This window comes from Mesorhizobium sp. BR115XR7A, assembly GCF_020165315.1.
Classification (GTDB): Bacteria; Pseudomonadota; Alphaproteobacteria; order Rhizobiales; family Rhizobiaceae; genus Mesorhizobium; species Mesorhizobium australicum.
Genome location: NZ_JAIUHW010000009.1, coordinates 282,238 through 329,897 on the forward strand (window position 1 = coordinate 282,238; position 47,660 = coordinate 329,897).

The following is a 47,660-nucleotide window of genomic DNA, read 5'->3' on the forward strand; positions in this document are numbered from 1 at the left end:
GCGCGCTTTCCGGTTGCGCCGCAATGACGTCCGCATTCTGGTTGGCTGTGGTGCCGCCGGCGCCATATCGGCCGCCTTCGACGCCCCGCTGACGGGCGCCTTCTACGGTTTCGAACTGGTCATCGGCATCTACTCGGTCGCCAATGTCGCCCCTGTCATGACGGCTGCGATCTCGGCGTCGCTGACGGCGGAATTGTTCGGCGGCGTGCCCTTTCCGCTCGAGCTTTCAGGGTTGCCGCAACTCACCGCCAGCCAATATGTGCCTTTCCTGTTGCTCGGCCTGCTTGGCGGTGCTGCCTCGATCGCCATCATGCAACTGGTGACGTTGATCGAGCGCGGGTTCAACAGGCTGTCGGTCGATGCCTCGCTGCGCCCCGTCATCGGTGGTGTGCTGGTCGGCCTCCTCGGCCTGATCACGCCGCAGGTCCTGTCCAGCGGCCACGGCGCGCTGCATCGCGAGTTCGCCATGAATTACGGGCTGGCGGTGGTGGCCAGCGTCTTCGTGCTGAAGCTGGCGGCGTCGGCGATCTCACTGGGTTCGGGCTTTCGCGGCGGATTGTTCTTCGCCTCGCTGTTCCTTGGTGCGCTGCTCGGCAAGTCGTTCGCCGGTGTCATGGCGCTCGTGTCGCCGGCGACCGGGATCGACCCCGCCGTCGCCGCCGTTGTCGGCATGACGTCGCTTGCCGTCGGCGTCGTCGGCGGGCCTCTGACCATGACCTTCCTGGCGCTGGAATCGACCCGCGACCTGACGCTCACCGGCGTGGTGCTGGCCGCCTCGATCATGGCGGCGATCCTGGTGCGCGAGACCTTCGGTTATTCGTTCTCGACCTGGCGCTTCCACCTGCGCGGCGAGACGATCCGCAGCGCCCACGATGTCGGCTGGATGCGCAGCCTGACCGTCGGCTCGATGATGCGCGAGGACATCAAGACCGTCGATGCGTCGACGACGCTGGCCGCCTTCCGCAAGGAATTCCCGCTGGGCTCGGCCCAGCGCGTGATCGCCGTCGACCCGGGGGATGAGTATGTCGGCGTGCTGATCGTGGCCGAACTGCACAGCGATCCCTCCGGGGGCGAGGTGCCGGTGCGCGACCTTGCCCAGTACAAGGATGCTGTCCTGGTGCCCAGCATGAACGTGCAGGCCGCCGCCGAGACCTTCCAGCGCGCCGGCGCCGAGGAACTGGCCGTGGTCGAGGACTTCGCCGACCACATCGTGCTCGGGCTGCTGACCGAGGGCCATTTGATGCGGCGCTATGCCGAGGAACTCGAAAAGGCCCGCCGGGACCTGTCGGGAGAGGGGTAGGCGCCGCGAACCTTTGAATTCGTCAGTGCTCGATCGGCCCCTTGGCCATAACCAACGCGGTGCCGGCGGTCGTCGGACGCTCGATGACGCGGCGCACGCGCGGCGGCTCGTTGCCCGAGTGCAGCGCCCGCAAGCGTTCGCCGACCATGGCGTCGGCTTGGGTGATGCGACCGTTATGCCTGACATATTCGAGCCAGGTCGGCGTGTGGTAGTGCTCGATCCAGATCTCCGGATTTTCGAGATCGCGCGCCAGTGTCCAGTTGCGGGCGCCGTCGCGGCGGCGGATGCGGCCGCGCTCGGCCATGGTGGCGAGGAATTCCGCCTCGTCCTCGTGCCGGATGATGTATTCGATCATAATGGCGATCGGACCGCTGCGCGGCTTCAGGTCGAGTGCCAGGTGGGGCTCCTTGAAGCGGTTGAGCGGGTCGAGGTTGAGCACCTGCTGTTGCGGCAGCGGCAGCACGAGGCCGATGGCGCCGCCGGCCAGCATGGCGATGGCCGCGGCGATCAGCGCCGTCTCGGCGCCATGCGCGTCGGCGACGACACCCCAGATCCAGCTGCCCAGTGCTATGCCGCCGAAGGTTGCGGTCTGGTAGACCGACAGAACCCGGCCGACCACCCAGCGCGGTGTCGCCATCTGCACGGTGACGTTGAAATGCGAGAGCGCGATCACCCAGCAGGCACCGCCGACCAGCAGGCCGAGCGAGGTCTGCCAGGCATGCTGGCTGACGGCGGCGTTGAAGGCGCAGGCCGCAAAGCCGGCGAAGGCACAGCGCACCATCGTCTCGCTGGAGAGCAGCTGCCGCAGCCGCACGCTGATCAGCGCCCCGCCGACGGCGCCGATGCCGAAGGCGCCCAGCATGATGCCGTAGGTCAGCGCACCGCCCTTGACCACATCGCGCGCCACCAGCGGCAGCAGCGCCAGCACCGCGCCGGCGCTGAAGCCAAAGGCGGCGCCCCTGACCAGCACCTTGCCGATATTGGGCGACATGGCGACGTAGCGCAGGCCGGCGCCCATGGCGGCCCCCAATGACTCGCGCGGCAAGGTCGAGGCCGGTAGATCCGGCTTCCAGCGTGCCAGCACGACGATAAGCCCGACATAGCTCACCGCGTTCGCCGCGAAGGCCGCGGCCGCGCCGGCGGCCGCGACGATGATGCCACCGATTGCCGGGCCGACGCTGCGTGTCAGGTTGAAGCCCATGGAATTCAGCGCCACGGCGGCAGGCACCTTGTTGCGAGGAACGATGTCGCCGACGGAGGCCTGCCATGACGGGCTGTTGAGTGCCGTGCCGCTGTCGATCAGGAAGGTAAAGGCCAGCAGCGTCCACGGCGTGATCAGGTCCAAATAGGTGAACGCGGTCAAAAGCACCGAAACGACCAGCATGAAGGTCTGGGCGACCAGCATCACCTTGCGGCGGTCGAAGCTATCGGCGATGGCGCCGGCGACAAGCGCGAACAGCATGATCGGCAAGGTGGTCGAGGCCTGGACCAGGGCGACCTGATAGGGCGAGGTGGCGATGGTGGTCATCATCCAGGCGGCGCCGACGCCCTGGATCAAGCCGCCGAAATTGGAGACGAGGCTCGCGCCCCATACGGCCCGGAAGATGCCATGCCGGAACGGCGCCAGCGCCGAGACGCTTTCGCTATCCGGCTTCTCGTCAATCATGGATGGGTTCCTGCCACGGCGCGCTGATCCTTGCGGGAATCCGTTTCCCCGCATGATTTGCCGAAACTATGGCATCGCGGCGCAAAGGGCGAATGCCTTGCAGGGAAGATCATGGTCCAACAAGGGGATAGCGAAGGGCCACACGCTGGCGCCGCCACCGCAAACCGTCGAGCCCTGAATGGCACTCCACAGCATGTCGCGGCGAACCGGATTCGCCCGACCTTGCTGTAAGCTTCTGATTCTATACAGGTCGTTGTTCCGGAACCGGGAACCACTTCCGGGCGAAATGCACTAGCCGCAACCCGGACGCCTGCTAGCTGCGTTTCATCCCGGCGCAAATCTGGGCGGAAGCGTCGAGCACCCTTGCTGGAAATCGCTCAGAAACCGTTCTGGATGCGCTCGAAGATGACATTGGTGAAGGCCGATATCTGGCCGCCGATGAAGGGACCCGTAAGCGCCACCACCAGCATGATGGCGACGATCTTGGGAACGAAGGTCAAGGTGATTTCCTGGACCTGCGTCAACGCCTGGATCAAGGCAATGCCAATGCCGACCGCCATGGCGACCAGGACCACCGGAGCGGATGCGGTCAGCACCGTCCACACCGCATACTGGACGATGTCGAGTGCGTCGGCCTCATTCATGTCGGCGGTTGGCCTAGCTCGCCGGCTTGATCGACACGCCCGCGCCGACAGGGACCGTGGTGCCATCCTGCAACACCGCGATCAGTCCGTTGCTGCCAAGCGTAACCGACGCCACCGTGCCCGTTGTCTTGCCATCGGCCGAGGTGATGTTGCGGCCTATGAGAGCGTCGGCCTGCGACAGCGCCGAGGACTGCATGATCTGGTCGAGCTTGGTGTTGGTCTGCACCGATTGCTCGACCTGGGAGAAGGTGGCGAGCTGGGCGACATACGCCGTCGAATCCATCGGCTTGGTTGGATCCTGGTTCTTCATCTCCGCGATCAGAAGCTTCAGGAAGGACTGATAGTCGACCGCCGTCTTCGAGGTCGACGTGGTGGTCTGGTTGGCGCCAACCGGCACCGTCGTCGTCATGTCCACGGTCATCAGTATCGTGCTCCCACGGCCAGCGGGCGCGCGGCGCCCGGAACATCGTCATTGCCGCCAAGCGCGCGGCGTTCGAGAGGATAAAGCGAGCGGATCGCCTTCAGGGCCTCGTAGATGTGATCCTCGCCGACCATGCGGTCGACCTGTTTCAGCGCGCTGCCGATCTCGGCATCTTCGAAATTTGCAATGAGCAGTGGCAGCGAGCGACGGAACATCTCGCGCGCTTCGTCGGCGCCAGCGGGGTTTATCAGCATGACCTGCACGATGAAATAGAGCTGCCGCAATGGCGTCGACGCGTCGTCTGCTTGGATCACATGGCTCTCGAGCAGGAACTGCACGTCGTTCATCAGCTCGATGGTGACCTTGCGGTCGACGCGGATGACCGCGCCGTTGATGTAAATCTTCTCATTGGGCTTCAGCGATAACTTCAACGTGTTGGTCATTGAATGCCGTCGCGGATGATCTGGGATACTTCGATCAGCCCCTCGAAATTGTCGGTGCGGCCCTGGCGGATGTCCTCGGCCTCGCGCAGCAGCCACAGGCCGATGGAGATCAGGTTGGCGCGCAACTCCTTGGGGAGTGCATTGTCGCTGGAGCCGAGATCCTCGACGAAGGTGGTCCAGACGCGATTGGTGAAATGCAGCGCCTCGACCGCCTCCATCGAATGCTGGCCTGCCGCGGCGGCGGCCGACAGCATGTCGATCGAGCGGGTCAGGAGGTCCCGCTCGCGGTCCTTGGCGTCCGCGACGGAGGTGCTCTGAACGTCGGCGTAGGAGAATTGGTACATCGGTGGCTCTACCGTTCCGCTGGAGGTGTCAGGTCAGGTAATTCAACAGGCTGAGCTGCTGCAGGCGCGCCGTCAGGGCGAAAGACGTCTCGATATGCTGCGTCAGATTGGCGACGCGGGTCGCCGCTTCCGCCGGATCGACTGCCTCTAGATCCAGAATGTGGCGTTCGAACAGGTCGATCTGCGTCTTCATGCGGTCGCTGGCATCGGAGACGCGCTTCTGCACGATGCCGGTCTGGGATTGGACCTGGGCGATGCCGCTCAGCGCCTCGCCGACCAATTTCTGCGAGTGGTCGATGATGGTGTCCTTCGCCGCCTGGCTGATGTTGGTGGACATCAGGCTGGAGACCAAGGCCGCCGCCATGGCGAGCTTCCTGATGCCGTCGCTGTTGGCCCCGGTCGAGGTCTCGGTGGTTTCGTTGAGCGCGATGCGGCTGACGATCTGCTGGTCGGTCGCATTCGACATGTTGGTCTGCCAGCCCGCGCCGAGGAACTGCGGCGTGACATCGTTGGTGATGAAATCGTCCATCTGGGCCGCGGTGATGTTGGCCGCGGCCGGGTCACTGGGCGGGAAGCCGAACTTGGCGACGAAGGAGGCGTCAAAGGCAGCCTTGGCGGGAGAGCCGGCGGCGGTGAAATCGTTGATCGGCTTGACGTCGGTGTTGGTGCCAGCGAACAGATATTCGCCGTTGACGCTGGTGTTGAGGATCGACGTAAGCTGCTGGATCGTTGTCTGGCCGGTCGATTGGGTCAGGCTGTCGGAGTTGTCGCCCGACGACGCGGTGGTCAGGCTGGACAGGAAAGTCTGCGCGACGTTGGAGAGCTGGCCGAGCGAGGTCTGGGTGGATGAGAGCCGGGCGGCCACCAGTCCGTTGGAATCGACAACGACGTTGAGCCGGTCGAGGTCGCGCGAAAAGGTGACGGACTGGGCGGTACGCCCACCAAGTGCCAGACCGACATCGGCGACCTTGCCGGTCGAGGACTCTTTCGTGGCTTTGACGAGATCGGCCTGCATGCGCATCTGCTGATAGCGCATGGCATTCGTAAGGGCAGCAGAGGAGACAAAGGTCATGGCTTATCCCACCGCGCTCAACAGCGCCGTCATCATGTCGTCGATGGTCTTCATCATCCGGGCGGATGCCTGATAGGTGTGCTCGAGATCGAGCATCAGCGACATTTCCTGATCGACATTGACGCCGGTTGCGTTGGACAAGGCATCGGCACTGCGCTGTGCCAGGGCTTCCTTGGCGTCGGCGGCGGACGAAGCCTGCTGACGAACGCCCTGCAACCAGCCGATCGAATTGGCGGCGTAGTCGGCAACGCTGGAGGTTGCCGAAATCCCGGCCAAGGGATCGAACGTCATCGGCTTGTCGAGCTGGTCGCCATAGGCGACCAGAAGGTTGGAGTATGAAGCCCCGCCAGTGGTGTTGGCGACGTAGGCGACGCCATTGGCCCCCCCATCGCGCAGCAATGTCGGGTTGCCGCCGGTGCTGGGATCCGTCGCGGCATTGATCTTGATCGTTCCAGCAAGGCCGTCGACGAGCGTGCCCGCGGCTGGCACCGCCGGTGCGCCCGACCAGGTGAACAGGCCCGCCGCATTGGGCATCGACGGTGCCGTTTCGGCAAAGGCGGTGATCAGGCCGCGCGCGGTTTCGTCGAGCTGGCTCTGCATGGTCGAGGCGACGCCGTCGCGCAATTGCAGCAGGCCGGCAATGGTGCCGCTGGCGGTGGTGTTGCCGCCGCTGCCCGCCGAGACCGGTACGTTGTCGATATAGACCGTGTTGCCGGCCGCACCCGCGGCGTACCCCGAAGACGGGGCGAAGCTGACGGTGCGTGGGATCGTCTCGAACAATGTCGTGCCGTCACCCGTGGTGATGACCATGTCGTTGTCGCCACGCGTGAAGGTCGACACCGGAATGTAATTGGCGATCTTCTTCAACAATGCGTCGCGTTGGTCGAGCGCATCGGAAACGTCGGTGCCTGAACGGGTTCCGGACATGACCGCGGTGTTGGCATCCTGGAACTGGTTGAGCAGCGAGTTGAGATCCTTGACGGCGGTATCGATCTGGCCGTCGGTTTGGGTACGAAAATCCTGAATGGCCTTGGAGCCTTCATTCAGGGACCGCACGACCTGTTTGGCCGCGTCGATGACGCTCGAGCCAAGATTCTGGTTGGACGGTGAGGTGGCGTACAGCTGCAGCGCCTGCTGCAGATTGCCGATCGCTGTCGAAGGCGAGGAGGCGTTGTCGACGCCATTCACCGAGACGTCGAGCTGATCCATGCCGTTGTAGAGCGCGCTCTGGCCGGCATAGGCGGACAGAGCGCCGAGGTTCTGGCGAAACAGCAGGTCGTTGGCCGCACGCTGGACATCAACCGAACGCGCGCCGGGCGTCGTGCTGGTGACCAGCGCGATGCGGCGCGAATAGTTCGGATTGTCGGCGTCTGCCACGTTGCGCGTGACGACGCTTGTCTGCCGCGAGGTGGCCAGAAGCGCCGATTGGGCGATGCTCAGTGCGGAGGAAAGCGACATGCTGGTCTTTCACGGGCGAAGCCCGGTTTATCTCTTCAGGTTGACAAGGACGTCCATCAGGTCGGAACCGGTCTGGAAGACTTTGGAATTGGCGGTGTAGCTGCGCTGGGCCGCGATCATGTCGGTCAATTCCTCCGCGATATCGACGTTGGAATTTTCGAGCGCGCCCGAGATGATCGAACCGGCCTTGCCTTCGTTGGCAAAGCCGACACGGACCGCACCGGAGTCGGTGCCTTGCGCGTAGACATTGCCAGGCAGCGCCTTGAGCTGGTCGGGGCTCTGCACGTCGGCCAGCGGAATTTTGTAGAGCGGCTTGGAGGTGCCATCCTTGTACTGGGCGTAGATGGTGCCGTCCTTGCTGATCTGCACCTTGTCGATGGTGCTCGGCGCGTTGCCGTTCACCTGGGCGTCGGTGACGGTGAAGCCGGTGCCGAGCTGGGTCAGCGTCGACAGGTCGAGGGCAAGGCTGGCGCCGCCCGGTACGGTGAATGAAATGCCGGTCGGGGTGCCGGTGAGCTTGCCGGTGGTGGTATCGAAGGTCAGGTTGGCCGTGCCCAGGGCGCCGCCGGCAGCGTAGGGGAAGCCAGTTCCGGCTGTCGCCTTCGACTGGTCGAAGACCGCCACCTCCCAGGTGCCTGCGCCGGTGTTGGTGAAATAGACGTCGAGCAACTTCTTGTTGCCGAGATTGTCATAGGCGACCATCGACGACTTCGAAGTATACTGCGCTCCCGCCGAGTTCGTGCTGGGCAGGTTGATGGCAGCGACCGGTGTCGCACCTGCCGGCAGATTGCCGCTGAAATTGCCTTGGGTGCTCGGCGTCGCCGTCAGTCCCTGGTCGGAGATGACAACCGGCTCGAGACCTTCGAAGCCGTTCACCGTGGCCGCCGGCGTGCCATTGGCGTAGCTGTAGGCCATCAGCTGGAAACCGGCGGCATTGACCAGCCGGCCCTGTGCGTCGGGGACGAAGGCGCCGGCGCGGGTCAGGAAAGGCGTGCCGCTTGGATCCTGGACGACGAAGAAACCATCGCCGCTGACGGCAAGGTCGGAGACCGAGGTCGTGTATTGAAGCACGCCCGGATCGCTGACCGCCTGGCGGATCGTGGTGGTGACGCCGCCGGAATTATAGGCGCCACCGGTCGACGGCATGATCAATGTCGAAAATTCGGCCGAGGACCGCTTGTAGCCGGTGGTATCGGAGTTGGCGATGTTGTCGGCTGTCGTCGACAGGCGGTTCGCCTGGGCGTTCATGCCCGAAACGCCGGTCCGCATCATTCCGTAGAGGCTCATCGAGATGTCTCCGCAATATCCATGCCACTGGCTTCGAGGCTACGCGTCCTGTCTTGCGCGAGGCTGGCGCGGTGCCGCATCAGAACACGAGCCGGTAGCCGAGGAAGCGCTTGGAATCGATCGGGTCGGTGCCCAGCTTTTCGCGCAGTTTCTTGCGCAACTTGCTGATGTGGCTTTCAACCACGTTCTCTTCGACCTCTTCGTCGAAGATGCCGTAAATGGCATTGAACACCTGGGTCTTGGTGACGCGGCGGCCACGGTTGCTCGCCAGATATTCCAGGATACGGCGCTCGCGGCGCGGCAAGGGCAGCGGCTGCCCGTCGATCTCGGGATCGCGGCCGTCCATGAAGATGCGCATGGCACCGATCTCGGTATAGGCGACGTCCTCGCTGGCGCGGCGGCGGATGGCGGTGATGCGGGCCAGGATTTCGCGGATGTGCACCGGCTTGCGGATGACGTCATCGACGCCGCTCTCGAACAACCGCAGCGTGTTTTCCAGCGAATGCTGCTCGCTGAGCGCAATGACCGGAGCTCCGGTGCGGTCGCGGATCTGGCGCGGCGAGATCGCGCCGTCGCGACAGTCGCCGATCAGGAAGGCCCGCACCGATCGCAGATCGGTGTCGGCGGCCGAGTTGACCCACTCGCCGAACTCGCCCGGCGCGAAACCGGCGCAGGCGATCCCCTCGCGGTCGAAAAGTGAATTGTAGCCCTCTGTCACGAGCTCTCGCTCGTCAACGATAACGATCATCGGCCCGCCTCCGAATCAGCACATTTGCCCCGTGGGGAAAGGCGTATCCGCTGGGGGGAATCCTGAACAACCGTCATTTCTTGTAACTAGTTTCTTGGGAGTCCGGAATCGTATCGGTTGCATTAGCGTGCAGCCAGATATGCTTGGGGCCCAAGTCTCGGCCAAGTCGAATCGATCGCTTCGCAGCCACGGGACTGATGTATTAGAAGTGGAAAATGCGCTTACGGGTTGCAGAAGGCGCGTGCGTTCGTGGTCCATTTGCCGAAGCCGGTGGCCACCATGTTGGCGATCACCCTGCAGACATAGACCTTCTGCGCCGGGTCGTTGTCGGGTCCGGCATGATAGCGGGCGACGGCCATGGACCAGGTCTCATGGCGGGCATGGAGGCTGGCCAGGAAGCGTGCCGCGTAGTCGACGTTCTGGCGCGGGTCGAGCATGTCCTCGACGCTGCGGAAATGCGAGGCATGGTAGTGATGGTTGATCTGCATGCAGCCGAGATCGATCAGCGTCTTGCCCTCGCGCTGGGCGTTGGCGAAGGCGGCAAGCGCTTCGTCCCGGCTTCTCGGGAAGACTGCTTTTCCCTCTATATTCAAGGCATTGGGTTGAAGGCTGCCCTTGTTTCCGGTTTCCGTCAACCCGACGGCATAGAGGATGCCGGCAGGCACGCCATAGCGGTCGGCGGCACGCAGGATCTCGGGTTCGCAAGGATTGGTGGCGGCGCCTGCGCTGCTCGCGAGGCTAGATAAAAACACCGCCGCCAGCGCGCTCGCGAGAAGGCGAAGCGGCGCGGCCATGTGCTTGCGCTTCATCATGATTACCCCTTGCGGATTGCTGACCTGACTGCTGGCCGCCGGTTCCACTGTTGCCGCCGCCGGAATTTCCGGGCTGGAAGGATGACGGATCGCGGCCGGGTGCAGCGCTCATCGAGGCGGTTGCATCCGCGCGGGTTGTAGAGGGAATTGCTACCGAAGGTTGCAGAATGGTGACCTTGTCAACCTCGAAGCCCAGCCCGCGCAGCGACTTGACGATCGCCTCGCTGTCACTGGAAAGCTGGCGATAGGCATCGTGTGTTTCGGGCTTCAATTCAATCGACAGTTGTTCTCCGGAGAGCCGAAGATGGGCCGTCACCATGCCCAGTTCGGCCGGGTGAAGTTCGATCTTCAACACATGTGTCGGAACGGCAACAGAGCCTGTCAGCTGAGCGGTCGCGGAGGCCGTGGAAAGCGCCTGGTTCGGACCGCCATCGGCTGAAATGGCGCCGATCACGTTGAGGGCTGCCTGGCTTATCGGTGCCTGCGGCGGGGCGGGGAAGCTGCGCTCGGAAACGACGTCGATGCGTGCCGCCGCCGACTGCTGTTTTCCCGGCTCGGACCGCAACGCGGACTGGAGATCGGCGATCGATTTCAACTGCGGCGCCGCCTGCTTCGTCTCCACGCCCGGCACCTCCGCAGGCGCCTCGGGCAAGGGGCCGGCCGCGATCGTACTGTCATGTTTCGGCGTGCCGGCGGTATCACGAATGAGCCGGCCGTCGAGTTTCGTCAACGGTCCGTCGACCAGCGATACCCGCTCGGGCTTGGCCATGGGTTCGAGACCGTCACGCCCGGCGGCGGATTTCTGCCGGTGGGCCTTCGGCGGAAGCTGTCCAACGACCGCGGCGTCCTGTCCCGTTCCGGCCGCGCTCTGGTCGGCCGTTTTGGTCGATGTCGAGAAATGGCGCAGGTCATGAAACGCCATCAGCAGCGCTAGATGCTCGTCGAGTGGCGTCGCGCCCGATTCGGCGGCCGGCGCGTCGGCATCGGCATCCTTGTCCGTCCCGGCGTCCTTGCCGTCCTTCATGGATTTCGCGGCAGACGATCCGCTCGGCGTGGTCCTTGCCTTGCCGGCGGGCCTAGGCTCGTCCTCGCCTGCCTTTGCCGCGAGCTCCGCGGCAAGCTTGCTCCACCGCGGATCGCGGGAGCCTGGCTCGGCCGGTGGCTGCTTCTCCGAATGGGCAGGGCTTGCGCCGCCGTGCACCATCCCTCCGAACCCGGTGTCGTCCTTCTTTCCGGACGCGGCCGGCTGCTCGGCCGTGCGCGCGGCGGTAAATCCGGGCAGGGCCGGGCCGAGGCTGGGGGTCATTTCGGGGCGGCTCCAAGCATCTGGTCGATCAGGTCTAGCTGTCGACGGGTTTTCGTCATGGCGGCGTCGGTCGGGTCTGTCGTGTCGGCGCTGGCCGCGACCGCCGGGGCCGATGCCGGCAGGACGGTTGCCGCGTCGGTTGCCGGCGCGGATGTGTTCGGCGCAGCGGGCGCAGCGGGCGCAGCGGCCAGGGGCGCCAAGGCCGGCTTCTCGGACACGGCACCCTCGACGGGTGGCAATCCGGCGGCATCCGTGGTCGATGCGGCCGCAATTTCGGGTTCGGGCGATGGTACGACCGGCGCGGGCGCCGGATTTGCGACCGGAAGGGAAGCAGGCGGCGCCACCACTTCGCCGGCGATGGCCTGGGCCGCGTCGAGCAAGGCCCGGTCGCCGTCCGATAATTTGCTGCGGTCGATCTTGCCAAGTTTGGTGCGCACGTCCTCGATGGTATCGGAGGTCACCGTGGACAGGCTGGAATAGAGCAGGGCGCGCGGATCGCCCTGATTGGTGTTGCCGTCGCGACCCTGTTCGGCCCGCGCCGAGGCGAAGGCCGACAAGTCACTCATGCCGTCAATCGCGGCGCGGCGCGCGATACGCAGATAGATCACCTTCTCGCGCTCGGGGTCCATCATCGAGGTGATGTCGGCCAGCTTGTCCTGGCTGATCGACATATGCAGTGCAATGACGCCGGAGACGAAGGAGTCGGCGAACTGGCTGGCGTAAGGCGAATAGAGGTAGCGCTCGACATATTGGGTGGAGGCAAGCGCGAACCGCGCCGCGTCGCCCTGCGTCACGGCAATGCCGACCGAGCGCCGCAAGGCCGCTTCCTCGACCAGAGTGCCGGGGCTGAGCAGCTTGGCTTCATCGAGCAGCGTGAGTGCGGCCGCCGGCTGATCCGTGGCAAGCAATGAGCCTTTGACCAAAGCGAGGAACGCGCCGAGGTCGCCTGGCAGGGTCATCGGGTCGATCGGCCTCAGGGCTTCGATCGCCTCGCCTGGCCGGCCGTTCAGATAGTCGATCACCCCTTTGGCCATGGCAAGGTTCCGCGGATCGGAGGCGGCGCGCGACACGGCCGCCTCGACGGTCACCGGATTGCCGCCGCTCATGCCGTAGACCAGCAACGCCCGAAAATTCTTGGGATCCTTGAAATCCTCGGCGTCCGCCGCGCGCAAACGCGCATCGGTCATCTCGAGCAGCTTGGCCTGCATCGGCATCGCGGCATGATCGCCGGCCGCGATGCGGTCCTGAACGAGCTGCAGCGAGCGGACCAGCTGATAAGGCTGCAGCGTGTCCTGGGCGAGGCCCGCAGACGGACAAGCCGTGGCCAGCAGCAACAGGCCTATCATGCGGCTGGTGAGCGCCGCCCGTTTCATCCGCCGGTTGCCATCAGGATCTCGATGCGGCGGTTGGCCGCCGACAGCGGATCAGCCGCATCCTTGGGCTGGCGATCGGCGAAGCCGGCAACCTCGGTGATGCGGCGTTCATCGACGCCGCCACGCACGAGCATGTAATAGGCCGAGTGCGCGCGCGCCGTCGACAGCCGCCAATTGTCGTAGCTGGCACCGCGGAAGGGACGCGCATCGGTGTGACCGTTGATGCTGATGGTGCCTTTCTGGCCGTTGACGATGCGGCCGATCTTTTCCATCGCCAGTACCAGTTCGCGGCTCGGCACCGCCGAGCCGACCTCGAACATGCCGAAGTCGAGCTGATCGGTGATGGAGATGACGACACCCTTGTCGGTGGCTTCCACCGAGACGCCGTCATGCAGCTTATCGCCGGGCTTGAAGGCATCGGCTAGCTGCTGCTTGACGTCGGCGGCGGCCTTCAGCGCGGCGGCGGTCGGAGCCTTGTCCGTCTCGGATTTTGCGGCCTCCTGCTTCGCTGCGGCCGTGTCCGCCTTGGCCATGTCCGCGGCCTTCCTGTCTCCAGCCTCGGCCTTGGTACCGCCGGCCTTGGCATCAGCAGTCTTGACCATTGTCGCCGCGGCGTCCTTGCCATCCCCGGCCAGGGGCTCCAGTGGTGCATCCTTGATCGGCGGCGCCGGCGGCACGGCCTTGACCTTGGCGATCTGTGTCTCGGCAGCCTTGTCGCCGGGCTTGAGCGGATCGCCCTCGACCCTGGGGCGCTGGGCGCTCGCCTCGGCGCCGGGCGCGGCGACCTGCTGCGACCAGAAGTCCGGTTCGAAAGGATCGCGGTAGGACGCGCCGCCCGAGGCGCCCGTCGCCGGGCCGGAATTCTGCGCGCCGCCATCGCCCTTCTGGCTGACATTCTGCATGACGCCGGTATCCGTGGCGATCTCCGAAAGCACCGCATAGGGGTCGGCGAAAAGATGCTCGTCGGACTGTTGCGACTGCTGCGGCTCCTGCTTGTCCTGTTTGCGATTGGACGAGCCCGCGGCGCCGGTGCCGTCCTGTCCAGCCTTGGTGGTCGCTTCCTGCGGGTCTTCGGCCGTCGGCCCGGCCGTGCGCGGTCCATTGCCGAGATCCTTAAGGCCCTTGCGGCTCGATTCGCGGTCGACCAGCTTGACGGGGTTGAAATAGCTGGCGACGGCCGTCTTGGTCTGTTCGTTGGCGGCATTGATCAGCCACATGACCAGGAAGAAGCACATCATGGCGGTCATGAAGTCGGCGAAGGCGATCTTCCAGACGCCGCCATGATGACCTTCGTCGTGGTCGTCATGGCCGCGCCGCACGATTATGATCTCGTGCCTGCCATGATCGGCTTCGGCGACGCTCATGACAGGACCTCGGACAGGGTTACCGACCATTCGGCCATGCGCGTCTCGAACACGGCCTCTTCGATGGTGACCATCAGGTCGAAGCCGGGCGCCTCGATGAAGTCGAGGTTTGCGGCGCGTGACCCAAGCGACGCCTTCAGCGTTTCGAACAGCGAGAGCGGCCCGCGAACGGCGATGCGCACCGCTTCGCCATCGCCAACGGCTTCGCGGATCGCGCCGGCGAGCGCTTCGAGCGAGCGCTTCCGCAGATCGTCGCTGACAACGCCGCCGATGATGCGGGCGACCGTGGCGGCGACAAGATCCGTCACGCGCGCCTCCATGGCGTCGATGCGCGACGAGACCGCCTTGCCGACATCGCCGCCGAAACTGTCGAGAAAGGCCTTTGCTTCCTCGGCATTTGCCTGGCGTTCCGCTTGCAGCGCTGCTTCATGGGCCGCGGCAAGCCGTTCGCCGAGCGCCGCCTCCGCCTGGGCAACGGCTTCGGCGATCAGCGTGCCGATATCGGCCGTCGGTGCTGCCGCCTCGGGCTTGTGCTCGGCGGTGGCCTGCGGCTGGCTGGCGCGTTGCGCGCGCGTGCCGAAATCCGGGAGAAGATCAAAGAGGGCTGCGGAGGGCATGGTCTACGCCGCGACTTCCTGGGCCGCCCATTTGCGCAGGATCTGCGCGGTGCGTTCCTCGTTGATGTCGACCATGCGGGCAAGCCGCTCCTGCGGAGCCGGCCTGATCTTCTGGCGCAGATCGTCGAGCGGGGTGGCGCCGGCACGCGTGCCGGGCAGAGCGCCAATGGCGGCACCCGCATCGGCGGAAGCGGCTGCCTCTGGGGTGGGCAGGGAGCGCTGGACCTCATCGAAATTGGGGCCTGCTATAGCGGGCGTCGCCTTTGCCGTCAGCGCGGCCGCCATCGGCCGCAGGCCGAAGAAGGCGACCAGGAACACCACCACGATGAAGGCGCCGGCATTGATCAGCGTGCCGGCATGCTGGCCGATGGAATCGAGCATTCCCGCCTGTGGCACCGCCTCGCCGTCCAGCCCGTCGATGAACTCGACGGCCGAGACGTCGATGACGTCGCCGCGCTTGTCGTCGAAGCCGGTGGCGGAGCTTACCATCTTCTGGATTTCGGCGACGCGCTTGGCGATCTGGTCCGGTGTCGCGTCCTTGCCCAGGATCGTCTTCAGCCGGTCCTGGTTGACGACGACGGCGATCGACATCTTGGTGACGCTGTAGCCATTGGAGACGGTGGCGATCTTCTTGGAGTTGATCTCGTAGTTGGTGATCTCCTCCTTGCGGTCGTTGGCCGAGGAGGTCTGCGGACCTTCGGTGCTGGTCGCCTGGGTCTCCGGCAGGTTCTGCTCGACGCTGGCCGGGGTCGAGGCCTGTTTCTGGTTGCTGTTCTCGTTGGCGCGCACCGATTGCACCGAGCGCTCGACACGGGACTCCGGATCGAAGATCGTCTCTTCGGTCTGGCGGGTGTCGGTGTTGACATCAGCTTTTACGCTGGCGCGGAAATTGTCGGGCCCGAGATAGGGCGTGAGCGCGCGGCGAATGTTGTCGCCGATCTGCGCCTCCACGGTCTGCTCGACGCCGAGCGTGCGAGCGGCACTGGTGTTGGATGGATCATCGCCCGCGGCCAGCAGATTGCCGTTGGAATCGAGCACCGTCACCTTGTCGGCCGACAGGCCAGGGACTGCGGCGGCGACGAGATGGCGGATCGACATGGCGCTCTTCTCCGCGTCGATGCCGGCGTAGCGGATGACGACCGACGCGGAGGGCTGCTGTTCGTCGCGACGAAAATTGGCGCGCTCGGACATGACGATGTGGACGCGCGCCGCCTTGATGCCCGATATCGACTGGATGGTGCGGGCGATCTCGCCTTCGAGCGCGCGCACCCGGGTGATCTGCTGCATGAAGGAGGTGAGGCCCATCGCGCCGACATTGTCGAACAATTCGTAGCCGGCATTGGCGCTGGTCGGCAGACCCTTTTCGGCAAGCAGCATGCGCGCCTGCGCCGTGGTGCCGGCCGGAACCAGCACGGAGGTTCCGTCGGCGCCGACGTCGAAGCCGATGCCGGCCTCGCCCAGCACCAGGCCGATCTGGTTCACATCGGAGCGATCGAGCCCGACATAGAGCGTGTCGTAGGCCGGGCGGTTGAGGTAAACCGAGGCAATGCCGATGACGCCCATCACCAGGACGGCGATGCCCGCCAGCATGGCCAGGCGCCTGACGCCAAAGCCGCGGAGATTCGAGATGATGCTCTGGATCTGTTCCGGCACGATTGAGCGACTCCCAGCATGACTGTCCGCCGGAACACTAGCTCCCGAAGCTTGTGCGAAAATGAAATCGGGCCGCGCTTGCGGCGCGGCCCGTGAATTTCGAAATATCCGTCAGCTAGGCCAAGGTTAGCCGTTCTTGAACAGCGACAGGATCGACTGCGAGGAGCTGTTGGCAATCGACAGCGACTGGATGCCGAGCTGCTGCTGAACCTGGAGCGCCTGGAGGCGGGTCGATTCCTTGTTCATGTCGGCATCGACGAGCTGGCCGACGCCGCGATCGATCGAGTCCATCAGGCTCTGCGTGAAGGTCTTCTGCAGGTCGATGGAGCTCTTGGCCGCACCGAGAATGGTGGCGGAGTCGGTCAACTGGCTCATGACCTTGTCGATCTTGCCGACCATCTGGGTGATGATGTCGTCGGTCACGCCGGCCGCGGTGATATCGAGGTTGTATGCGGAAACATTGTCGATCCTGGGAACCACCGCCCCGGCCGCGGTCTGGCCGGCGGTGTTGGCGGCAATATCCGTGCCGCCGCCGGCGATTGCGGCCGCATAAGCGGTATCATACAGGTCCTGGGCGGCCGCCGTGGAATAGACCGAGGTCTGGCGGTCAAGCGTGCCCTGGTTCTTGACGGCGGTGGAGAGACCGGAATCGAACAGCTTGGTGCTCTCGACATCGATGTCGATCGTCCCGAGCGAGATGGCGCCCGACGATGAGCGATTGAAGGACGACACGATCTTGGCGTCGGCCTGGACGCCATCATTGGCGGCGGCGACCTGCGTCGACGTTACCGAAAGATAATTCGAGCCCGAAAAGGTGGCGGCATCGGCAAAGGACTTCATCTGCGCCTGGAGCGCGGTGATTTCAGTCTGCGTCTTTGCCTTGGCGGCACCCGTCTGGCCAATGGTCGAAAGCAACTTGGTCTTGATCTTGCCGATCGTATCCAGCGCATTGTTCATGCCGGTATAGGCAGTGTCGACTTTCGAAGCGCCCAGGCCGAGCGCGTCCTGGACTGTCGACAGCGCCTGGTTGTCGGAGCGCATCGTCGTGGCGATCGACCAGTAGGCGGCGTTGTCGGAGGCCTCGGAGACCCTGTAGCCCGTGGAGATTCGGGACTGCGTTTGCTCGAGCGATTTGTTGGTGGCGTTAAGGCTTTGAAGTGCGGTCAACGCCGCGGCGTTCGTCATGATGCTCGCCAAGAAACTCGCTCCTTTTTCCAGACCGGTCTTTCTCAAACCGGCGTTGCCCTCGCGAGCCGCTCGACCCGCTCGTGGATTACCGTCACCCGATCGGGCCGATTCGGCAATCCGTTGTAAGTCATTGGTTAACCATGACTAGCGCGTTATGGTTAACGGCCTGTTAAAAGCCAGCTTTCGAGGGTTAAGAAACGAGGGTTGCGCGGGGCTGGAGCAAACGCAAAACGGGCCGCGCTTTTGGCGCGGCCCGTTTGCCTGGTTTGATCCGTCGAGAGGGATCAGCCGCGGAAGAGCGACAGGATCGACTGCGACGAGCCGTTGGCGATCGACAGCGCCTGGACGCCGAGCTGCTGCTGAACCTGCAGGGCCTGGAGGCGGGTCGATTCCTTGTTCATGTCGGCATCGACGAGCTGGCCGACGCCGCGATCGATGGAGTCCATCAGGCTCGAGGTGAAGGTCTTCTGCAGGTCGATGGAGCTCTTGGCGGCGCCGAGCTTGGTGGCAGCGTTGGTCATGCCCTTCAGCGCGGCATCGACGACGTTCATCATAGCCTGGATCTGGGTGTCGCTCGCAGCGGTGGTGCCCGAGAAGATCTTCAGGCTGGCGACCGAATAAGTGTCGGTGGCCGCCGCGGCAGCGCCCAGGGTCGGGTTCGAGGCCGCGGCCGCGACGCTGCCATCGGTACCGAGGCGGTCGGCGTCGAGGATACCCTTCGTCACGCCGGCAGCAGTGCCGGCTTCATACAGCTTGATGCTTTCCACGTTGACGTCGATCGTCGAGATCGAAACCGCGCCGGTGGCGCTGCGGTTGAAGGCGGAAACGATCTTGACGTCGGCCGCGGTCGTGGCGGTGGCGCCGCTGTTGACCGAGAGCATGTTGGTGCCGGAGAAGGTGGCGCCATCGGCGTAGGCTTTCAGCTGCTTCTGAAGAGCGGCGATTTCGACCTGGGTCTTTTCCTTGGAAGCGTCCGTCTGGCCGTAGGATGCGGTCAGCTTCTGCTGGATCTGGTTGATGGTCGTGATCGCGCTGTCCATGCCGGTGTAGGCGGTGTCGACCTTCGAGGCGCCGAGGCCGAGCGCGTCCGAAACGGTGGACATCGCCGAGTTGTCCGAGCGCATCGTGGTGGCGATCGACCAGTAGGCGGCGTTGTCCGACGCCTGGGAGACGCGATAACCCGTCGAGATGCGGGCCTGGGTGGTGTCGAGGTTCTTCTGGGTGGCGTTCAAGCTCTGCAGAGCGGTCAACGCCGAGGCGTTGGTCATGATACTGGCCATGGCTACTCGTACCTTGTTTTACAGGGTGTTTTTTGCATACCGGTTTGTCCGGTATGACGGAGCGGCATCATGCCAATGACCGTTGCGTTTGGGTCACCCGCCATCTGCGAGCGACTATGGCGGCGAGTCCCTACCAAACGACTAAACTGGACGGTTAATCGAAAATAATTCGGAGGAATTCGATGACGCGGCGCGCTGCCCAATTCCGCAGGCAGGCCATACCCGATGTCGAGCGCGCACGGTCAGGTGAAAGAGCGCACCAGGCTGCCGACGAGCAGGTTCCAGCCGTCGATCAGGACAAAGAACAGGATCTTGAACGGCAACGACACGACCGTGGGCGGCAGCATCATCATGCCCATCGCCATGGTGATGGTGGCCACGATCAAGTCGATGACCAGGAATGGCAGCACGATCAGGAAGCCGATCTCGAAGCCGCGCCGGATCTCGGAGATCATGAAGGCAGGCACCAGGATGCGCAGGTCGACCGTCTCCTTCGCAACGACCTGGCCGCGTTCGCGGGCAAGGTCGGCGAAAAGGTCGAAATCCTTGTCGCGCACATTGTGCAGCATGAAGGTGCGGAACGGATCGGAAATCTTCTCGAAGGCCTCTGTCTGGCTGATCTGATTGTCCATCAACGGCTTGACGCCGGTATTCCACGCCTGATCGAAGGTCGGCGCCATGACATAAAAGGTCATGAACAGCGACAGCGAAATGAGGATGAGGTTCGCCGGCGTCGATTGCAGGCCAATGCCGGCACGCAGGATGGAGAAGGCGATGACGAAGCGGGTGAAGCTGGTCACCATGATCAGCAGCCCCGGCGCCACCGACAGCACGGTGAGCAGGCCGAACATCTGGATGATGTAGCCGACGGTGGCGCCATCGGCCTTGCCGATGCCGCCAAGGTCCAGTTGCTGGGCCGCCGCGACGGAGGTGGCGGCGCCAATCAGTGCCGCGGCAAGAAGGAATTTTCTCATTCGAGCAGCAATGTCCTGACGAGAACCTGTTTGACGTGCCCCTGACTGCGGATCGAGGCGCGTTCGTCGAGATCGGCCTTCAGATGCTGGTAGCCGCTGGCGCCTTCGATCTGGTGCATCTTGAGGGTACGCACGAAGGCCAGAAGATCCTGCTGGACGTCCTCCGCCATCGCCGGCGGCTGCGGAGCGTCGTAGACCACGGACACTTCCATCCTGATCCAAGTGTCCGCGGGCGAGGCGATGTTGGTGGTGATCGGCGCCAGCGCGACGAGCGTCGGCCCCGCGCCAGCTTGTTGAGCGGCTTCGGGCTGGGGTACCTTGCCCTCGTTTTCAGGCGCGACTGGCACCGACGATGGTGCGCCGACGCCCTTGAGATAACCGCCCGACATCCAGCCCATGCCGATGGCGGCGGCCGTCACCACGAGCAGCATGGCGCCCTGCACGGCAAGGGAAGGACCCTTGCGAGGCTGAATCTGATCGACATTGGCCATGGTGCCGCGCTCTCCAATGCCTAGAACGGAAGAACCTGGTCGAGGACCTGCTGGCCATAAGCCGGCTGCTGGACCTCGCTGACGCGGCCACGGCCGCCATAGGAGATGCGCGCCTCGGCGATGCGTTCATAGGAGATGGTGTTTTCCGCGCCGATGTCCGACGGGCGCACCATGCCGGCGATGGTGAGCACCCTGAGCTCGTAGTTGACGCGCACTTCCTGGGAACCCCTGATCATCAAATTGCCGTTGGGCAGGACCTCGGTGACGACGGCGGCGACGTTGAGCTCCAGGTTTTCGGAGCGCTTGATTTCGCCGTCGGCATTGGTTTCGGTGCTGGAACTCAAGCCGGCGTCGCCCTTGCCGCTGGTGCTGTTGCCTTCCCATCCGAGCGTGACGTCATAACCCAGCTTGCGTGCGGCGGTGCGGCTCCGGTCGTTCTGGTTCTTGAAGTTGGCCTTGTCGTTGAGCTTGATCCTGACGGTCAGGATGTCGCCTTCGCGCAGCGCCCTGGGATCGGTGAACAGCCGGCTCTGGCGGTCGTCCCACAAAGAGAACTTCTTGACCGGCGCGGCGGGCGGCTGAGGATAGCTGTAGGGTGCTGCCCCGTCGCCGCCGATGCCCGAACCGACCGGCGACAGCGATGGTTCCCTACCGATCTCCTTGAAATTGGTTGCGCAGCCGGACAAGGCTGCCGCCGCGCACAGGATGAGCATTCTGCGGATCATGACGGATCTACCCTTCGGGCTGCGCTGGCCATGATGCCGGTGAGCGTCGCCGCCGCCTTCTGGTCCATTTCGTTGAGGATGACACCCGCCTTGCGTGAATCGAGCTTCATCAGGATGGCCGCGGCGAGGTCCGCGTTGACGATTGCCAGGCGTTCGGCCGCGGCATCGGGCTTCATGCCGGCATAAATCTTGACGACACCGTCCTCGGCCCGGGCCAGAAACACCTCGCGCCGCTTCAACCAGGTTTCGTATTCGGCTTTTTTTGCGTCCAGCGCCTTCATGCGCTCGTCGATGCCTGCCTGCAGCTGTTTTAACTCCTCCGCCTGCAAGGCATAGCGGCGGTCGCGCGCGGCGTCGGCGATGTTGGAGCAGAAGCGCTCGATCTCGCTCTGGTCCGGCGCCTTTTCTCGTGTCAGTTGCTGCGGTGCGACCGCGGGCTGCGCTCCGGGCAGAATCTGACGAACGACATCCTCGCCGCGTGCGCCGCAGCTCGAAACGGACATGGCCGCGAGGACCGTGGCCGCGAACAAGATTGCGCTGGGAGGGCGTCCTTGATGAGATGAGAGGGAGGTGATCATCGGCATCGCTATTGGAGAACCAGATCGGCTTGCAAGGCGCCGGCCGACTTGATGCCTTGCAGGATGGCAATGATGCCGTCCGGCTTGACGCCGAGACGGTTGAGGCCGGAAACGAGAGTTTGCAGGTCGGGCCCGTCGAGCACGGCGACGCGGGCGTTGGGCCGGGTGGCATCGATGGCTGTGAACGGTTCGACGGCGGTTTCGCCCTTGGAGAAGGGTTCGGGCTGCACGACGCGCGGCGCTTCCGTAATGCGCACCGTCAGCGTGCCGTGGCTGATGGCGACACGTGAGATCTTGACGTCGTTGCCGATGACGATGGTACCGGTGCGCTCGTCGATGACGACGCGGGCCGGCGTGTCGGACTCGACCACCAGGTTTTCGATCTCGGCATAGAAGCGGGCCGCCGAAACGCTCTTCGGCCGCCTGATCTGCACGGTGCGGGAATCGCGCTCCGCCGCCACGCGCATGCCGAAGCGCTGGGCGGTGTAGTCGTTGATCGCGTCCGCGATGCGGATGGCGGTGGAGAAATCGGGATTGCGCAATTGCAGCGTCAGCGTCGACTGGTCATCGAACTCGGCCTTCACCTGCCGCTCGATTATGGCCCCGTTCGGCACGCGGCCGGCGGTCGGTACGCCTTGCGTCAACTGCTCGGCCTGGCCTTGAGCGGTGAAACCGGAAACGATGACCGCGCCCTGGCCGACGGCGTAGATCTCCCCGTCCGCCGCCTTCAGCGGCGTCATGATCAGCGTGCCGCCGGCAAGCGAGGTAGCGTCGCCCATCGAGGAGACGTTGATGTCGATGCGGGCGCCGGACTGCACATAGGGCGGCATGTTGGCGGTGACGATGACGGCGGCGACGTTCTTGGCGCGTGCGCTGCCGCCTTCGGTGGCGATGCCGAGATTTTCGAGCATGGCGCGGATCGACTGTTCGGTGAACGGCGAGTTGCGCAGGCTGTCGCCGGATCCGGCGAGCCCGATGACGAGGCCGTAGCCGACGAGCTGGTTGTCGCGCGAACTCTGCAGCTGCGCGATATCCTTGATGCGCGAGGCGACCTGGCCAGGCGGCAGCGAGCTTGGTCCGGGCGAAACGCGGAACATGCGCGTGGTGGTGGCGGGATCATATTCGGGATCGTCGTAGACACCGCCATTCCTGGCGGCGAGTTCGCGCTTGGCCTTGGGCGTCAGGCCATCGGCTAGTGCCGGCTGCAGACCGAGCGTGGCCGCAATCAGAAGGGCAAGCGGGCGCATCATGAAGCGCCGACCTGGATGGTGCCGTCGGCCATCACCGTGCCCGAGAGAATCTTGCCGCTGTCGCTGTTGCGGACCTTGATGAAGTCGCCCGCCGAACCCGCCTGCAAGGTCACGGCGGTGGCCGTTATCGTCAGCCCGCCGGCGACGAAGAAGACCTGCACGGCGGCACCCTGCTCGACCAGCCAGGCCTCACGGACGGCGGCTGAAGGAATGTAGCGGCCGGGCAGCAGCGTGCGCTTGGCGATCTTGCCCTGCAGTTCCTCGGAACGGGTCGCAACAGCATCGGGCTTGTGCTTGCCGGGGATGAGGGTGACCTGCTTCAGGGCGGCGAGTTCGATGGTCTCGCCGGGATAGATGACCCGGTTGGGGATCAGCACGACCTCGCCAGCAGGTTGGTTGCTGACGATCTGGTTGGCCGAGTCCTGGGCGAAAGCCGGCATGCCGCAGGCCACCAGCGCAAGGGCGAGCGCGGCGCGACGGAATGCGGAGCAGGAGATCGGCATGGCCATCATCCGTTACCTGATGTTCTTGGAGACGACGGAGGCCATGTCGTCGGCGGCCTGGATGACCTTGGAGTTCATTTCATAGGCGCGCTGCGCCGAGATCAGTTCCGTGATCTCCTTGACCGGGTCGACATTGGAGGCCTCGAGATAGCCTTGCTGGATGGTGGCGAAGCCGGGATCGCCGGGCACGCCGACATTGGCCGGGCCGGAAGCCGTTGTCTCCTGGAAGAGATTGTCGCCGAGCGGCGCGAGGCCCGCCTCGTTGGCGAAGTTGACGATCTGGAGTTGGCCGAGGTTCTGCAGGTCGGTCTGGCCGTCGATGCGGGCGAAGACCTGGCCGGTCTTGTTGACGATGACTTCGACCGCATCAGTCGGCACGGTGATGGCCGGAATGACACTGGCGCCGTCCACCGTCACCAGCTGGCCGGTGGCGTTGGTGTTGAAGGCGCCGGCGCGGGTATAGAGCGTACCGCCATCGGCGCCTTCGATCTGGAACCAGCCCCTGCCGGTGAGCGCCATGTCGAAGCTGTTGCCGGTGCTGGTCAGTTCACCCTGGGTGTGGACGTTGCGCACGGCGGTCGTCTTGACGCCGAGACCGATCGAAACGCCTTCCGGCACCAGCGAGGCATTGGAGCGGTTGGGGACGCCTTGCGTGCGATCGACCTGGTAGAGCAGGTCGGAGAATTCGGCGCGCGCGCGCTTGTAGCCGGTGGTGTTGATGTTGGCGATGTTGTTGGCGATGACTTCCAGATTGGTCTGCTGGGCATTCATGCCGGTGGCGGCGATGGCGAGTGCTTTCATGGCCTGCTCCTCAGATGCCCATGCGACTGACTTCGAGATAGGCCGAGACCACCTTGTCGCGGATGGCGACGGCGGTCTGCAGCGCCTGCTGGGCGCTCATCACGGCATCGACCACCTGGCGGGTGTCGGCGTCGCCCTTGAGCGCCTGCATCGACACCTGCTCGGCATTCTGCATGGTGCTGACGGTCTTGGAGGCAGCCTGGCTCACCGCTTCGGCGAAGGAGGTGCCAAGGTTGCCCGATGCCGCCGGCGCAACGCCACCCTGCAGCAGATCGGTGGCTGTATCGCCCAGCCCAGGCTTCAGGTTAAGCGCGCCGATGCCGTTGACGATCATTGGTTCCTCATCAGGTCGATGGTCATTGAAATGAGATCACGCGCCTGCTTCACGACTTGCAGGTTGGCCTCGTAGGAGCGGTTGGCCTCGGTCATGTCGGCCATCTCGATCAGCACGTTCACATTGGGCATCTTGACGTAGCCCTTGTCGTCGGCGGCCTCGTTGCCGGGCTGGAATTCGACCGGAAAATTGCTCGGGTCGCGGTCGATCGAATTCACCTCCACCGTCGAGCTGCCGGAGGCCCGGTCGAGTTCGGAGACGAAGCTGATGGTCTTGCGGCGATACGGGTCGGCGCCCGGCGTGGTGCCTGTCGACTGGGCGTTGGCGAGGTTTTCCGAAACCACGCGCAGGCGCTCGGACTGAGCGCCAAGGCCTGATGCTGCGACTTTGAGGGCTGCGGTCAGTGCGTCCATGGTCAGCTCTTGACCGCCATCATCATCATTGAGTGGAATGCCTTGACGATGGCCGTGTTGAGTTCGAAGGAGCGGCGCACCTCGCCGGCCTTGAGAAGCTGGTCTTCAAGCACGACCGTGTTCTTGGAGGGCATGACCACGCCGTCGTCTTCCTGCGGCTTGATGGAGAAGCCGGCATTGGTCGCCGCGGTGCCGAGATGACCGGGCTCGGTGATCTGGAGCGACACCGCGGTGCGGTCGAGCACCTTCTCGAACGGCTCGACGTCGTTTGCCGTGTAGCCCGGCGTGTTGGCATTGGCGATGTTGCCGGCGATCGCCGACTGACGCACCGACAGCCACTGCGCTTGCTTGGCGGCGAGATCGAAAAGGGAAACAGGCTCCATGGGAATCTCCGGGCATGTGCCCAAAGACTAGGACGCCAGTCTTGCGCGGACCTTGCGATCGGTCGCTAGAACGTGAAGGCGAAAACGGTGAAGCGGTTTTCGGACGACATCATGCTCCATCCCTTGAAATGGAGACGGATGATTTCAGGACGATCCGACCTGAAATCATCCTCGGCACAAAACCGTGACGGCTTATCTGGAAAGCTCGATCACCTGGTTGGCGCTGGTAAGCATGACCCATTTGCCGTTGCGCTGCTCGATCGCCGATACCTTGCTGGAATCCGGCAGCGTCGAACCGCGCTGGACCATCCACAGGCCGGTGTCGTCCTCGATCATGGCGCGGCCATTGGCGACATGGACCATGCGGAACTTCGCGATGTCGGCGGGGAAGGGTTGCTCGCCGGGCGGCTGCGTTTTGGAATCGTCCTGCACCGTGCCGGTGGCAAGCAGATCTACATCGGCGTTGGGAACGTCCCTGGCGGTCAGCGGCGCGCTGCGCTCGGCGACCACGCCACCTCCCGCACGTCCCGAATTGGTACCGGTGCCGCCGAACTTGATCGCCTGCACGCCGAACTGGTCCTGGTTGAAGAAGATGTACCAGGGAAACAGGGCGCAGGTCAGGCCGAGCGTGATGCCGAGCGCGGCGATGACGACGTCGCTGCGACGGTCCGCCTTCTTCTTGCCCAGTCTGGGGAATTGCGGCTTTGGCGGCTGCGGCCATTCGCTGGCGGCAAACAGGCCATCGATCAACGATTCGCGACTGGCTTGAGCCATATCGGCAGCCTCGACGCGGGGAAGGGAATTCACAGGGGGGTCGGCAGTCCGGGCCGGCAAAGGCTCGGATCTGGGGAGAGCCGATTTGACGGCCTTGGCCAGAACAACCGCGGTCCGGGCAGCCATGGCGGCGGCGGCGTTTGCCCTGGCGACCCTGGCCTCCTCCGCTCGAGCCTGCTCCGCGGCGTTCGCTTCGGCGATCATCTCGTTCAGGAGTCGCTCGGTGTACTGGCGTTCAGTCTCCTGGTTCGGCATTCTGCTTTCCCTTGAGATGGCGGGCAAGATCGGAGAACGGATCGGCGGACGGACGGTCCCTGGGCGATTGCGTCAGCGCCTCATATATGACGGGCACCTGGCGTACGGCCATATCGAGTTCAGCGTCGACGCCGCCCTGATAGGCGCCGAGCAGCCGGATGTCGCGCGTGTCCTCGAAGCGGGAGATCATCGACTTCAGCCGCGTCACCAGGGCTCGCTGTTCGACACTCCAGGCCTTGCCGGCCAGTCGCGAGATAGACGACAGCGGATTGACGGGCGGATAGCGCCCCTGTTCGGCGATCGCGCGGTCGAGCACGACATGGCCGTCGAGGATGCCGCGCACCGAATCGGCGACCGGATCGTTGTGATCATCGCCGTCGACCAGCACGGAAATGATGGCCGTGATCGATCCCTTGCCTTCCAATCCTGGGCCTTCGGTTCCAGGCCCGGCGCGCTCGAGCAGCTTGGGCAGTTCGGTGAAGACCGAGGCGGGATAGCCGCGGGCAACCGGCGGCTCGCCGGTTCCCGTCGCCACCTCGCGCAGGGCGTGAGCGAAGCGGGTGATCGAATCCAGCACCAGCAGCACACGGTGGCCCTGGTCGCGAAAATGCTCGGCGACGCGCATGGCGGTGTCTGGCGCGCGCCGACGCATCATGGCGCTCTCGTCGCTGGTGGCGACGACGGCCACGGTCTTGGCCATGCTGTCGCCGATCGTATCCTCGAGGAATTCGCGGACCTCGCGGCCGCGTTCGCCGATCAGCGCCACGACGACGGTGTCGAACGCGTCGGCGCCGGCGAGCATGGCAAGCAGCGTCGACTTGCCGACGCCCGATCCGGCGAAGACGCCCATGCGCTGGCCGAAGCAGAGCGGCGTGAAGATGTCGATGACCTTGACGCCGGTCATGAAGGCGGTACCGACGCGCTGCCGCGCCATGGCGCCGGGTGTCGCGGCGGCCGCCGACATGTCGTCGCCCCTGACCAAGGGCGGACCACCGTCGATTGCTCGGGTGAGCGCGTCGATGGCGCGGCCGCGCCACGAGGCATGCGGCGCCACCGCGAGCGGGCCCCTGCGGAACACGGCATCGCCGATGCCGGCGTCGGCGCTGCGTTCGAAGGGGGCGATCACAACCTCGTCGCGGCTGATCTTGACGATCTCGCCGCGGCGCGAGCCGGAATGGCCGCGCTGCTCGACAATGTCACCCAGCCTGGTGAAATCGGAAAGGCCGCGCACCTTGTAGTGCGTTGATGTGACTTCGGTGACGAGCCCGCCGCGCTTGACCAGCCCGTCGCTGTCGCCAAAGCGCCTGATAATCCGCTCCAAAGCGGCAAGCCGATCCAGCGGCGCCGGCTGGAGCTGTCTTTCGGGTGCACGGAGGGCTGGCTGCTCTGACGACATGCTACGACTTCGAGCCGAGCGTCTTTATCGCCTCCTCGGCGGAGGAATCGGTCTGCCGCATCAGCGCGGCAGTGTTCTCGAAGGCGCGCTGGACCATGATCAGCCGGGTCATTTCCAGCACGGGATTGACGTTGGATTCCTCGAGGAAACCCTGGGCGACGCCGATGTCGGAGCGGTCGGTGACCGGTTCGGGCGTGCGTGCGGGCACAATGCCGGAATTGCCATAGCGCACGAAATTCTCGCCCGGGTCGAAATTGTAGAGGCCGATGGAGCCGACGAGCTGTTCGTTCTGGCGCAGCGAGCCGTCGGCGCCGGCCTTGGGCGGACCGTTGCGGGGATCGAGCTGGATCGGCGCCCCGCCGGCGTCGAGCACCGGATGGCCCTCGACCGACATCAGCTCGCCATTCTCGTTCATCGAGAAACGGCCGTCGCGGGTCATGACGGTGCCAACTGGCGTGTCAATGGCGAACCAGGCGTCGCCCTGGATGGCGAAATCGAACGGGTTGCCGGTCTCCGTCATGGCGCCGTGTGCCCCTGACAGAAAGGTCTTGCCGGAGGAGGCGAACGAAACCGACTTCTGCCCTGCGCCAGACACCACGTCCTCGAACTTCACGCCGGTGGCGCGAAAGCCGACGGTGCTGGCGTTGGCGACGTTGTCGGCGATCGTGTCGAGCCGGCGCTCGAGGGCTATCTGCGCGGAGAGGGCAACGTAGAGACTGTCTCGCATGATCAGAACTTCAGTTTCTGCATGGCCATCATCAGGTCGGTGGAGATGCCCGATGTGACCGGTTTGGCAAAGAGCACGCTGACCGACGTCACCGCCGTCGAGGTCGGATTGTTGATCTCGTACATGCTGGTGAAGCGGGTCAGGAACTTGTTCAGTTTCACGGGGTCCGTGAAATCCGAGATGTCGAGCTTCTGCCCGAACAATTGCGCCTGCTTGTCGATGTCGGCGGTGGCGAAAGAATCGGGCAGCCCCAGCGCGGTGCGCACCACGCTGGCAAGCGCCGTGTCAGCCAGCACGTCGTACCAGCTGGTGATGGTTGATGCTTTGCGGTCGAAATAGAGCGCCAGCCGCACGCCCTCATTGGTCTTGCCGGCGTCCTCCTCGAGGGTCTGGCGCATGTAGTTGTCGACGGTCGGCTGCTGCGCCGGATTGATGGTGGTGGCTGCTTCGCCGTACTGCTCGAAGTTGAAAGCGGCGGCGAGCCCGGCATAAGCCTTGTTCGTCATCTTGTTGGCGACGCTGTCGGCGTCGCGAATGCCCCCGGTCAGTACGCTGCGGATGAGATCCTTGCTTTCCGTCGCCGGATCGAGTCCGTAAGCCGAGAGCGCATAGTTGTACAACCGGCTGTTGGCCATCAGGTCGTCGATGGATTTCACGTTCGTGACGTTGGCAAGGTAGTATGCGGTCTCCGATTTTATGGAGTCCGCGTTCGGCGGGATCAGGCCAAGCGCCGACCCCGTGGTGTAGATCTTCGGCGTGTCTTTCAGCACCTCGTCGCGCGACGTTGTCTGATCGCCATATTGGGCAAAGTTGAACGCCGTGACGAAGTTGGCGTAGCGTTTGTCTGTCAGCTTGTTTGCCGGGCTGTTGGGATCGCTGACGCCGCCCGCCAGCATCGTGCTGATCTGCAGCGGCTTTTCGGTCGACGCATCCAATCCGTAGGAAGCCATGGCGAAGGTGAGCAGGCGCTTGTCCGCCATGAGATCGTCGATCGACTTCACCTTGGAGATGTTTGCCGCGTAATAGTCCGCCTCGCCCTTGATATACTGGGCGCTCGGTTCGACCAATTTCAGTCCGGTTCCGGCCACATAGCCTTTCGGCACCGCCTGCTGGGCAGCATCGCGCGTGGTTGTCTGATCGCCATACTGGGCGAAGTCGAAGGCCGAGACAAAGTTGGCGTAGCTCTTGTCGGTCAGTTTGTTGGCGGGGCTGTTGGGGTCGCTGACGCCACCTTCGAGCATGGCCCTGACGGTTGCCGCCGGTTCGGTCTCGGCGTCGAGGCCGAACGCGGCCATCGCGTATGTCAGCAGGCGGCTGTTGCCCATCAGGTCGTCGATCGACTTCACCTTGGAGATGTTGGTGACGTAGTAAGCGGTTTCACTCTGGTAGTAGGAGAGTCCTGCCTGCGAGGCGCCGATCTGGACTTGCAGCGCATAGTTGCTGGTCACCAGTTGCTGCGCCTTGTTGTAGATCGTCGCATTGGGGCCGTTGGCGGCGAAATTGAAGGCGCTGACGAACGCGGCGTAGCGCTTGTCGGTCAGTTTGTTGGCAAAACTGTTGGGATCGGAGACGCCTTCCTTGAGCGCCTTCACCATGAAGGCCTTGGCGTAGTCCATGTTCTCAAGGCCGTAGGCCTTCATGGCGTATTTGAACAGCCGGTCATTTTTGACGAAATCGTCGATCGATTTCACCTTGGTGATGTTGGCGAGATAATATTGGGTATCGCGGTCGACTGTCGGCTGTTGCTCGATGCGGTCGATCGACTTGTTGATGTCTTTGGTGATCAACTGGTAGCTGGTATAGGTACTGAGCAAGGACGCGCCTCCGGCCGAAGCTATGCCAGCACCATAAGCTCACTTCCTTGCGCGAAACTGAATCGCCAACTTTCGTGCCATGGCGGCTCGGATTCAAGCCTCACACAAGGCACGGGGACTATCCCTTGTCCGACGTGAAATGCGGAAGGACCGGTCGTGGGCATTCTGATTGGACTTGTGGTGACGCTTGGCTGCGTCCTTGGCGGCTTCATGGCCATGGGCGGGCATCTGCACGTGCTGGTGCAGCCATGGGAAGCCGTGGTCATCTGCGGCGCCGCACTCGGCACCTTCCTGGTCGCCAATCCGATGAAGACTGTCAAGGATACCGGCAAGGGCATTCTGGAAGCCTTCAAGCAGGCGGTGCCGAAGGAGCAGGACTATCTGGAAACGCTCGGCGTGCTGCACAGCCTGATGCGCGAGTTGCGCTCCAAGTCGCGCAGCGAGGTCGAGGCGCATATCGACAATCCGGAGGAGTCGGCGATCTTCCAGGCCTTTCCGACGGTGCTCAAGAATCACGATTTGATGAATTTCATCTGCGACTACTGCCGCATCATCATCATCGGCAATGCCCGCTCACACGAGATCGAGGCGCTGATGGACGAGGAAATCCAGACCATCAAATCCGACAAGATGAAGGCCTATCACGCGCTGGTCGCGGTCGGCGACGGCCTGCCGGCGCTCGGCATCGTCGCCGCCGTGCTCGGCGTGGTCAAGGCGATGGGCGCGCTTGACCAGTCGCCGGAAATCCTCGGCGGCCTGATCGGCGCGGCGCTGGTCGGCACCTTTCTCGGCATCTTCCTGTCCTATGCGGTGGTCGGACCTGTCGCCACCAAGATCAAGACGGTGCGCGAGAAGAAGAACCGCCTCTACATCATCGTCAAGCAGACGCTGCTCGCCTACATGAACGGTGCGCTGCCGCAGGTGGCGATCGAGTTCGGCCGCAAGACCATCTCCTCCTATGAACGGCCGACCATCGACGCGGTCGAGCAGAGCACCATGAACACCGGCAGCGCCGAGAAGAAGGCCGCCTGAGCGATGCGCGACAGATCGGTGCCAAAACTGTCATGACGAGTCCGGGCAGCCCCTCGCAGGCGCGTTCGTTGATCATCGAGCGTCTGGTCGGCGACAGCGGTGAGACCGATCAGGTCGTCGACGCCGGCCGTGCCATGGCCGAACGCGCCGTGCCGCTGCTGCAGAAGGGACTCTCGGGCGAGCTCGGCATTCCCGTAATTGTCGACCTCAAGGCCGTCGAGGTCAGCCGCGTCCCGGAGGCGCGCTCGCGCGCCGGCGACAATTTCGCGATGACCGTCGTCGGCTCGCCGGCGTCCTCGGACGCGATGACACTCGTCATGGATGCTCCCGCAATCGCGATCATGGTCTCCACCCTGTTCGGCGGCGACCCGGATATGCCGGTGTCGCCGATCGAGCGCGAGCTGTCGTCGATCGAGGCCGATGTCTCGACCATGGTGCTCCAGGAAGTGGCGCAGGCGCTGAACGGATCGGGGCGGCGCTCGCTCGAACTGCGGCTGCCCGCACCGCGCGCCATGTCGGGAATCGAGGCCAGGCGGCACGTGTTGCGCGACGGTGCCGCGATCCGCATCGTCCTTGGCATCTCGACGCCGGTCGACAGCGGCTCGATTACCGTGACGATGCCGCAGCGCATCGTGCTGGCGGGCCGCGATGCCACGGCCAGCATCAGCGAGGACGATCATGGAACCAGTTGGCGGGCACGCTTTTCGGAAGAGGTGATGCGCTCGACCGTAGCGCTCGAGGCCACCATGCCGCTGGCGCGGCTGACGCTGGGCGACCTCGCCAACCTCGAAGTGGGCCAGGTCATCGACTTCGAAGAAACGGCGCAATCGCGGGCTCGCCTCGGCGCGCGCGGCCAGACGCTGTTCGTATGCGAGTTCGGCAAACTGGGTCAGAATTACACCGTCCGAATCAGGCATCCTTTCGATGCCGGGCAGGATTTCATCGATGGGCTCATGCCGGCTGGTGCCGGGCGCGCCTGAGCTTTTGGAGACGACGCATGGCCAAGACCAAGGTAGAAGCAGAGCTCGACCAGCCGGACGAGCAGCTCGATCGCGCCATCGAGGAATTGCGGGGGGTCTTGCACGAAGAAGAGCAGCGCCCCGATGCGGCGTTCCGGGCTGCGGCGGGGGCCAATTCAAGCGTTATCATGAACATCCCCGTCGATGTCCAGATCATCCTCGGCAGCACCGAGATGGCGGTTGCCGATCTGATGGCGCTGCAGAAGGGGTCGACGGTCGCGCTCAATCGCCGCATCGGCGAGCCGGTCGATGTCGTGGTGAACGGCCGCAAGATCGCGCGCGGCGAGATCACCGTGCTCGAAAGCGACCCTTCGCGCTTTGGCATCAGGCTGACCGAAATCATCGCCGGCACGAAGGGCGCCTAGACATGGATCGCGGAGCTCGCCGGTGGCGGCGGAGGCGAAAGGCATGACGACGCCGCTGACGACCCTGACGCGCGCGCAGAAGGCGGCCGCCATATTGGTGGCGATGGGCAAACCGTCCGCCAGCCGCCTGTTGAAATTCTTCAAGCAGGAAGAGCTGAAGGCGCTGATCGAGGGCGCGCGGCTGCTCAGGACCATTCCGCAGAGCGATCTCGAGCGCATCGTCGCCGAATTCGAGGCCGAGTTCACCGAGGGCGCCGGCCTGCTCGATTCCGCCGACAGGATGGACACCATTCTCAACGAGTCTCTCTCGCCCGAAGAGATGAGCGCCATCATGGGCGACAAGAAATTCGAGGTCGCGCCTGAAGGGCCGCCGCCGATCTGGCCCGATCTCGAAAAGCTCGAACCCTCGCGGCTGGGCGCCTTCCTGGCGGGCGAACACCCGCAGACGGCGGCCATGGTGCTGTCGAAACTGGCGCCGCAGGCGGCGGCGAGTGTGCTTTTGACACTGACGAAGCCGATGCGCGGCGAGATCATCAAGCGCATGGTGACGATGGCCAACGTTCCGGCCGCCGCCACCAGGATCGTCGAGAACCGGCTACGCTCCAGCGTGCTGTCGGATACCTCCACCAAGGACACTTCGGCCGGGCAGGCGCGCGTCGCCAGCGTGCTCAACGAGCTGGAAAAGCCCCTGCTTGAGGAGGTCATGCAGGATCTCGAAGCCGCCGGCACGCCCGACCTCGACGGTGTCCGTGCCCGGCTGTTCGCTTTCGACGACCTGCCGCTGCTCACCCAGAAGGCGCGCGTGCTTTTGTTCGACGGGCTGTCGACCGAGCTTGTCACGCTGGCGCTGCGCGGCACGTCGGCGGCACTGGCCGAGGCGGTGCTGTCGGCGATCGGCGCGCGCTCGCGACGCATGATCGAGGCCGAACTCGGGCAAGGCTCGGAGGGTGTCCCGGCCGCCGACATCATGGCTGCGCGCAAGACGATCGTGACGACCACCATCCGCCTGTCGCGCGAAGGGGCCTTCGAACTTCCCTCGACGCAGAACGCCGCCTAAGGCATGTCCGACGCCACCGACAAGGACTCAAAAACCGAAGAGGCGACGGAAAAGAAGATCCGCGATACCATCGAACAGGGCAAGCTGCCCCATTCGAGGGAAACGGCGCTCCTCGCCTCGTTCGTCGCCATACTGGTGTTCACAGTCTTCTATGCCAAGGACGCCGTCGTCGATCTCAGCACGTTCCTGTCGATGTTCCTGGAGAAGCCCGAGGCTTGGCCGATGGACACCGAGACCGATGTCATCGCGCTTTACAAGCAGGTCTTGTTCGAAGTGGGTCGCGCCGTCGTGAGCCTGCTGGTGCTGCTGACGGTTGCCGGCATCGGCGCCTCCGTGCTGCAGAACATGCCGCAATTCGTCGGCGAGCGGATCAGGCCGCAGATGTCGCGCATATCGATCGCCAAGGGCTGGAACCGGATGTTCGGCGCCCAGGGCTGGGTCGAGTTTTTGAAATCGCTCGCAAAGGTCGGTTTCGCCATCACCGTGCTCACCTTCACGCTGTCGGAGGACCACCGCAAGCTGCTTGCCGGGATGATCACCAATCCCGTCGCTTTCGGCCTCGTCATCCGTGGCATCGCCGTCGACATACTGGTGGCGATCGTGTTCGTCATGGGACTGATCGCGGCGATCGACATCGTCTGGTCGCGCTTTCACTGGAAGCAGGACCTGCGCATGAGCAAGCAGGAGGTCAAGGACGAGTTCAAGCAGTCCGAAGGCGACCCGATCGTCAAGTCGCGGCTGCGCTCGTTGGCGCGCGACCGGGCGCGTAAGCGGATGATGACCGCAGTGCCGCGCGCGACGCTCGTTATCGCCAATCCGACCCATTTCTCGATTGCGCTGAAATATGTGCGCGACGAAGATTCGGCGCCGCTGGTCGTAGCGAAAGGGCAGGATCTGGTGGCGCTGAAAATCCGCGAAATCGCCAAGGAGCATAACATCCCGATCTTCGAGGACGTGGCGCTCGCCCGCTCCATGTACAAGCAAGTTTCGGTCGATAATGTGATCCCATCACAATTCTACCAGGCCGTCGCCGAACTGGTGCGGATCGTCTACTCGAAAAAGGCTGAGCGCAGACAGATTTCATGAACCGGCAACCGCACGCAAAATCCCGCGAGATCATCGTCGCCAGCGCCATCGAACAGGTGGTGGTGGAGCTCAGGCTGATCGACGTCGCCGACTATATCGCCTTCATCCGGCTGGAGCATTTCGCCTGCCTGTCGGATCTGGTCGATTCAGCGGCGGAGCTGTTCTTCATGCCGGGTACGCTTAGGCTCGGTCATGGCGGCGAGGCACATGTCGACTGGAGCGGCAGCCCGCGCATCGTGCTCGATCTGGAACTCAGGCCGCCCGGCGTGACCGTCTATTTCCAGCTGACGCTGAGCGAGACCGGCAGCACGGTCCTGGTCAATTACGTGTCGTTTGAAAAGCCGGGCGAAGACCCCGGGCACAACACGGCGCTGCTGGAGGCGGTGATCGAACAGGCCCGCATTCGCAAGGTCGAACCGCTGGCGTTCTAAAGCGCTTCCTTCAGCCGAGAGCGGCTACTCGATAAGCCCCAGCCGCAACGCCTTGGCGACCGCTTGGTTGCGGTTGACCGCATTGAGCTTTTGGGTCGACTGGGTGAGGTACTGGTTGGCGGTGTGCACCGACAGTTTCAGGAGCCGCGCGATCTCCTCGCTGGTGTTGCCGTTGGCGGTCAGCTTCAGGCATTCGAGCTCGCGCTTGGAGATCGAGCGCATTCTGCCGACGTCTCCCGGACGCATCCGCGCGACGGCGGCGAACAGCGAGAAGCAGCGAGCGTGAATTTCGTAGAGCGCATCCTGCGCCAGCGCGATCTCCGATCCCAGGAAGACGACAAGACCGCATTGACCGCGATCGGCATGGACGGGGAAGGCAATGCCGCTCGACCCGGGTGTCAGCGGCGCCATCTGTCCGGTCCAGGCGAGATTGCCGAACATGTCGGCCATGGCCGCCACGCCATCATCCGTCCACCAGCGCGGCTCGGTCGAAATCCGGCTATGGCGAACGATGTCCTCGCCATTGGCGCCTGAAATGAACTTGGTGGCCACCGCGACGCCTGGATAATCTGAATCAAAGCACGGGACCAGCCGCGCGCGCTCCGGCGACGGGCTGACGAAGTACAGGCCGAAGGCCGAGGCATTGATGTCGACTGAGATCCAGCGGCAGCGGCGCACCGCATCGGGAATGGTGACGGCGTGATGTGTTTCGGATCCCAGCGAGAAGGCACCGAACGGGCTGCGCTGCTCGTTGAAAAGGGCCTCCGCGGCCTCCTTGATGTCGGCGTGTTTCAAATGATGCCACTCCTGATCGCCGTGGCGATGGCCATCGCACGGTTCGAGGCCGCGAATTTCTGGATGGCGTGGGTGATGTAGCTGTTGACGGTGTTGGAGGAGACGCCAAGGATCACCGCCACCTCGTCGGTGGTCTTGCCTTCCGAGACCCAGAACAAGCATTCGCGCTCGCGGTCCGACAGCGGATCCTGCATCGCCGCAGCGGCGATCAACTGCGGGATGTGCGAAAGCGCGTAGCAGCATTTCAGCTGCGCCTTCATCAGCGCCGGCTGGTCGATCCGGCCGGCGGCGGCCGCCGAGAACAAGGCGAACAGGCGCTGACGGCCGACATTCAGCCGCAGTGAATAGACCTCGGCATGGCCGAGCACGTCGAGGAGCCGAGCCTCTTCGCCCGAGACCAGCCCGCCGGCATCCGGCGCCTGGGCCGCCACCAGCGGCGTCGGACGGATACCGGGTGCGGCGGTGAGCGGGCCCTGTGCAAGGCCGGCGATCAGCCGCTTGCCGATCAACTCGATGGCGTCGAAGATCCAGTTCGAAGACACGATACGCGCATCGTTGCGGTCCTGGTCATGGACAATGGCGACCAGCATATAGCTGTCGGCGCCGATCTCGGCGGTCAGCTCCATGAAGAAGGAGGTGAGATCACCGCGCGACGTCAGGCGCGAGCCCAATGTGTCGGATTGAAGAGGCGCGGCGGGACTGCTCATCTGCTGCTTTTTGGTCGGAATCAATTCTGATGCCCGGCTGCTGGAGTGCCAGCTGCCGAACCCGAAAACGCGTTACTTTTACGAGACACACACGAGGCGCGGGGCCGCGCCCAACCAGACGGAATCCATTCAGGGAACGCGAGACATCCGCGTCTAGCGCCGGAAAAATTCCGGAACGTGAGACTTTGGGTGGTCGCCGCGCCCCCCGAGGACCGGCTGATTCGGGTCTAATCTACCCGCAGATGAATCCGACATCAAACGCGATTTGACAAAATCGAATCCGGTGGACTCGGCCTGCGACTCAGCGGCCAATTTCTTTGCATTTCCTGGGCACGGAAATCGAGCCGCGCAGGCCGGCCATGATTTTTGCGATGGGCTTACGCGGCGCCTCAGGATACAAAAAAGGGCGGCTGCCGCCACCCTTCCTTTGCCCGTCCTCCCCGCAGGCGCTGCGCTTGCTGGACGACCGCTCTACCGATCCTCGAACCCGGTCAGCACGCCGACGGCATTGATGCCGATCTCCTCGACGGCATAGCCGCCTTCCTGGACGAACAGCGTCGGCAGGCCGAGCTTGGCGATGCGCTGGCCGATCTTCGGATAATCCAGGCTTTTCAGCTTGAACTGGCTGATCGGGTCCTTTTCGAAAGTGTCGACGCCGAGCGAGACGACGACGATGTCGGGAGCGTAGGCGGCGAGCCTGGCGCAGGCATCCTCCAGCGACACGTTCCAGGCATCCCAGCCGGTGCCGAAGGGCATGGGGTAGTTGAGGTTGAAGCCTTCGCCGGCCCCCGCGCCACGCTCATCGGCATGGCCGAGGAAGAACGGGTACTCGACCATCGGATCACCGTGCAGGTTGAGAACCTGTACGTCGGCGCGGTCATAGAAGATCTCCTGCGTGCCGTTCCCGTGGTGATAGTCGACGTCGAGGATCGAGATACGCTTGGCGCCCTGGTCGCGGAACCATTGCGCGGCGACGGCCGCGTTGTTGATGTAGCAATAGCCGCCCATGAAGCCGGCCCCGGCATGGTGGCCGGGCGGACGGCAGAGCGCGAAGGCCGACCTCTCGCCGTCCTTGACCAGGCCGGCGGCGGTCAGGGCGACGTCAAAGGACGATTTGATCGCGGCCCAGGTGCCCTCGACGAAGGTGGCGCCGCCGTCGAAGGAATAGTAGCCGAGCAGGGCGTCGATGCGCTTGGGCGGCACGTCGCCGCGCAGTCCGCGCGTCGGCCAGGTGAAGGGCATCGCGGTGCCCGCATGGCCCTCGGCGATCCATTGCGGCCAGACGGTCGGCAAGAAGTCGATGTAGTCGGCCCTGTGGACGCGCTTGGCGGCGGCAAGGTCGTGCTCGACCGGCGCGATGATCGGCCCGAGCTTCTCGCTTTCGACCCGCGCCTTGATGAACTCCGCCCGCGAGGGCTTTTCGAAGCCGGGCACGATGGCTGAGGTGACCAGTTCCATCTGCCCGGCATGACCGGCGTGAAGCGGCGAATAGACAGTCTTCATGAAATTCCTCTCGAAGTGCGAAGCTAAGGCAATTCCAGGAAAGGTGTGAAGCGGTTTTCCGTCCGGAATTGCATTGAACCGGTCAGTCAAGGTTGAGGTAGGGGCTCACCAAGGCGAGCCACATGGTTTCCACATCGTCCTCGATGAGGTCGAACGTCCTGCGGTCCTTCTTCAGTCCAACGAGCCGGCAGACGTGCCCGACCTCCATCATCACCACGCCGAGCCGGCTGGCGATCTTGCCTTCGAGTGCGGGGTTCACATGCTGCAGCCATGCAGCATAGAGGGCGATGATCTGGTCGTCATATTCGTTCTGGATCGGCCGCAGGTCGGCATTGCCTGAAATGGCCTCGATCACCGGCATCAGGGTGGCGTTTTCGAGGTAGAGCTTCGACGTGTCGATGAACAGCTTGCGCACTTCCCGCCGAAATTCTTCGCGGTTGGTGGGCGGGGCGACCTTGATGCGCCTCGCGATCACCTCGGGAAAGGATGACAGCCAGCGCCGGGCGAGATCCAGAAGAATGGCTTCCTTGTTGGGAAAGTACTGGTAGACCGAACCGACCGACAGGCCCGCGCGCTGCGCGATGGCGAGCGTCGTCGGTGTCCTGGTTCCTTGCTCCCGCGTCAGGATCAGCGCAGCGTCGAGAATCCTGTCGACCACCTTGCTGGACCGTTGTTGCCGCGGCTGCTTGCGCGGCTCGAGCGCTATCTTGGTTTTGCGGTCGAGACTGCGCTTCACTGCTTGATACCCTCGTTCCCCGCCTGGTCCCAACACAAGCGGGGCGTGCTGTCCACAATACATTCTAAATCCGGCATGTTGACAAACGCGAATAATCAGTCGCATTCTTTATCCACACTGTCTCTTGGGATAACAAGGGAAATTTCGAAGACAGCGTACTGGCATCTATTTTTGTCCCATGGCGCCGCTCCTGTGGAGTGGGTCGTTGGGCACGGGGTTGTCGGGTCTAAAATCAGTCGTCAAAAGCGCGGAGTCGCGATGTCTGTTACGGGTGCGGGTCACAATGCGGATCTGATTGTCATCAACGGTCGTGTGCTGACCATGGACGGTGACAATCCCGCCGCCGAGGGCGTTGCCGTCAAGGACGGCGCCATCATCGCCATTGGCAGCCGTGCTGCAATCGAAGAGTTCAGGGGAACGGGTACAAAGGTCATCGACGCCGAGGGCGGTTCGGTGATCCCGGGTTTCATCGAGGCCCATATGCATCTGTTCGGCGGCGCGGCTGAACTCGACAATCTGCACCTGGCTGGCGTGCATGGCTTCGATGCCTTGCGCGATGCTATCCAGCTCTTTGCCGCGACGCGGCCCAATGCCAAGCTTCTGATCGGCGCCGGCGTCGACTATGCGGTCCTTCCCGAGCCGGTTACGCGGCATCATCTCGACAGCATCATTCCCGACCGCCCCTTCGCCATGTCGGCTTCCGACCATCACACGATGTGGGCGAACACCAAGGCGCTGGAGCAGGCAGGGCTTCTGCATGGCCGCCAATTGGGGCCGGGCAACGAAATCGTCATGGGCGCCGACGGACTGGCCTCGGGCGAATTGCGCGAAGGTGAGGCATTCGGTCCGATTCTGGAATTCTTTGGCCAGAACCGCACGCGGCTTGGCCTGACTGGCATGGAGCCGGAGCCTTATCCTTCGGCCGAGGAATTGGCTGCCGACCGCGATCTGATGCATCGCGGTCTCGAATGGTGCGCCAGGCATGGCATCACGTCGATCCAGAACATGGATGGCAACCTCTACCAGCTTGAATTGCTTGCCGGCCTGGAGGCGGAAGGGCGGCTTATATGCCGTACAAAAATCCCGTTCCATTTCAAGAACTTCATGACACTGGGCATGCTTGAAAAAGCGTCGGCTATGGCCGCGACCTATAACTCCGAATGGCTCTCCTCGGGCATGGTCAAGGTGTTTTACGACGGTGTGCTCGATTCTTGGACTGCCGTGATGGTCGACGACTACGCCGACCGTCCCGGCTGGCGCGGCGAGCCATTGTTCACGCCCGAGCACTTCGCCGAGGTGGCAGTGGAGGCCGACCGCAGAGGCCTGCAGATCGCCGTTCATTCGATCGGTGACGGCGCAGTCCGCGCGGTGCTGGACGGCTATCAGGCGGCGCGGGAGAACAACGGCAAGCGGGACAGCCGTCACCGCGTCGAGCATATCGAAGTCATCACCCCGACGGATGTACCGCGGTTCGCCGAACTTGGCGTCATCGCTTCGATGCAACCGCCGCATCCGCCCGGCGCCATGAACTTTCCGCTGGAGCCGACGATTTCGCGCATCGGTCGCGAAAGGTGGCCGCTGAGCTATGCCTGGCGCACGCTGAAGGATGCTGGCGCCCGCGTCGTGTTCGCTTCCGACTGGCCGGTCTCGCCGGTTGATCCGATCCTGGGCATCCAAGCGGCGGTGATGCGAAAGCCTTGGGCAGAGGGCTTGGCGGACCAGAGTTTCTCGCTGCATGAAGCGCTTGCCGGCTATACGGTCGAGGGCGCCTACAGCGAATTCATGGAACACCGCAAAGGCGTGCTGAAGCCGGGTTATCTGGCGGATCTGGTCGTTTTGTCGGCCGATATCGAGAGGACTGCCCCGGAAGCGTTGCATACGGTGCGGCCGGTGACGACCATCTGTGGCGGCAAAATCACCTACCAAGCCTGACTGTGGCATGGGGCTTGCTACCCCAAGAGTACACTGAACTGTGAGTCAATGCCGGGCTTGCCAACATACCGGGCGTGTGGTCACATCCAACAGGGGAACAGCTCCGCCAGCAAGAGCGGGGTCAACAGTGAGGCGTAATCGTGCCGGACAAACCGGATCGGAATGCGATTGAAGTAGTAAACGTCAGCAAAATTTTCGGATCGGGTGAGGGGCAGGTCGCTGCCCTCGACAAGGTCTCGGTCTCCATTCGCGAGAACGAGTTCTTCACGCTGCTTGGGCCGTCCGGCTGCGGCAAGACCACTCTTTTGCGGCTGATCGCCGGATTCGATTTTCCAACAGCCGGCGAAATCCTGCTCTACGGCCAGGACATCGCGCCCTTGCCGCCGTTCAAGCGCCCGGTCAACACCGTCTTCCAGTCCTATGCGCTGTTCCCGCACATGACGGTGGCCGAGAACATCGGCTTCGGCCTGGAAATGCTGGGCAAGCCAAAGGATCAGATCAAGGCGCGCGTCGCCCAGATGCTGAAGCTGGTCAAGATGGAGGCGCTGGCTTCCCGCCGCACCAGCCAGATCTCTGGCGGCCAACAGCAGCGTGTGGCATTGGCCCGCGCGCTGGCGCCGCAGCCGAAGGTGCTGTTGCTCGACGAACCCTTGTCGGCGCTCGACTACAAGCTGCGCAAGGAGATGCAGATCGAACTGAAGCGGCTGCAGCACGAGACCGGCATCACCTTCATCTTCGTCACCCATGACCAGGAAGAAGCGCTGACCATGTCGGACCGTATCGCCGTGATGTCGTCGGGCAAGATCCTGCAGGTGGGTTCGCCCTGGGACATCTACGACAAGCCGGCCGAACGTTTCGTTGCCGACTTCATCGGCGAGACCAACTTCTTGACCGCCGCCATTGCCGGCGTCAGCGATGGAAAGGCCCGCGCGACGCTCAAATCCGGGGCGATGATAAATGCCACGGTGGCGGAAGGCTTCCAGCCCAAGGACAACGCCACCGTGGTGGTGCGGCCCGAGCATGCCAAGCTGACAACGACCAAGGGTGATCTTTCCGGAACGGTCGAAAACATCGTCTATTTCGGCACCGATACGCACATTCAGGTCCGCCTCGACAGTGGCGAGGCCTTCACGGTCCGCCAGCAGAACACCCGCAGCGCAGGCTGCGGTTTTGAGCAGGGCGACAAGGTCGGCATTGCTATTGGCAACGACGCCGCACAGGTGTTGAGGGACTGATGGCAACCGCACTCTCAAAAGCCGCCTTGTTAGAAGCAGGTGCCGCCAAGGCCTCGGCACGGCGCAACCGGCTGCTCTCCGTGCCGGCGCTGATCATCATCGGCATTTTCGGCGTGCTGCCGCTCATCATCATATGCGTTTATTCGTTTCTCCAGGCCGCGCCCTATGGCGGCGTGCAATGGCAGTTCTCGACCGACGCCTATCTGAACTTCCTGTTCCAGCGCGATATTTTCGATGACACGCTGCAGTTCACACCGGACTTCCTGATCATCTACCTGCGCTCATTCCTGTTCGCCGTGGTGACGACGGTCATCTGCCTGCTGCTTGGCTTTCCAACCGCCTACTTCATGGCGACGCGGCCGCCGGCGCAGCGCAACTGGTGGGTGCTTTTGATCACTATTCCGTTCTGGTCGAACCTTTTGGTGCGTACGCTGGCGATCATGTTCATCATCCGCGACGAAGGATTGGTCAACAATGCGCTGATGGCGTTGGGTGTGATCGATAAGCCGATCACGATGCTCTATACCAATTTCGCTATCCAACTCGGCCTGCTCTATTCCTTTCTGCCGTTCATGATCCTGCCGCTTTATTCAAGCCTGGAAAAAATGGATTTCCGGCTGGTTGAGGCCGGCTATGACCTTTACGCCACTCGTCGCAAAGTGTTGTGGCGCGTGATCATCCCGCTGTCGTTGCCCGGCATCATCGCCGGCTGCCTGCTCGTCTTCATCCCGGCACTCGGCGCCTATGTCACGCCGCTGATCCTTGGTGGCGGCATCCATCTGATGATAGGGGATCTCATCGCCCAGCAATTCGGCTCGGGACGCAACTGGCCGCTCGGCTGCGCGCAAGCGCTGATTCTAATGGCCGCGGTGCTCGTGGCGCTGTACTTCTACGTTCGCAACACGTCGGGGAAGGTGCAGCATGGCTGATCCCCGCAACGTAGATATCAAGGATCAGCCGGGGTTCCGCACGATAGCCATCATATGCGTTGCCGTGCTTTACGTGCCGATCCTGATCCTGATGATCTTTTCGTTCAACACGGGTTCGCTTGTCACCCATTGGGAGGGCGTCGGCCTGACCTGGTACGGCACCGCACTGCTCAATGAGGAATTCCACAACGCCGCCGAGAACACGCTGATCATCTCGGTGAGCGCGACGATCGTTTCGACGATCTGCGCCACGCTGGCGGCGATCGGTATGACCCGGGTGAAGCCGTGGCGTGGCCTTCCTGCCGCCTTCATGGTCATAAACCTGCCGCTGATGGTTCCCGAGATCATAACCGCGGTGGCGACATTGTCCTTCTTCGCCCTGATCGCCGGGGCCTTCGGCCTGAATTTCGGCATCGGCAATCTGATCCTCGCCCATACCGTGTTCTGCATCCCCTTCGCCTACATGCCGATCCGGGCACGTCTCGAGGACATGGACCTGACGCTCGAATCCGCCGCGGCCGATCTCTACGCCACGCCGTGGCATGCGTTCCGGCGCATAACACTTCCCTTGCTTGTTCCCGGTATAATGTCGGGTGCGGCGCTCGCCTTTATCGTCTCCTTCGACGATTTCACCATCACGCAGCTCGTCGCCGGCCCCGGCCAGACGACCTTGCCTCTCTACATCTGGAACCAGATCAGGCGGCCGATGACGCCGGAGATCAATGCCATCTCCACTATCCTGCTGTTGGTCTCGATCCTCTTCGTCTCGGTGTCATTCCTGATCGCGCGCCGACGCGCCAAGTGACCAAAAGCTCCACGACAACAATGGGAAGGCAAGGAGAACAAAAATGTCTAGAAAGTTGATGGCGGCCGTTTCGACGGCCGTGCTTATGTGGGCAGTGCCGGCACTCGCCGACGGCGAGTTGCATATCTACAATTGGGGTGACTACACCAACCCCAAGCTGATCGATAAATTCGAGAAACAGTACAGCATCAAGGTAACGCTGGACGATTATGATTCCAACGAAACCATGCTGTCGAAGGTACGCGCTGGCAATTCCGGCTACGACATCGTGGTGCCTTCGGACTACACCGTTAAGATCATGGTCGACGAGGGCCTGCTCGAAAAAACCGAGCCCAATGCAATGCCCAACGGCAAGAACATCGATCCGCGTTTCGTCGACGTCTATTGGGACAGCGGCCGCCACTACACCGCGCCGTGGCAGTTTGGCACCACGGCATTCGCGGTCAACACAGACAAGTTCAAGGGCAACATCGACTCGCTGGCCATCCTCTTCGACCCGCCGGCGGAGCTGAAGGGCCAGATCAATATGCTCGACGATGTCAACACCGTCATGCATGCGGCCGAGCGTTATGCCGGCGTGCCGCGCTGCGGTGCCGACAAGGCCAATCTGAAGAAGGTCAACGACATCCTGATGGCCGCCAAGCCGTCATGGAAGACCTTCAGCTACGACACCATCACCAAGATTACCTCCGGCGACGTGATCGTGACGGAGCAGTGGAATGGCGCGACCTATCGCTCGCGGCAGAAAATTCCGGCCATCAAATACGCCTATCCCAAGGAGGGCATCGAGGGCTGGATGGACAATGTCGCGGTGCTGAAGGGCGCCAAGAACCTCGACAATGCCAAGCTGTTCCAGGACTTTATCATGGCTCCGGAAAACGCTGCGCTGATCTCGGAATTCGCCGGTTACGACAACGGCATTGCGGGCAGCCACAAGTTCCTGCAGCCGGATTTCGCCAATTCGCCGGAACTCAATCCGCCGGCAGGCGCGCCGGTAGCGGAATTCGTTCCGCCCTGTCCGCCAGATGTGGTGGAGATTTACAACAAGATCTGGACCAATTTGCGCAAATAGGTTCGGTCTAAAATCCAGCGGGAGGGAGGCTTTGGCCTCCCTTCTTTGCGCTTACGGGGAGGGTTCCATGACATCTTACCGCAACAGCGATCCGCGGCCGCCGATCATGCAAGGCTCGCCGCCCGCCATGCTGCCGCCGAGGCTCGACTGGGACAGGCCGCCCTGGAACCGCTGGGCTTTCCAGCACATACGGGAAATTCTGCCGACCGTGGAAGTCTGGCGCGGCGCTGGCCATCGCCACCGTCTCGAACGCGCCGAGGTCGATCTCGACGGGCTAGCGGTCGAGGACAGCGAGGGCAGGCCTTCGACACTCGCCGGTCTGCTCGACGAGACCTATACGGACGGCTTCCTGGTGCTCAAGGACGGCAGGATAGCCTATGAGCGCTATTTCAACGGCATGGACGAGCGCACGCTGCACCTGTCGCAGTCCATGGCCAAGTCGGTCACCGGCTCGGTGTTCGGCATATTGGCCGGGCGCGGCCTGATCGATCCGGCGAAGCCAGTGACGGACTACCTGCCGGAACTGAGCGCGACCGGGTGGGCCGGCGCCAGCGTCCAGCATGTGCTTGATATGACCACCGGCGTGCGGTTTTCGGAGGAATACACCGACCGCTATTCCGACATCGGCCAGGTCGATGTCGCCACCGGCTGGAAGCCGGTGCCACCGGGCAGCGATCCGGATTTCCGCTGGCCATCGCACATGTTCGAACTGATCCTGGGCTTGAAGGACACGGTTCGCCCGCATGGAGCCACGTTCGAATATCGCTCGATCGAGACGGACGTGCTCGCCTTCATCATGGAACGGGTGACCGGCAAGCGGCTGGCGCAACTCGTCTCGGAAGAACTTTGGCAAAAGCTCGGGGCTGACGAAAGCGCCTGCTTCACCGTCGACAGCGCCGGCTATGCGCTGGCCGATGGCGGCTTCAACGCGACGCTGCGCGACTACGCCCGCTTTGGCCAGCTGATCCTCGACAATGGCGGCGGCATCGTGCCGGCGGACTGGATCGAGGCGACGCGTACCGGCAGGCATGGTCCGGATTTCTCGGCCAGCCTGCCCGAGGGCAGCTATCGCAACCAGTTCTGGATCGAGAATCCCAGCTCGCGGGCACTGATGTGCCGTGGCGTGTTCGGACAGTTGATCCATATCGACTGGAACACAGGAATAGTCGTGGTGAAGCTGTCGACCTGGCCGGATTTCAGCAACATGGCCTATTCCAAGGCAACGCTGAAGGCCGTGCACACCATCGCCGCGGCGCTTGCCTGAGCTTCATGACCAATGGACTGGGAGGAAACGCCATGACCGGCAAGACCGCGTTCGAGACTCGATACCGATTCCGCCGCAACGAGGTGCTGCTCGGCAACTGGCGTGTGAGCCCGTTCAATCGGTGGTCGTTCCAGAATCTCGGCGAACTGGTGCCGACCGCCCGGGTGGCGGCAGCGCCCGGCGCCGCAGAAGCCCCTCCGCGAGACATGGACGGCTTGCTCGGGGAAAAGGTCACGGTCGCGACTGCACCGGAGACGGTGGCTGAATTCCTCCTGCGCTCCAGCACCGACGCCCTGACGGTGATGAAGGGCGGCAAGATCATTGGCGACTGGTTCGCGCCGCATATGGAGTTCGGCGCGCGCCACATCATCTTCTCGATCAGCAAATCGGTGACCGCGATCATCGCCGGCATACTGGAAGGCGAGGGGGTGTTCGACCCTGAAGCGCCGGTGACGGACTATATCCCCGAAGCAGCCGGCTCGGCCTATGGCGATGCAAGCGTTCGGCATGTGCTCGACATGAGCGTCAGCCTCGACTTCGAGGAGGCCTATCTCGATCCGGAAAGCGCCTTCGCCCGCTATCGCCGCGCGACGCTGTGGAATCCGGGCGGCGGCACCGAAAGCCTGCGTGAATTCATCCTTACCCTGCAGCGGCTTGCCGAGCCGCATGGCCAGACCTTCCGCTACCGCTCGCCCAATTCCGACCTGCTCGGCCTGCTGCTCGAGCGCGCCTCGGGCCAGCGCTTCACCGACCTCATGCGCGAGAAACTATGGCTGCCGCTTGGCGCCCTCAGCGAGGCCTCTGTCGCCGTCGACATGGAAGGCACGGCACGCACCGCCGGCGGCATTTCGGTGACGCCGCGTGACCTGGCGCGCCTCGGCGAGATGATGCGGCAGGGCGGCACCGCCAATGGCCGCCGCATCGTGCCCGAGGCCTGGGTGCGCGACACCACCAGCACCGGCGGCAGCTCGGAAGCTTGGCGGCGCGGTGCCATGCTGCCGCTGTTCCCGAAAGGCCGCTACCGCAACAAATGGTATCAGACCGGCTTCGAAAATGGCGCCTATTGCGGCATCGGCATCCATGGCCAGTGGCTTTATGTCGATCCCAGCACCGAAGTGGTGATCGCCAAGATGTCGTCGCAGCCGGAGCCGGTCGACGATGCGCTGGATATCGAGATCGTTGCGTTTTTCGAGGCGCTGAGCCGGATGGTCTAAGTGGGCAGTCGCGTGCGATTGGTGATGTCGGCGCTGCCCCTCATCCGCCTGCCGGCACCTTCTCCCCGTATAGTGACGGGGAGA

General features: G+C 63.6%; 49 protein-coding genes (1 of these 49 running past the window's edge). 14 read left to right on the forward strand and 35 right to left on the reverse strand.

The genetic code is table 11. The features are described from left to right. Positions 1-1,300: the 3' portion of a chloride channel protein gene (locus LB557_RS20755; RefSeq protein ID WP_224641076.1), read on the forward strand. The gene continues 482 nt to the left of window position 1, outside the view; the window shows 1,300 of its 1,782 coding nt (coding positions 483-1,782); its start codon lies off the left edge, out of view; it ends in the stop codon at positions 1,298-1,300. A 22-nt stretch (positions 1,301-1,322) separates the two neighbouring features. Here the strand turns inward: LB557_RS20755 and LB557_RS20760 are convergent, their stop codons facing one another. The 31 genes from LB557_RS20760 to LB557_RS20910 all read right to left on the reverse strand — a co-directional run bounded on the left by LB557_RS20760 (position 1,323) and on the right by LB557_RS20910 (position 30,394). Next, entirely contained in the window at positions 1,323-2,966 is a 1,644-nt protein-coding gene (locus LB557_RS20760; RefSeq protein ID WP_224530272.1) for an MFS transporter, read from the reverse strand. Positions 2,967-3,343: 377 nt separating this feature from the next. Beyond that, a complete protein-coding gene (gene fliQ, locus LB557_RS20765; RefSeq protein ID WP_013893193.1) occupies positions 3,344-3,610 on the reverse strand; it encodes a flagellar biosynthesis protein FliQ in 267 nt (88 codons plus the stop codon). Positions 3,611-3,623: 13 nt separating this feature from the next. Then, entirely contained in the window at positions 3,624-4,031 is a 408-nt protein-coding gene (gene flgD / locus LB557_RS20770; RefSeq protein WP_140661809.1) for a flagellar hook assembly protein FlgD, read from the reverse strand. Then, positions 4,031-4,474, reverse strand: coding sequence for a flagellar biosynthesis repressor FlbT (gene flbT, locus LB557_RS20775; RefSeq protein WP_224530271.1), 444 nt, complete (start codon positions 4,472-4,474; stop codon positions 4,031-4,033). The genes flgD and flbT overlap by 1 nt, the downstream gene beginning before the upstream one ends. After that, positions 4,471-4,818 carry a flagellar biosynthesis regulator FlaF gene (gene flaF, locus LB557_RS20780; RefSeq protein WP_015315893.1) on the reverse strand — a complete coding sequence of 116 codons (348 nt, stop codon included), beginning with the start codon at positions 4,816-4,818 and terminating at the stop codon, positions 4,471-4,473. The genes flbT and flaF overlap by 4 nt, the downstream gene beginning before the upstream one ends. Positions 4,819-4,846: 28 nt before the next feature. Continuing rightward, positions 4,847-5,890, reverse strand: coding sequence for a flagellar hook-associated family protein (locus LB557_RS20785; protein ID WP_140789078.1), 1,044 nt, complete (start codon positions 5,888-5,890; stop codon positions 4,847-4,849). A 3-nt stretch (positions 5,891-5,893) separates the two neighbouring features. After that, a complete protein-coding gene (flgK, locus tag LB557_RS20790) occupies positions 5,894-7,348 on the reverse strand; it encodes a flagellar hook-associated protein FlgK (protein ID WP_224641075.1) in 1,455 nt (484 codons plus the stop codon). Positions 7,349-7,375: 27 nt separating this feature from the next. After that, positions 7,376-8,635, reverse strand: coding sequence for a flagellar hook protein FlgE (locus tag LB557_RS20795; protein WP_224530260.1), 1,260 nt, complete (start codon positions 8,633-8,635; stop codon positions 7,376-7,378). A 79-nt stretch (positions 8,636-8,714) separates the two neighbouring features. Next, positions 8,715-9,383, reverse strand: a complete 669-nt coding sequence (locus LB557_RS20800) for a response regulator transcription factor (RefSeq protein ID WP_015315897.1) — start codon at positions 9,381-9,383, stop codon at positions 8,715-8,717. Positions 9,384-9,604: 221 nt separating this feature from the next. Then, complete coding sequence (locus LB557_RS20805; protein ID WP_181171169.1) at positions 9,605-10,192, reverse strand: transglycosylase SLT domain-containing protein; 588 nt, start codon at positions 10,190-10,192, stop codon at positions 9,605-9,607. Then, positions 10,122-11,501, reverse strand: coding sequence for a flagellar hook-length control protein FliK (locus LB557_RS20810; protein ID WP_140661811.1), 1,380 nt, complete (start codon positions 11,499-11,501; stop codon positions 10,122-10,124). The genes LB557_RS20805 and LB557_RS20810 overlap by 71 nt, the downstream gene beginning before the upstream one ends. Beyond that, positions 11,498-12,874, reverse strand: a complete 1,377-nt coding sequence (locus tag LB557_RS20815) for a chemotaxis protein MotC (RefSeq protein WP_140661812.1) — start codon at positions 12,872-12,874, stop codon at positions 11,498-11,500. Before LB557_RS20815 ends, LB557_RS20810 begins: the two co-directional genes overlap by 4 nt. Then, positions 12,871-14,238 (reverse strand): MotB family protein, encoded by a 1,368-nt coding sequence (locus LB557_RS20820; RefSeq protein WP_140661813.1) that lies wholly within the window; start codon positions 14,236-14,238, stop codon positions 12,871-12,873. The genes LB557_RS20815 and LB557_RS20820 overlap by 4 nt, the downstream gene beginning before the upstream one ends. Then, positions 14,235-14,855, reverse strand: a complete 621-nt coding sequence (locus LB557_RS20825) for a hypothetical protein (RefSeq protein WP_140661814.1) — start codon at positions 14,853-14,855, stop codon at positions 14,235-14,237. The genes LB557_RS20820 and LB557_RS20825 overlap by 4 nt, the downstream gene beginning before the upstream one ends. Positions 14,856-14,858: 3 nt before the next feature. Then, positions 14,859-16,508, reverse strand: coding sequence for a flagellar basal-body MS-ring/collar protein FliF (fliF, locus tag LB557_RS20830; RefSeq protein WP_023781317.1), 1,650 nt, complete (start codon positions 16,506-16,508; stop codon positions 14,859-14,861). A 126-nt stretch (positions 16,509-16,634) separates the two neighbouring features. After that, positions 16,635-17,705 carry a flagellin gene (locus tag LB557_RS20835; RefSeq protein ID WP_015315904.1) on the reverse strand — a complete coding sequence of 357 codons (1,071 nt, stop codon included), beginning with the start codon at positions 17,703-17,705 and terminating at the stop codon, positions 16,635-16,637. A 275-nt stretch (positions 17,706-17,980) separates the two neighbouring features. Continuing rightward, positions 17,981-18,976: a flagellin gene (locus LB557_RS20840; protein ID WP_015315905.1), complete on the reverse strand. Its 996-nt coding sequence runs from the start codon at positions 18,974-18,976 to the stop codon at positions 17,981-17,983. Positions 18,977-19,218: 242 nt separating this feature from the next. After that, complete coding sequence (gene fliP, locus LB557_RS20845; protein ID WP_015315906.1) at positions 19,219-19,950, reverse strand: flagellar type III secretion system pore protein FliP; 732 nt, start codon at positions 19,948-19,950, stop codon at positions 19,219-19,221. Further along, positions 19,947-20,441 (reverse strand): flagellar basal body-associated FliL family protein, encoded by a 495-nt coding sequence (locus LB557_RS20850; protein WP_015315907.1) that lies wholly within the window; start codon positions 20,439-20,441, stop codon positions 19,947-19,949. The genes fliP and LB557_RS20850 overlap by 4 nt, the downstream gene beginning before the upstream one ends. Before the next feature lie 20 nt (positions 20,442-20,461). Next, positions 20,462-21,166, reverse strand: a complete 705-nt coding sequence (gene flgH / locus LB557_RS20855) for a flagellar basal body L-ring protein FlgH (RefSeq protein WP_015315908.1) — start codon at positions 21,164-21,166, stop codon at positions 20,462-20,464. Then, a complete protein-coding gene (locus LB557_RS20860) occupies positions 21,163-21,750 on the reverse strand; it encodes a MotE family protein (RefSeq protein WP_015315909.1) in 588 nt (195 codons plus the stop codon). The genes flgH and LB557_RS20860 overlap by 4 nt, the downstream gene beginning before the upstream one ends. 2 nt (positions 21,751-21,752) lie before the next feature. Then, positions 21,753-22,994: a flagellar basal body P-ring protein FlgI gene (locus tag LB557_RS20865; RefSeq protein WP_224641073.1), complete on the reverse strand. Its 1,242-nt coding sequence runs from the start codon at positions 22,992-22,994 to the stop codon at positions 21,753-21,755. Further along, positions 22,991-23,503 carry a flagellar basal body P-ring formation chaperone FlgA gene (gene flgA, locus LB557_RS20870; RefSeq protein WP_224596440.1) on the reverse strand — a complete coding sequence of 171 codons (513 nt, stop codon included), beginning with the start codon at positions 23,501-23,503 and terminating at the stop codon, positions 22,991-22,993. Before flgA ends, LB557_RS20865 begins: the two co-directional genes overlap by 4 nt. Before the next feature lie 6 nt (positions 23,504-23,509). After that, complete coding sequence (gene flgG / locus LB557_RS20875; protein WP_015315912.1) at positions 23,510-24,298, reverse strand: flagellar basal-body rod protein FlgG; 789 nt, start codon at positions 24,296-24,298, stop codon at positions 23,510-23,512. A gap of 10 nt (positions 24,299-24,308) precedes the next feature. Continuing rightward, positions 24,309-24,632 carry a flagellar hook-basal body complex protein FliE gene (locus LB557_RS20880; protein WP_181166333.1) on the reverse strand — a complete coding sequence of 108 codons (324 nt, stop codon included), beginning with the start codon at positions 24,630-24,632 and terminating at the stop codon, positions 24,309-24,311. Continuing rightward, the gene (flgC, locus tag LB557_RS20885; protein ID WP_015315914.1) at positions 24,629-25,045 is read right to left on the reverse strand and encodes a flagellar basal body rod protein FlgC; all 417 of its coding nucleotides are present in this window, start codon (positions 25,043-25,045) and stop codon (positions 24,629-24,631) included. Before flgC ends, LB557_RS20880 begins: the two co-directional genes overlap by 4 nt. 2 nt (positions 25,046-25,047) lie before the next feature. Then, complete coding sequence (gene flgB / locus LB557_RS20890; protein WP_140823144.1) at positions 25,048-25,428, reverse strand: flagellar basal body rod protein FlgB; 381 nt, start codon at positions 25,426-25,428, stop codon at positions 25,048-25,050. Positions 25,429-25,620: 192 nt separating this feature from the next. Beyond that, positions 25,621-26,457 (reverse strand): hypothetical protein, encoded by an 837-nt coding sequence (locus LB557_RS20895; RefSeq protein ID WP_224641071.1) that lies wholly within the window; start codon positions 26,455-26,457, stop codon positions 25,621-25,623. Continuing rightward, positions 26,438-27,853: a flagellar protein export ATPase FliI gene (gene fliI / locus LB557_RS20900; protein WP_224641069.1), complete on the reverse strand. Its 1,416-nt coding sequence runs from the start codon at positions 27,851-27,853 to the stop codon at positions 26,438-26,440. The genes LB557_RS20895 and fliI overlap by 20 nt, the downstream gene beginning before the upstream one ends. 1 nt (position 27,854) lies before the next feature. Continuing rightward, positions 27,855-28,580, reverse strand: a complete 726-nt coding sequence (gene flgF, locus LB557_RS20905; protein WP_015315918.1) for a flagellar basal-body rod protein FlgF — start codon at positions 28,578-28,580, stop codon at positions 27,855-27,857. Positions 28,581-28,582: 2 nt separating this feature from the next. Next, on the reverse strand, positions 28,583-30,394 hold the full coding sequence (locus tag LB557_RS20910) for a DUF1217 domain-containing protein (RefSeq protein ID WP_224641067.1): 1,812 nt from the start codon (positions 30,392-30,394) through the stop codon (positions 28,583-28,585). A gap of 156 nt (positions 30,395-30,550) precedes the next feature. Here LB557_RS20910 and motA point away from each other — a divergent pair, with 156 nt between their 5' ends. From motA to LB557_RS20940, 6 genes are read left to right on the forward strand one after another with little or no spacing between them, the layout of a single operon-like run. After that, entirely contained in the window at positions 30,551-31,426 is an 876-nt protein-coding gene (motA, locus tag LB557_RS20915; protein ID WP_015315920.1) for a flagellar motor stator protein MotA, read from the forward strand. Between the two features lie 32 nt (positions 31,427-31,458). Further along, positions 31,459-32,406, forward strand: a complete 948-nt coding sequence (locus LB557_RS20920) for a FliM/FliN family flagellar motor switch protein (RefSeq protein WP_140619462.1) — start codon at positions 31,459-31,461, stop codon at positions 32,404-32,406. Between the two features lie 17 nt (positions 32,407-32,423). Continuing rightward, positions 32,424-32,810: a flagellar motor switch protein FliN gene (fliN, locus tag LB557_RS20925; RefSeq protein WP_015315922.1), complete on the forward strand. Its 387-nt coding sequence runs from the start codon at positions 32,424-32,426 to the stop codon at positions 32,808-32,810. A gap of 43 nt (positions 32,811-32,853) precedes the next feature. After that, a complete protein-coding gene (locus LB557_RS20930; RefSeq protein WP_015315923.1) occupies positions 32,854-33,867 on the forward strand; it encodes a flagellar motor switch protein FliG in 1,014 nt (337 codons plus the stop codon). A 3-nt stretch (positions 33,868-33,870) separates the two neighbouring features. Continuing rightward, on the forward strand, positions 33,871-34,953 hold the full coding sequence (gene flhB, locus LB557_RS20935) for a flagellar biosynthesis protein FlhB (protein ID WP_140713476.1): 1,083 nt from the start codon (positions 33,871-33,873) through the stop codon (positions 34,951-34,953). Beyond that, positions 34,950-35,384, forward strand: coding sequence for a hypothetical protein (locus LB557_RS20940; protein ID WP_015315925.1), 435 nt, complete (start codon positions 34,950-34,952; stop codon positions 35,382-35,384). The genes flhB and LB557_RS20940 overlap by 4 nt, the downstream gene beginning before the upstream one ends. 24 nt (positions 35,385-35,408) lie before the next feature. Here LB557_RS20940 and LB557_RS20945 read toward each other — a convergent pair whose 3' ends face one another. From LB557_RS20945 to LB557_RS20960, 4 genes are all read right to left on the reverse strand, one after another. Continuing rightward, the gene (locus LB557_RS20945; protein ID WP_015315926.1) at positions 35,409-36,179 is read right to left on the reverse strand and encodes a helix-turn-helix transcriptional regulator; all 771 of its coding nucleotides are present in this window, start codon (positions 36,177-36,179) and stop codon (positions 35,409-35,411) included. After that, entirely contained in the window at positions 36,176-36,886 is a 711-nt protein-coding gene (locus tag LB557_RS20950; protein WP_041163672.1) for a helix-turn-helix transcriptional regulator, read from the reverse strand. The genes LB557_RS20945 and LB557_RS20950 overlap by 4 nt, the downstream gene beginning before the upstream one ends. A 471-nt stretch (positions 36,887-37,357) precedes the next feature. Then, positions 37,358-38,389 carry a histone deacetylase family protein gene (locus LB557_RS20955; RefSeq protein ID WP_015315928.1) on the reverse strand — a complete coding sequence of 344 codons (1,032 nt, stop codon included), beginning with the start codon at positions 38,387-38,389 and terminating at the stop codon, positions 37,358-37,360. A gap of 82 nt (positions 38,390-38,471) precedes the next feature. Then, on the reverse strand, positions 38,472-39,125 hold the full coding sequence (locus tag LB557_RS20960) for a TetR/AcrR family transcriptional regulator (RefSeq protein ID WP_224641064.1): 654 nt from the start codon (positions 39,123-39,125) through the stop codon (positions 38,472-38,474). Between the two features lie 258 nt (positions 39,126-39,383). On the opposite strand from LB557_RS20960, the gene LB557_RS20965 reads away from it, so the two are divergent. The 7 genes from LB557_RS20965 to LB557_RS20995 all read left to right on the forward strand — a co-directional run bounded on the left by LB557_RS20965 (position 39,384) and on the right by LB557_RS20995 (position 47,576). Continuing rightward, positions 39,384-41,057 (forward strand): amidohydrolase, encoded by a 1,674-nt coding sequence (locus LB557_RS20965; protein ID WP_224641062.1) that lies wholly within the window; start codon positions 39,384-39,386, stop codon positions 41,055-41,057. A gap of 140 nt (positions 41,058-41,197) precedes the next feature. After that, positions 41,198-42,292: an ABC transporter ATP-binding protein gene (locus tag LB557_RS20970; protein ID WP_224641060.1), complete on the forward strand. Its 1,095-nt coding sequence runs from the start codon at positions 41,198-41,200 to the stop codon at positions 42,290-42,292. Beyond that, positions 42,292-43,221, forward strand: coding sequence for an ABC transporter permease (locus tag LB557_RS20975; RefSeq protein ID WP_224641058.1), 930 nt, complete (start codon positions 42,292-42,294; stop codon positions 43,219-43,221). The genes LB557_RS20970 and LB557_RS20975 overlap by 1 nt, the downstream gene beginning before the upstream one ends. Continuing rightward, entirely contained in the window at positions 43,214-44,026 is an 813-nt protein-coding gene (locus LB557_RS20980) for an ABC transporter permease (RefSeq protein WP_027060103.1), read from the forward strand. Before LB557_RS20975 ends, LB557_RS20980 begins: the two co-directional genes overlap by 8 nt. A 43-nt stretch (positions 44,027-44,069) precedes the next feature. Next, positions 44,070-45,098, forward strand: coding sequence for an extracellular solute-binding protein (locus tag LB557_RS20985; RefSeq protein WP_181171167.1), 1,029 nt, complete (start codon positions 44,070-44,072; stop codon positions 45,096-45,098). A gap of 67 nt (positions 45,099-45,165) precedes the next feature. Further along, positions 45,166-46,362, forward strand: coding sequence for a serine hydrolase domain-containing protein (locus LB557_RS20990; protein ID WP_224641057.1), 1,197 nt, complete (start codon positions 45,166-45,168; stop codon positions 46,360-46,362). Between the two features lie 32 nt (positions 46,363-46,394). Then, a complete protein-coding gene (locus LB557_RS20995) occupies positions 46,395-47,576 on the forward strand; it encodes a serine hydrolase domain-containing protein (protein ID WP_224641055.1) in 1,182 nt (393 codons plus the stop codon). Positions 47,577-47,660 lie beyond the last annotated feature (84 nt).

Bases quoted from the DNA above. Each gene is read 5' to 3' on its own strand.
- LB557_RS20760 (WP_224530272.1), bottom strand. From the start codon at position 2,966: ATGATTGACGAGAAGCCGGATAGCGAAAGCGTCTCGGCGCTGGCGCCG.
- fliQ (WP_013893193.1), bottom strand. From the start codon at position 3,610: ATGAATGAGGCCGACGCACTCGACATCGTCCAGTATGCGGTGTGGACG.
- flgD (WP_140661809.1), bottom strand. From the start codon at position 4,031: ATGACCGTGGACATGACGACGACGGTGCCGGTTGGCGCCAACCAGACC.
- flbT (WP_224530271.1), bottom strand. From the start codon at position 4,474: ATGACCAACACGTTGAAGTTATCGCTGAAGCCCAATGAGAAGATTTAC.
- flaF (WP_015315893.1), bottom strand. From the start codon at position 4,818: ATGTACCAATTCTCCTACGCCGACGTTCAGAGCACCTCCGTCGCGGAC.
- LB557_RS20785 (WP_140789078.1), bottom strand. From the start codon at position 5,890: ATGACCTTTGTCTCCTCTGCTGCCCTTACGAATGCCATGCGCTATCAG.
- flgK (WP_224641075.1), bottom strand. From the start codon at position 7,348: ATGTCGCTTTCCTCCGCACTGAGCATCGCCCAATCGGCGCTTCTGGCC.
- LB557_RS20795 (WP_224530260.1), bottom strand. From the start codon at position 8,635: ATGAGCCTCTACGGAATGATGCGGACCGGCGTTTCGGGCATGAACGCC.
- LB557_RS20800 (WP_015315897.1), bottom strand. From the start codon at position 9,383: ATGATCGTTATCGTTGACGAGCGAGAGCTCGTGACAGAGGGCTACAAT.
- LB557_RS20805 (WP_181171169.1), bottom strand. From the start codon at position 10,192: ATGAAGCGCAAGCACATGGCCGCGCCGCTTCGCCTTCTCGCGAGCGCG.
- LB557_RS20810 (WP_140661811.1), bottom strand. From the start codon at position 11,501: ATGACCCCCAGCCTCGGCCCGGCCCTGCCCGGATTTACCGCCGCGCGC.
- LB557_RS20815 (WP_140661812.1), bottom strand. From the start codon at position 12,874: ATGAAACGGGCGGCGCTCACCAGCCGCATGATAGGCCTGTTGCTGCTG.
- LB557_RS20820 (WP_140661813.1), bottom strand. From the start codon at position 14,238: ATGAGCGTCGCCGAAGCCGATCATGGCAGGCACGAGATCATAATCGTG.
- LB557_RS20825 (WP_140661814.1), bottom strand. From the start codon at position 14,855: ATGCCCTCCGCAGCCCTCTTTGATCTTCTCCCGGATTTCGGCACGCGC.
- LB557_RS20840 (WP_015315905.1), bottom strand. From the start codon at position 18,976: ATGGCCAGTATCATGACCAACGCCTCGGCGTTGACCGCTCTGCAGAGC.
- fliP (WP_015315906.1), bottom strand. From the start codon at position 19,950: ATGAGAAAATTCCTTCTTGCCGCGGCACTGATTGGCGCCGCCACCTCC.
- LB557_RS20850 (WP_015315907.1), bottom strand. From the start codon at position 20,441: ATGGCCAATGTCGATCAGATTCAGCCTCGCAAGGGTCCTTCCCTTGCC.
- flgH (WP_015315908.1), bottom strand. From the start codon at position 21,166: ATGATCCGCAGAATGCTCATCCTGTGCGCGGCGGCAGCCTTGTCCGGC.
- LB557_RS20860 (WP_015315909.1), bottom strand. From the start codon at position 21,750: ATGCCGATGATCACCTCCCTCTCATCTCATCAAGGACGCCCTCCCAGC.
- LB557_RS20865 (WP_224641073.1), bottom strand. From the start codon at position 22,994: ATGATGCGCCCGCTTGCCCTTCTGATTGCGGCCACGCTCGGTCTGCAG.
- flgA (WP_224596440.1), bottom strand. From the start codon at position 23,503: ATGGCCATGCCGATCTCCTGCTCCGCATTCCGTCGCGCCGCGCTCGCC.
- flgG (WP_015315912.1), bottom strand. From the start codon at position 24,298: ATGAAAGCACTCGCCATCGCCGCCACCGGCATGAATGCCCAGCAGACC.
- LB557_RS20880 (WP_181166333.1), bottom strand. From the start codon at position 24,632: ATGATCGTCAACGGCATCGGCGCGCTTAACCTGAAGCCTGGGCTGGGC.
- flgC (WP_015315914.1), bottom strand. From the start codon at position 25,045: ATGGACGCACTGACCGCAGCCCTCAAAGTCGCAGCATCAGGCCTTGGC.
- flgB (WP_140823144.1), bottom strand. From the start codon at position 25,428: ATGGAGCCTGTTTCCCTTTTCGATCTCGCCGCCAAGCAAGCGCAGTGG.
- LB557_RS20895 (WP_224641071.1), bottom strand. From the start codon at position 26,457: ATGCCGAACCAGGAGACTGAACGCCAGTACACCGAGCGACTCCTGAAC.
- fliI (WP_224641069.1), bottom strand. From the start codon at position 27,853: ATGTCGTCAGAGCAGCCAGCCCTCCGTGCACCCGAAAGACAGCTCCAG.
- flgF (WP_015315918.1), bottom strand. From the start codon at position 28,580: ATGCGAGACAGTCTCTACGTTGCCCTCTCCGCGCAGATAGCCCTCGAG.
- LB557_RS20920 (WP_140619462.1), top strand. From the start codon at position 31,459: ATGACGAGTCCGGGCAGCCCCTCGCAGGCGCGTTCGTTGATCATCGAG.
- fliN (WP_015315922.1), top strand. From the start codon at position 32,424: ATGGCCAAGACCAAGGTAGAAGCAGAGCTCGACCAGCCGGACGAGCAG.
- LB557_RS20930 (WP_015315923.1), top strand. From the start codon at position 32,854: ATGACGACGCCGCTGACGACCCTGACGCGCGCGCAGAAGGCGGCCGCC.
- flhB (WP_140713476.1), top strand. From the start codon at position 33,871: ATGTCCGACGCCACCGACAAGGACTCAAAAACCGAAGAGGCGACGGAA.
- LB557_RS20940 (WP_015315925.1), top strand. From the start codon at position 34,950: ATGAACCGGCAACCGCACGCAAAATCCCGCGAGATCATCGTCGCCAGC.
- LB557_RS20950 (WP_041163672.1), bottom strand. From the start codon at position 36,886: ATGAGCAGTCCCGCCGCGCCTCTTCAATCCGACACATTGGGCTCGCGC.
- LB557_RS20955 (WP_015315928.1), bottom strand. From the start codon at position 38,389: ATGAAGACTGTCTATTCGCCGCTTCACGCCGGTCATGCCGGGCAGATG.
- LB557_RS20965 (WP_224641062.1), top strand. From the start codon at position 39,384: ATGTCTGTTACGGGTGCGGGTCACAATGCGGATCTGATTGTCATCAAC.
- LB557_RS20975 (WP_224641058.1), top strand. From the start codon at position 42,292: ATGGCAACCGCACTCTCAAAAGCCGCCTTGTTAGAAGCAGGTGCCGCC.
- LB557_RS20980 (WP_027060103.1), top strand. From the start codon at position 43,214: ATGGCTGATCCCCGCAACGTAGATATCAAGGATCAGCCGGGGTTCCGC.
- LB557_RS20985 (WP_181171167.1), top strand. From the start codon at position 44,070: ATGTCTAGAAAGTTGATGGCGGCCGTTTCGACGGCCGTGCTTATGTGG.
- LB557_RS20990 (WP_224641057.1), top strand. From the start codon at position 45,166: ATGACATCTTACCGCAACAGCGATCCGCGGCCGCCGATCATGCAAGGC.
- LB557_RS20995 (WP_224641055.1), top strand. From the start codon at position 46,395: ATGACCGGCAAGACCGCGTTCGAGACTCGATACCGATTCCGCCGCAAC.